This is a genomic window from Nonomuraea sp. NPDC050680, assembly GCF_040654555.1.
GTDB lineage: Bacteria > Actinomycetota > Actinomycetes > Streptosporangiales > Streptosporangiaceae > Nonomuraea.
In genome coordinates this window covers 56,488-104,996 of the sequence record NZ_JBFAIF010000028.1, presented here as the reverse complement: position 1 = coordinate 104,996, position 48,509 = coordinate 56,488, and the positions used below count along the sequence as shown (strand labels likewise).

Annotated in this window: 41 protein-coding genes; 17 read left to right on the top strand and 24 right to left on the bottom strand. The window is 70.2% G+C overall.

Annotation, left to right across the window (positions count from 1 at the left end; translation table 11 throughout):
• On the bottom strand, positions 1-159 hold a 159-nt coding region (locus AB0H88_RS47155), incomplete at its 3' end, for a universal stress protein (protein ID WP_357656053.1).
• A gap of 129 nt (positions 160-288) precedes the next feature.
• Between AB0H88_RS47155 and AB0H88_RS47150 the strand changes: the two genes are divergently transcribed.
• The 5 genes from AB0H88_RS47150 (at position 289) to AB0H88_RS47130 (ending at position 9,088) form a co-directional block, all read left to right on the top strand.
• On the top strand, positions 289-1,038 hold the full coding sequence (locus AB0H88_RS47150; RefSeq protein ID WP_357656052.1) for an HAD-IA family hydrolase: 750 nt from the start codon (positions 289-291) through the stop codon (positions 1,036-1,038).
• Positions 1,039-1,105: 67 nt separating this feature from the next.
• A complete protein-coding gene (locus AB0H88_RS47145) occupies positions 1,106-3,673 on the top strand; it encodes a cation-transporting P-type ATPase (RefSeq protein WP_357656050.1) in 2,568 nt (855 codons plus the stop codon).
• 51 nt (positions 3,674-3,724) lie between these two features.
• Entirely contained in the window at positions 3,725-5,401 is a 1,677-nt protein-coding gene (locus tag AB0H88_RS47140; protein ID WP_357656048.1) for an NAD(P)H-dependent oxidoreductase subunit E, read from the top strand.
• On the top strand, positions 5,398-8,082 hold the full coding sequence (fdhF, locus tag AB0H88_RS47135; RefSeq protein ID WP_357656046.1) for a formate dehydrogenase subunit alpha: 2,685 nt from the start codon (positions 5,398-5,400) through the stop codon (positions 8,080-8,082). The genes AB0H88_RS47140 and fdhF overlap by 4 nt, the downstream gene beginning before the upstream one ends.
• 103 nt (positions 8,083-8,185) lie before the next feature.
• Positions 8,186-9,088, top strand: a complete 903-nt coding sequence (locus AB0H88_RS47130) for a universal stress protein (RefSeq protein WP_357656044.1) — start codon at positions 8,186-8,188, stop codon at positions 9,086-9,088.
• 41 nt (positions 9,089-9,129) lie between these two features.
• On the opposite strand, the gene AB0H88_RS47125 is transcribed toward AB0H88_RS47130, so the two are convergent.
• On the bottom strand, positions 9,130-10,113 hold the full coding sequence (locus AB0H88_RS47125) for a nitroreductase family protein (protein WP_357656043.1): 984 nt from the start codon (positions 10,111-10,113) through the stop codon (positions 9,130-9,132).
• Positions 10,114-10,344: 231 nt separating this feature from the next.
• Between AB0H88_RS47125 and AB0H88_RS47120 the strand changes: the two genes are divergently transcribed.
• From AB0H88_RS47120 to mgtA, 3 genes are all read left to right on the top strand, one after another.
• Positions 10,345-10,494 carry a hypothetical protein gene (locus tag AB0H88_RS47120; protein ID WP_357656041.1) on the top strand — a complete coding sequence of 50 codons (150 nt, stop codon included), beginning with the start codon at positions 10,345-10,347 and terminating at the stop codon, positions 10,492-10,494.
• A complete protein-coding gene (locus AB0H88_RS47115) occupies positions 10,491-13,421 on the top strand; it encodes a pyridoxamine 5'-phosphate oxidase family protein (protein WP_357656039.1) in 2,931 nt (976 codons plus the stop codon). The genes AB0H88_RS47120 and AB0H88_RS47115 overlap by 4 nt, the downstream gene beginning before the upstream one ends.
• Before the next feature lie 105 nt (positions 13,422-13,526).
• Positions 13,527-16,274 carry a magnesium-translocating P-type ATPase gene (mgtA, locus tag AB0H88_RS47110; RefSeq protein WP_357656037.1) on the top strand — a complete coding sequence of 916 codons (2,748 nt, stop codon included), beginning with the start codon at positions 13,527-13,529 and terminating at the stop codon, positions 16,272-16,274.
• Here mgtA and AB0H88_RS47105 read toward each other — a convergent pair.
• The 9 genes from AB0H88_RS47105 to AB0H88_RS47065 all read right to left on the bottom strand — a co-directional run bounded on the left by AB0H88_RS47105 (position 16,266) and on the right by AB0H88_RS47065 (position 25,275).
• On the bottom strand, positions 16,266-16,991 hold the full coding sequence (locus AB0H88_RS47105; RefSeq protein WP_357656036.1) for an SDR family oxidoreductase: 726 nt from the start codon (positions 16,989-16,991) through the stop codon (positions 16,266-16,268). The genes mgtA and AB0H88_RS47105 overlap by 9 nt on opposite strands.
• Before the next feature lies 1 nt (position 16,992).
• Positions 16,993-18,246, bottom strand: coding sequence for an exo-alpha-sialidase (locus tag AB0H88_RS47100; RefSeq protein WP_357656034.1), 1,254 nt, complete (start codon positions 18,244-18,246; stop codon positions 16,993-16,995).
• Positions 18,243-19,025: an aldolase/citrate lyase family protein gene (locus AB0H88_RS47095; RefSeq protein WP_357656032.1), complete on the bottom strand. Its 783-nt coding sequence runs from the start codon at positions 19,023-19,025 to the stop codon at positions 18,243-18,245. Before AB0H88_RS47095 ends, AB0H88_RS47100 begins: the two co-directional genes overlap by 4 nt.
• Before the next feature lie 125 nt (positions 19,026-19,150).
• The gene (locus AB0H88_RS47090) at positions 19,151-20,128 is read right to left on the bottom strand and encodes an aldo/keto reductase (RefSeq protein WP_357656031.1); all 978 of its coding nucleotides are present in this window, start codon (positions 20,126-20,128) and stop codon (positions 19,151-19,153) included.
• Entirely contained in the window at positions 20,125-20,988 is an 864-nt protein-coding gene (locus AB0H88_RS47085; protein ID WP_357656030.1) for an ABC transporter ATP-binding protein, read from the bottom strand. Before AB0H88_RS47085 ends, AB0H88_RS47090 begins: the two co-directional genes overlap by 4 nt.
• The gene (locus tag AB0H88_RS47080) at positions 20,985-21,854 is read right to left on the bottom strand and encodes an ABC transporter ATP-binding protein (protein WP_357656028.1); all 870 of its coding nucleotides are present in this window, start codon (positions 21,852-21,854) and stop codon (positions 20,985-20,987) included. Before AB0H88_RS47080 ends, AB0H88_RS47085 begins: the two co-directional genes overlap by 4 nt.
• Positions 21,851-22,813 carry an ABC transporter permease gene (locus AB0H88_RS47075; RefSeq protein ID WP_357656026.1) on the bottom strand — a complete coding sequence of 321 codons (963 nt, stop codon included), beginning with the start codon at positions 22,811-22,813 and terminating at the stop codon, positions 21,851-21,853. Before AB0H88_RS47075 ends, AB0H88_RS47080 begins: the two co-directional genes overlap by 4 nt.
• Positions 22,810-23,745, bottom strand: a complete 936-nt coding sequence (locus AB0H88_RS47070) for an ABC transporter permease (RefSeq protein ID WP_357656024.1) — start codon at positions 23,743-23,745, stop codon at positions 22,810-22,812. The genes AB0H88_RS47075 and AB0H88_RS47070 overlap by 4 nt, the downstream gene beginning before the upstream one ends.
• A gap of 3 nt (positions 23,746-23,748) precedes the next feature.
• Positions 23,749-25,275: an ABC transporter substrate-binding protein gene (locus tag AB0H88_RS47065; RefSeq protein WP_357656022.1), complete on the bottom strand. Its 1,527-nt coding sequence runs from the start codon at positions 25,273-25,275 to the stop codon at positions 23,749-23,751.
• Between the two features lie 357 nt (positions 25,276-25,632).
• Here AB0H88_RS47065 and pdxA point away from each other — a divergent pair, with 357 nt between their 5' ends.
• Positions 25,633-28,101, top strand: a complete 2,469-nt coding sequence (gene pdxA / locus AB0H88_RS47060; RefSeq protein ID WP_357656020.1) for a 4-hydroxythreonine-4-phosphate dehydrogenase PdxA — start codon at positions 25,633-25,635, stop codon at positions 28,099-28,101.
• Between the two features lie 38 nt (positions 28,102-28,139).
• Complete coding sequence (locus tag AB0H88_RS47055; protein WP_357656019.1) at positions 28,140-28,955, top strand: DeoR/GlpR family DNA-binding transcription regulator; 816 nt, start codon at positions 28,140-28,142, stop codon at positions 28,953-28,955.
• 62 nt (positions 28,956-29,017) lie between these two features.
• Here AB0H88_RS47055 and AB0H88_RS47050 read toward each other — a convergent pair whose 3' ends face one another.
• The 4 genes from AB0H88_RS47050 to AB0H88_RS47035 all read right to left on the bottom strand — a co-directional run bounded on the left by AB0H88_RS47050 (position 29,018) and on the right by AB0H88_RS47035 (position 32,447).
• The gene (locus AB0H88_RS47050; protein ID WP_357656017.1) at positions 29,018-30,430 is read right to left on the bottom strand and encodes an MFS transporter; all 1,413 of its coding nucleotides are present in this window, start codon (positions 30,428-30,430) and stop codon (positions 29,018-29,020) included.
• Entirely contained in the window at positions 30,427-30,591 is a 165-nt protein-coding gene (locus AB0H88_RS47045; protein ID WP_357656015.1) for a hypothetical protein, read from the bottom strand. The genes AB0H88_RS47050 and AB0H88_RS47045 overlap by 4 nt, the downstream gene beginning before the upstream one ends.
• Before the next feature lie 84 nt (positions 30,592-30,675).
• Positions 30,676-31,788 carry a HAMP domain-containing sensor histidine kinase gene (locus tag AB0H88_RS47040; protein WP_357656014.1) on the bottom strand — a complete coding sequence of 371 codons (1,113 nt, stop codon included), beginning with the start codon at positions 31,786-31,788 and terminating at the stop codon, positions 30,676-30,678.
• Positions 31,785-32,447 carry a response regulator transcription factor gene (locus AB0H88_RS47035; protein WP_357656012.1) on the bottom strand — a complete coding sequence of 221 codons (663 nt, stop codon included), beginning with the start codon at positions 32,445-32,447 and terminating at the stop codon, positions 31,785-31,787. The genes AB0H88_RS47040 and AB0H88_RS47035 overlap by 4 nt, the downstream gene beginning before the upstream one ends.
• A 115-nt stretch (positions 32,448-32,562) precedes the next feature.
• Between AB0H88_RS47035 and AB0H88_RS47030 the strand changes: the two genes are divergently transcribed.
• Positions 32,563-34,080: a hypothetical protein gene (locus AB0H88_RS47030; protein WP_357656010.1), complete on the top strand. Its 1,518-nt coding sequence runs from the start codon at positions 32,563-32,565 to the stop codon at positions 34,078-34,080.
• Here AB0H88_RS47030 and AB0H88_RS47025 read toward each other — a convergent pair.
• Positions 34,043-34,897, bottom strand: a complete 855-nt coding sequence (locus AB0H88_RS47025; protein WP_357656008.1) for a helix-turn-helix transcriptional regulator — start codon at positions 34,895-34,897, stop codon at positions 34,043-34,045. The two genes, AB0H88_RS47030 and AB0H88_RS47025, sit on opposite strands and share 38 nt — an antisense overlap.
• A 146-nt stretch (positions 34,898-35,043) precedes the next feature.
• On the opposite strand from AB0H88_RS47025, the gene AB0H88_RS47020 reads away from it, so the two are divergent.
• Positions 35,044-35,820: an alpha/beta hydrolase gene (locus AB0H88_RS47020; protein WP_357656007.1), complete on the top strand. Its 777-nt coding sequence runs from the start codon at positions 35,044-35,046 to the stop codon at positions 35,818-35,820.
• A 91-nt stretch (positions 35,821-35,911) separates the two neighbouring features.
• On the opposite strand, the gene AB0H88_RS47015 is transcribed toward AB0H88_RS47020, so the two are convergent.
• From AB0H88_RS47015 to AB0H88_RS47005, 3 genes are read right to left on the bottom strand one after another with little or no spacing between them, the layout of a single operon-like run.
• Positions 35,912-36,736 carry a carbohydrate ABC transporter permease gene (locus tag AB0H88_RS47015; RefSeq protein WP_357656006.1) on the bottom strand — a complete coding sequence of 275 codons (825 nt, stop codon included), beginning with the start codon at positions 36,734-36,736 and terminating at the stop codon, positions 35,912-35,914.
• On the bottom strand, positions 36,733-37,641 hold the full coding sequence (locus tag AB0H88_RS47010) for a sugar ABC transporter permease (protein ID WP_357656004.1): 909 nt from the start codon (positions 37,639-37,641) through the stop codon (positions 36,733-36,735). Before AB0H88_RS47010 ends, AB0H88_RS47015 begins: the two co-directional genes overlap by 4 nt.
• Positions 37,642-37,646: 5 nt before the next feature.
• Positions 37,647-39,008, bottom strand: coding sequence for an extracellular solute-binding protein (locus AB0H88_RS47005; RefSeq protein ID WP_357656002.1), 1,362 nt, complete (start codon positions 39,006-39,008; stop codon positions 37,647-37,649).
• Positions 39,009-39,156: 148 nt separating this feature from the next.
• Between AB0H88_RS47005 and AB0H88_RS47000 the strand changes: the two genes are divergently transcribed.
• Positions 39,157-40,233, top strand: coding sequence for a LacI family DNA-binding transcriptional regulator (locus AB0H88_RS47000; RefSeq protein ID WP_357656001.1), 1,077 nt, complete (start codon positions 39,157-39,159; stop codon positions 40,231-40,233).
• A 144-nt stretch (positions 40,234-40,377) separates the two neighbouring features.
• On the opposite strand, the gene AB0H88_RS46995 is transcribed toward AB0H88_RS47000, so the two are convergent.
• Positions 40,378-41,409 (bottom strand): nitronate monooxygenase, encoded by a 1,032-nt coding sequence (locus AB0H88_RS46995; protein ID WP_357656000.1) that lies wholly within the window; start codon positions 41,407-41,409, stop codon positions 40,378-40,380.
• A gap of 159 nt (positions 41,410-41,568) precedes the next feature.
• Here AB0H88_RS46995 and AB0H88_RS46990 point away from each other — a divergent pair, with 159 nt between their 5' ends.
• A complete protein-coding gene (locus tag AB0H88_RS46990) occupies positions 41,569-41,883 on the top strand; it encodes a type II toxin-antitoxin system Phd/YefM family antitoxin (RefSeq protein ID WP_357655999.1) in 315 nt (104 codons plus the stop codon).
• A complete protein-coding gene (locus AB0H88_RS46985; protein ID WP_357655997.1) occupies positions 41,880-42,119 on the top strand; it encodes a type II toxin-antitoxin system RelE/ParE family toxin in 240 nt (79 codons plus the stop codon). The genes AB0H88_RS46990 and AB0H88_RS46985 overlap by 4 nt, the downstream gene beginning before the upstream one ends.
• Before the next feature lie 123 nt (positions 42,120-42,242).
• Here the strand turns inward: AB0H88_RS46985 and AB0H88_RS46980 are convergent, their stop codons facing one another.
• Together AB0H88_RS46980 and AB0H88_RS46975 are read right to left on the bottom strand one after the other, a co-directional pair.
• The gene (locus AB0H88_RS46980) at positions 42,243-43,370 is read right to left on the bottom strand and encodes a hypothetical protein (protein WP_357655996.1); all 1,128 of its coding nucleotides are present in this window, start codon (positions 43,368-43,370) and stop codon (positions 42,243-42,245) included.
• Positions 43,371-43,419: 49 nt separating this feature from the next.
• The gene (locus AB0H88_RS46975) at positions 43,420-44,649 is read right to left on the bottom strand and encodes a serine hydrolase domain-containing protein (RefSeq protein ID WP_357655994.1); all 1,230 of its coding nucleotides are present in this window, start codon (positions 44,647-44,649) and stop codon (positions 43,420-43,422) included.
• A gap of 256 nt (positions 44,650-44,905) precedes the next feature.
• Between AB0H88_RS46975 and AB0H88_RS46970 the strand changes: the two genes are divergently transcribed.
• Positions 44,906-45,688, top strand: coding sequence for a helix-turn-helix domain-containing protein (locus AB0H88_RS46970; protein WP_357655993.1), 783 nt, complete (start codon positions 44,906-44,908; stop codon positions 45,686-45,688).
• Between the two features lie 32 nt (positions 45,689-45,720).
• Here the strand turns inward: AB0H88_RS46970 and AB0H88_RS46965 are convergent, their stop codons facing one another.
• A complete protein-coding gene (locus tag AB0H88_RS46965) occupies positions 45,721-46,953 on the bottom strand; it encodes a glycosyltransferase (RefSeq protein WP_357655991.1) in 1,233 nt (410 codons plus the stop codon).
• A gap of 123 nt (positions 46,954-47,076) precedes the next feature.
• Positions 47,077-47,262, bottom strand: coding sequence for a hypothetical protein (locus AB0H88_RS46960; RefSeq protein WP_357655990.1), 186 nt, complete (start codon positions 47,260-47,262; stop codon positions 47,077-47,079).
• Between the two features lie 201 nt (positions 47,263-47,463).
• On the opposite strand from AB0H88_RS46960, the gene AB0H88_RS46955 reads away from it, so the two are divergent.
• Entirely contained in the window at positions 47,464-48,405 is a 942-nt protein-coding gene (locus tag AB0H88_RS46955) for an RNA polymerase sigma-70 factor (RefSeq protein ID WP_357655988.1), read from the top strand.
• Positions 48,406-48,509: the final 104 nt, after the last annotated feature.

Here is a 48,509-nt window from a genome sequence, read left to right as displayed (position 1 = left end):
GTCGGGCAGCGCGGCGTTGGGGAACTTGCCGATCTGGTACGGCGAGCGGTCCACGGCGTGCACGATCCGCAGCGGCTCTCTCATCCGGAAGGCGTCGTTGACCGCCCACTCCACCGCGGCCCGCGCGGTCGTCGAGCCATCCACCCCTACTATGATCATGATCTCTCCTCCTTCGTCACCTCTCCATCGGACCCGCTCGCGGGGGCGTCGCCATAGGGCCGGAAGTCCGTCGGACAGGACCCGAAGGACCCTGTTTGCCCACGTGAGAGGGTGCGTAGCCTCGGTGGCATGGCAGCCATCGACCTGACCGGGCTCCGTGCCGTCGTCTTCGACACCGACGGTGTGGTCACCGACACCGCTCGCGTGCACGCGTCCGCGTGGAAGCACGTGTTCGACGCCTTCCTGCACGGCCGTTCCACCCCGTTCGACATCCGTGCCGACTACCTGCGCTACGTCGACGGCCGATCGCGCCTGGACGGGGTCCGCACCTTCCTGGCCTCCCGTGGTATCTCCCTGCCCGAAGGCGGGCCGCAGGACGAGCCGGGCGCGCCGACCGTACACGGGCTCGGTCTGGCCAAGGACGCGCTGTTCGTCCAGGAGATCACCGAGCATGGGGTGGCCGCCTTCCCCTCGACCGTCGCCTTGCTGCAGGAGTTGCGGCGACGCGGGTGCCGTACCGCCGTGGTGTCGGCGAGCAGGAACTGCCGCGCGGTGATCGCCTCGGCGGGCCTGAGGCACCTGTTCGATGTGCTGGTCGACGGCGCCGAGGCCGCCCGGCTGGGCCTGCCGGGAAAGCCTGACCCGGCGTTGTTCCTGGAGGCCGCCCAGCGTTTGGAGCTTCCAGCGGGCGAGGTGGCGATCGTGGAAGACGCGCTGCCCGGTGTCGTAGCCGGACGCAGAGGTGCCTTCGCCCTGGTCGTCGGGGTGGACCGGACGGGCTCGCAGGCGGCCGCCATGCGCCGCGCCGGAGCGGACGTCGTGGTGACGGACCTGGCCGAGCTGGCCGTCACCGGCCGCGCCCGTGTCCTACCGCGTTGACATGCCTTCCGGCTCCTCCGGCTTCCGATGCGGTAGACCGGACGACAACAAGGTCAGAGAGGAAGACATGGTGATTCCCGCACCCTCTGGGTTGTCGTCCGCGGAGGCGGCCGTGCGTCTGGAGCGGGACGGGGCCAACCTGCTCCCGCAGAAGCCGCCCGTTCCGTTGTGGCGGCGGGTGCTCGCCCAGCTTCGCGATCCGCTGATCGTCGTCCTGCTCGTGGCGGCGGCGTTGACCATCGTCACGGGCGACTGGAGCGACACCGCCGTCATCCTGCTCGTGGTCGTGGTCAACACCTCCGTCGGGGTCGCGCAGGAGATCCGCGCCGACCGGGCCATCACGGCATTGTCACAGCTCACGGCCCCGGTGGCCCGGGTGATCCGCGACGGGTCCCAGGTGCGGGTTCCGGCAGCCGATGTCGTCGTGGAAGATCTGCTGGTGCTGGCCGAAGGCGACATCATCGTGGCCGACGCCAGGGTGGTGGAGTCGGCGGCCCTGCTCATCGACGAGTCGTCCCTGACCGGCGAGTCGGCGCCGGTGGACAAGGCCGACGGCGATCCGGTCTCCTCGGGCACCGTCGTGGTGCGAGGGCGTGGCCGGGCGGTGGTCACGGCCGTCGGAGCGGCCAGCGCGAGCGGCCGTATCGCGTCCATGATGGTCAAGGGAGCCGCTCTGACGCCGTTGCAACAGCGGCTGATGGGAGTGGGCCGCCTGCTGGCCGGCGTCACGGTGTTGCTGTCCGCGGTGGTGCTGGCCCTGGGGCTGGTCCGCGGGCAACCGATCGAGCTGATGGTGGTGACCGCGATCAGTCTGGTGGTCGCGGCCGTGCCCGAGTCGCTGCCCGCCGTCGTGACCTTGAGCCTGGCCTTGGGAGCTCGCCGGATGGCCGCGCGCCACGCGCTCGTACGCAGGCTGCCCGCCGTGGAGACGCTGGGCTCGGTGACGGTGCTCGCCACCGACAAGACCGGGACTCTCACCGAGGGCCGGATGGTCACCCGGCACCTCTGGACCCCCACGGGGGAGGCCACGATCACCGGCTCCGGATACGCGCCCGACGGCGAGGTCGTGGTCGACGACTCCCTCGACGGAGCGAGCCTCAGCGACCTGCTGACGGCGACCGTACTGTGCAATGACGCGCGGCTGTCGCCGCCGCAGGACATCGACGAGGAGTGGACGGCGCTGGGCGACCCGACCGAGGCGGCCTTGCTCGCCGCCGCCGCCAAGCTCGGCCTGGACCGCAAGGAACTGCAGGGGCGTTTCCCGCGCGTCGCCGAGCGTCCGTTCGACAGTGAACGCAAGCGGATGACCACCGGGCACCGCCTGCCCGGCGGAGGCAGCCGGGTGATCTGCAAGGGGGCACCCGAAGCGCTGCTTCGCTCCCCTGTCCTGATCGACGACCCGGCGCTGCTGGCCCGCGCGGCCGAACGGGCCGAGCAACTCGCCCAGGCGGGATATCGGGTGCTGGCGGTGGCGAGCGCCGACCTGGACACCGTTCCAGAGACGACGCTGGAGAGCGGCTTGTCGCTGCTCGGACTGGTCGCGATCCTGGATCCGCCGCGTCCGACGGCGTCCGCCGCGATCGCCGCCTGCAAGCAGGCCGGTATCAGACCGCTCCTGATCACCGGCGATCACCCCGGGACCGCCCGAGCCGTCGCCACCGAGCTGGGCATCATCGCGGCCGGCGACCCGGTCGTGGACTGCCGGGATCCCGGAGCACCCGATCAGGCCGGGGCCGGAGTGTACGCGCGTGCCACCCCGGAACAGAAGCTCGAGATCATCGAGGGGCTGCGGGATCGCGGCGAGACCCTCGCCATGACGGGTGACGGCGTCAACGACGGACCGGCGCTACGACGCGCCGACATCGGCGTGGCCATGGGCAAACGCGGCACCGAAGTCGCCCGCCAGGCCGCCGACCTCGTGCTCGCCGACGACAACCTGGACACCGTTGTCGCGGCTGTCGAGGAGGGCCGCCGGGTCTACGCCAACATTCGCCGGTTCCTGGTCTACGGCCTCTCGGGCGGAGCCGCCGAGATCGCGGTGATGCTGCTGGGACCTTTCGCCGGCCTCGCGCTTCCCCTGCTTCCCGCGCAGATCCTGTGGATCAACCTGCTCACGCATGGGCTGCCGGGCGTGGCCCTCGGCGGCGAGCCGACCATACCCGGAGCCATGACCACCCCACCACGGCCGCCCAGCCAGAGCATCCTGGGCGCCGGGCTGTGGCAGCGCGTGATCCGGATCGCCGTCGTACTGACCGCCGTCACCCTGGGCGTCGCCGTCTGGGCCCACCAGACGGGGCGTCCGTGGCAGAGCATGGCCTTTTTCGCGCTTGGCGCCACCCAACTCGGCGTCGCACTCGGTTCCCGCACCAGGCCCGGCTCGCTGGCCAACCCCATGCTGCTGCTCGCCGTCGCCGGTGCGTTCGCCCTGCAGCTCGCCGGCCTGTACGTGCCGCCGCTGCGCGAGCTGCTCGGCACCGAGCCGCTGCCCCCGGGCGACCTGTTGATCGTCACCGCGCTGTCCGCCCTCGGCTACGCCGCCGTCCGGCTTGATCGGATCCTGCACCCCTCCGTCGGCGCGCCACCTGATCATCACGGTGACGCGGCTGGTCATCGTGGGCGTGAGCTTGCCCAATGATGACCAGCGCCTGCGTGCGACGATCACGGGCGGGGGGACATGATGGGGAACATGGGGTCAGGCAGCCGATTCGACGCTTTCCGTGCCCTGGCTGAGCGTCGTGGGCGTCCGGGCGTTCGGCTGCTGGAGTCTTTGTCCGAGGCGGCGAAGGCCGGGCAGGGGCCTGCCGAGGTGTGGGCGCCTGAGGTCGCCGAACGGTTCGGCCTGCCGGCGGCGGCGGGGCTCGGGCCGGCCAGTTTCTACGCCGATCTGGCGGCTCCGCACGGTCGCCGTCATGTGCGGATCTGTACCGCCGCAGCATGTTTCGCCGCCCGGGCGGGCCGGCATCTGTCCGAGGTGGAGGGAGTGCTCGGCGTTCGGGCAGACCAGGTCGATGCGGACGGGGAGGTCTCGCTGCAGGGCGTCCGGTGTCTTGGCTACTGCTACGCGGGCCCTGCTTGTCTCGACGGCGACACCCCGTGTACCGGCCCGACGCTCGCCGACCAGCTCTCCGGCCGCGCGGAACCTCATGCTCCCCCGATACCGGCCGTCGATGCCACCGGCGCTCCCGTGCTACTGGCCGGTGTCGTCGAGGGAGCGGACGCCTGGCAGGTGTGGCCCGGCATCGTGCGGACGCGCACGCCTGAGCAGGTCCTTGCCGAGGTGTCGGCCTCCGGCCTGCGCGGGCGCGGAGGAGCCGGGTTTCCGGTGGCCGCCAAGTGGGCCGCCGCGGGCGGTTCGCCTGACACTGTGGTGGTGGCCAATGGCGATGAGGGTGATCCGGGCTCCTACGCCGACCGGCTGTTGATGGAGGCTGATCCGGGACGGGTCCTGGAGGGGCTGGCGCTGGCGTGTTTCGCGTGCGGGAGCCGCCGTGGCGTGATTCTGGTCCGGTCGGAGTATCCGCGCGCGCTGGCCCGGATGCGGGTCGCGGTCGAGCAGGCACGCGCCGGCGGGCATCTGGGGCGGCGCGTCCATGGCACTGATGTCGATCTCGATGTCGAGGTGGTCGAGGGCTCGGGTTCTTATGTCGCGGGTGAGGAGACCGCCCTTGTCGCCGGGCTGGAAGGGGGGCGCGGTTGTGCCCGGCCGCGTCCGCCGTACCCGACGCGGCGGGGGCTGTGGGATGTCCCGACAGTGGTGAACAACGTCGAGACGCTGGCCGCGGTCCCGTGGATCGTCGCTCGCGGCGGGGACGCCTACGCCGCACGCGGTACACCGTCGGAGACCGGCACGAAGCTGGTCTGCCTGTCGGAGCGCTTCGCCCGGCCTGGCTGCTACGAGGTCGAGCTGGGCATGCCGGTGCTCAGGATCGTCGCCGAGCTGGGCGGCGGCCTGCGCGCGGGCTCGGATTTGACCGTCGTTCAGATCGGCGGGCCTCTGGGCGGCTTTCTCGCCGCCGACCAGCTCGACGTGCCGCTGTCGGAGGCAGACCTGGCCGGCCGCGGCGCGGCGCTCGGTCATGCCGGGCTGGTCGCCTTCGACCAGCACGTCGAACCCGAGCAGGTGCTGCGGCACGTCTGGGAGTTCGCCGCCGCGGAGAGCTGCGGGGCCTGCTCGCCGTGCCGGGTCGGGTCCCGCCGAGGCTTGGAGATCGTCCGGACCGGCGCACCGCCAGGTGAGGAGTACGCGCGGCTGCTCCGGGTCATGGGTGCGGCCAGCCTGTGCGCCTTCGGGCGGCGAGTGCCGGCGGCGGTACGCAGCCTCGCCCGCGCCTACGGCAACCGGCTGGCGGGGTGGGACCGGTGAGGGTTCAGGTCGACGGTGTGACCACTCACGTGGCCGATGGCGCCTCGGTGCTCGATGCTGTGCGCGCGGTAGGCGGCGAGGTGCCCACGTTGTGCAGCGATGACCGGCTGACCCCGGTTGGCTCCTGCCGTACGTGCCTGGTGAGATCCGGCGGAAAGGTGGTGGCCGCGTGCGTGACCCCGGCCACCGACGGCGCCCTGATCGAGGTCGCGGCCGACGATCTGCGGACGCTGCGCCGCGAGGCGGTCGAGCTGATCGTCTCGGCTCTGCCGTCCTACGCTCTTGACGGTGAGGCCGGCGGCGGCGAACTGGCCCGGGTCTGTCACTCGCTCGGGATCGCGCCGCGGGCCGCCCAAGGACTCGGCGGCCGGGGACGCGATGACAGCCATCCCTACGTCCACCTGGACCGGGATCTGTGCATCGCCTGCGGCCGGTGTGTGCGGATGTGCGCAGAGGTCCAGGGCACTTTCGCCCTTACCCTGGTCGGGCGGGGTGCCGACACGGTGGTCGCGCCCGGCACCGGCGGATCGTGGGCGGACTCCGATTGCGTCGCCTGCGGCGGCTGCGTCGACACCTGCCCCACCGGAGCACTCACCGAGCCTGGCCTGCCCATCGGTGGCAGGACACCGGAGCCGAAACCTACCCGCACCACGTGTGGCTACTGCGGGGTGGGCTGCTCGCTGGACGTGCTCACCCGCGACGGCGAGGTGATCGCGGTGCTGCCCGATCACGACGGCCCGGTCAATCACGGGCACGCGTGCGTCAAGGGCCGCTTCGCGCACGGCTTCCTGCGCTCGCCCGAGCGCCTCACCCGGCCGCTGCTGCGCCGCGCCGGTCGGCTGGAGCCGGTGAGCTGGCACGACGCTCTCGAACACCTCGCCCGAGGGCTCCGCGCCGCGGTCGCCGCGGGTGGCCCCGACTCGGTGGCGGCGATCTCCTCGGCCCGAGCGACCAACGAAGAGAACTACCTGATCCAGAAGTTCATGCGCGTCGTGATCGGCACCAACAACGTCGACAACTGCTCCAGGCTGTGCCATGCCCCATCAGCCGCCGGATTGACCGCGACGTTCGGCCTGTCCGGCGGCACCGACTGCTTCGACGACGTGGAGAGCGCCGACTGCCTGCTGGTGGTGGGCGCCAACCCCGTCGAGGCGCATCCGGTGGTCGGCGCACGTCTGCTCCAGCGGGTCCTGCGCGGGGCACGGCTGGTCGTGGCGGACCCCCGGGTGGTCGGTCTGGCCCGCAACGCCGACGTTCACCTGCGGCCCCGGCCCGGTACCAACGTCGCCCTCTTCCACGGGCTGGCCCACGTGCTGCTCGTCGAGGGCCTGATCGATGAGGAGTTCCTGCGCCGCCGAGCCACCGGCCTGCCTGAGCTCACCGCGCTGCTGGCGGGCTACTCCCCCCGGCGGGCGGCCGAGATCACCGGCGTCCCGGCCGAGGACATCGTCGCCGCCGCCCGGCTCTTCGGACGGGCGGAACGACCGGCGATCATCTACGGACTGGGCGTCACCGAACACCTGCACGGCACCGACGGGGTGCGCACCCTGGCCAACCTGGCGATCCTGCGCGGAGCGGTCGGGACCGACCGCGGCTTCGGCGTGAACCCACTGCGCGGCCAGAACAACGTCCAGGGCGCCTCCGACATGGGCGCGCTCCCGGATCTCCTGCCCGGGTACGGGAAGGTCACCGACCCCGCCGCTCGTGCCCGAGCCGAGCGCGTGTGGGGTAGGCCGGTCCCGCGGCGACCCGGACTGCGCATCCCCGAGATGTTCGGCGCCGCCCGCGCCGGGGAGTTGCGGGCGCTGTGGGTCATCGGCGAAGACGTGTGCGCCACCGACCCGGACAGCACGCACGTCATCCAGGCGCTGGAGGGCTGCCCGCTCGTCGTCTGCAACGAGCTGTTCCTGTCCGAGACCGCCCGCAGGGCCGACGTCGTGCTCCCGGTCGCCTCCTGGCTGGAGAAGGAGGGCACCTTCGTCAACTTCGACCGTCGCTTCCAAAGGGTGCGAGCCGCCCTCGACCCGCCGGGAGCGGCGATCACCGATTTCGAGGTCGTCCACGCACTCGCCGCGGTGCTCGGCGCCGATCTGGGATGTCCTACACCGGCGCAGGCGCTGGCAGAGTGCGGCCGCATCGCTCCCGTCTTCGCGGGGCTGTCTCATGAGCGCCTCGACCGTGAAGGCGCTGTCGCGTGGCCGTGCCCGGACCCCGACCGGCCGGGGGAGGCCACCCTCTACCGGGAACGCTTCGCCACGCCCGACGGTCGTGCTCAGCTCAACGCCGCGCCCTATCTGCCGCCGGGCGAGCGGCCTGACGACCGTTATCCTCTGGTGCTGGTCACGGGACGGCGCTGGGCGCACTACAACTCCGGCGGCATGACCCGGCGCACGGACAATCTCCGGCTCGACCCCGTGGACAGGCTCGACGTCCACCCCGCCGACGCGGCCCGCCACGGCCTGCGCGACGGCGACCCCGTCGTGGTGGAGAGCCGCCACGGCCAGGCCAGGCTGGTCACCCGCACCACCGACGATATGGCGCCGGGCCAGGTCTTCTGCGCCTTCCACTTCCCCGCAGGCGGCGTCAACACCCTCACCTCCGGTTGGGGTGACGCCGTGACGTCGTGCCCCGAATACAAGGTCACCGCCGTGCGACTGACGGCGCCGTCCACGCCGGACTAAGGCAAGCGAGACAGGGCCAAGAGTTTCATCTCCGGTGGGTCTCATCTCATCGGCTGGGGGGAATGGCGCATGGAGCGGGAAATTCCTGTTCCAGGAGGCGGTGGTGAGCGATCGATACGCTGGTCGGCCCATTCTGGTCGGCTACGACGATTCGCCTGAGAGCCATGAGGCGCTGCGCTGGGCGGTCGAAGAGGCGCGGCTACGTGGGCTCCCTGTACTGGTCTGCCATGCTTTGCACTGGCCCTATGCGCTCAGGCCCGTCGCACAGGAGATCCTCACGCAGATCGAGCAAGTCGCCCTCGGCGTCGTGGACGATGGCGTCCGCCGTGCCCGAGCCCTGGCTCCGGACGTGGATGCCCAGCCGCTGCTGGGAAGAGGTACGCCCTCGGCCGTGCTCCTGGAGGCCACCCGCGAGGCGGAGATGACCGTGCTCGGCTCTCGCGGGCGGGGCGGGTTCGATGGCCTGCAGGTGGGGTCGGCCGCCGTGCAGGTGCCCGCGCACAGTGTCAGGCCGGTCGTCGTCGTACGGCCCCTCCCGCAGCCGAGCGGCCAGGACGTCCGGGTCGTGGTCGGCATCGACGGCTCCCCCGCGAGCCTGGCGGCCTTCGATTTCGCTCTGGACGAGGCCGCGCTGCGTGGCGGCACCGTGACGGCCCTGTGCTGCTGGGGAGATTGCCGATCATCGTCGTGGCAGGAGCCGCTTCCCTTCGTGGATTCGCACGCGCTGCGCAAGGGAGCGGAGGCCCGCTTCCATGAGGTCGCATCCCAGCTGGCTCGCCGGCACCCCGACGTACCGGTCAGGACGGACTTCGTGAGCGAGCGGCCCCAGCGAGCGCTGATCGACTCGGCCAAGGACGCCACGCTTCTCGTGCTCGGCACCCGGGGAAACGAGTCACCCGCCTGCCTTCTGCTGGGACCGGTCACCCAGACCGCGCTGCTCGAAGCCTGGTGCCCGGTCGCGGTGATCCCCACCGCCAATCTGAGACCGCTGTTCCCACCGGGATGAACCGCCGCGGCGTGGTGCCCGGCCTACCGCGACCCCGGCTCTCATGCCAGCACGTCGGGCAGCGGGCGCCGGACGGATTCCTTGTCGTCGAAGGTGATCCCCAACCGCATGATCATCTGCGGGTACTCCTGCGAGCACAGCTCCTGCCTGAGGAACTCGCGCAGGTGGTACATCTCCAGCGCCTGGGTGTGGAAGGCGGCGCTGACACCGTACGCGGAGGCGTGCAGAAGGACGCTCTGCAGTGCTTGTCCCGTCGCGATCCATTCCTCCCGGGTGTCGCCCGGAGTGGTGAGCAGAGCCACGACTCCGGTGGCCGTGGAAGCACTCTGGTCGGCATCGCTGCCCCAGTCGTGGCGCCAGGCGTAGTCGCGCTGCGGGAAGTGCGGGTCGGTCCGGGCCGCCTGGCGCGGGTAGCCCTCGGCCGGCACGCCGTCCTTGCGGGCGCTGCCCGGCGGCCGGGCCCAGCGGATCACCTCCAGGCTGAGCACCCGGTCCTGGGACTGCGCCGCCTGCGCCGCCTGAGTGAGCGCCGCGATGACACCCACCGCGGCGGGCGAGCCGACCGGCGTCAGCCTGGCCCCCTCGCACCTCGCGTCCTTGACCAGCCCTTCGACCAGCCGTTCGGGCACGGGCAGGTCGGTGAACCCGGCCCGATGGGTGCGGCGCCGCTCGATCTCCACGCCGAGCGCCCGCGTGTTCTCGTCGGCCGCCACCTCCGTTCCCAGCCTGATCGTGGCCAGCAGCGAGGGACGGTCCGGGTCCGGCAGCACACGGACGGACGGCTCAAAACCCGCACATCGCAGTGCCGTACGGATGGTGAAAAGGGCGGCCCCGCAACTGATCAGCAACTCCCTGCCGGCGCTGTCGCCGACGAGCAGCTTCCTGGCGGTGTCGGCCCGCAAACTGATCTCATCACCGTGCACGCCGAAGGACCAGGGCTGCGTGTTGTGCACCGAAGGGGCCCAGCGAGCGGCCTGCAACGCCGCCTGGATGGCCTGCTCCCCATGCTGTGCCGTAGCGACCATGACAGCCTCCGATCAGTGATGACCCCAGCGCATCACATCGGGAAGGCGGCCGGGCAGGGCCGAAGGTCCTGCCCTGTTAGAGGCATCGGGCCCAAGGCGCGCCCCGCGCCCGGCTGCCGCGCCGCCCGCGCTGACCAACGACCATCGCCGCCGGGACTTACGGCCCTACCAGGCACGCCACCGCGCGGCTGTGCTGAAGGTAGGACAACAGCCGACGAGAAGGGCCGACCCGTGAAGCGCAGGACCGTCGCCGACGTGGTGACCGCCAAGGTCGTCACGGTCACCGGGGGAACCCACGTGGGAGGCCAGGTAGTCATGCTCGTACGCGAGGTCATGAGCAGCCCGGCCGTCACCGGCCGCGTCCTCGCGAGTCGGCCATGAACCCATGGGTCCTGTCCTACGAGGGTTTCGATCCGGCTTCCGAGGGGTTGCGTGAGGCCCTGTGCACGCTGGGCAACGGCCGTTTCGCCACGCGCGGCGCGACCCCTGACGGTGAGCTGCGGACACCGGGCACCTATGTAGCGGGTTGCTACGACCGCCTGGACTCCACCGTCGCTGGGCGGACGGTGACCAACGAGGATCTGGTCAACCTGCCCGACTGGCTGCCGGTCACCTTCGCCGCCCCCGGTTCGGCGTGGTTCCGCCCCGAGCGGGCCGACCTGCTGGACTACCGCCAGGAGCTCGACATGCGCCAGGGGATCCTGCACCGGGCGCTGCGCTGGCGCGATGAGTCGGGCCGCGTCACCGCGGTACGGCAACGCCGCCTGGTCTCCATGGCCGACCCGCGTCTGGCCGCCTTGGAGACCACCTTCACCGCCGAGAGCTGGTCCGGCCCGCTGCGCGTGCGCGCGGAGCTGGACGGCCGGGTGACCAACAGCGGCGTGGCCCGCTACCGCGAGCTGCGCGGCGACCACCTCACCGGCCATGACACCGGCGACCAGAACGGCCTGGCCTGGCTGACCGCCACCACCCGCTCCTCCCAGATCACCGTGGCGCTCGCCTGCCGTACCGACACCGACTCCCTCTCCCACGAGGTGATCCGCGAAGGGGACCGGATCGGCACCCACCACGTGCTCGACCTCGCGCGGGGCGAATCCGCCACGCTGACCAAGACCGTGGCCTTGGTGACCTCGCGCGACTCCGCCGTCCACGACGCCCGATCCGCGGCGATCCGTGCCGTACGGCGGGCTCCGCGGTTCGACGAGCTGCTCGCCCGGCATGTAGCGGCCTGGGAGCGCTTGTGGCGGGATGCCCGGCTGGAGGTGGCCGGCCCGGAGCTCGCGCAGATCGTTCACCTGCACATCTTCCACTTGCTCCAGACTCTCTCCCCGCACACCGTGGACCTGGACGTGGGCGTACCCGCCCGCGGGTTGCACGGCGAGGCTTATCGCGGGCACGTGTTCTGGGACGAGCTGTTCGTGCTGCCCTGGCTGAACCTGCGCTTCCCCGAGATCTCGCTCAGCCTGCTGCGCTACCGGTGGCGGCGCCTGCCCGAAGCCAGGGCCGCGGCCCGGGAGGCCGGATATGACGGGGCGATGTTCCCCTGGCAGAGCGGTAGCGACGGGCGCGAGGAGACCCAGACGCTGCACCTCAATCCCGTCTCGGGACGCTGGCTGCCGGACGTGTCCCATCTGCAGCGGCACATCGGGCTGGCCATCGCCTACAACGTGTGGCAGTACTACCTGGCGACCGGCTTCATGCCGCCGTGGTGCGCCGAACTGCTGATCGAGATCGCCAGGTTCTTCGCCTCACTGGCCGTGCTCGACCCCGCATCGGGACGGTATGAGATCCGCGGCGTCATGGGACCCGACGAGTACCACGAGCGCTACCCGGGCGCCTCCTCGCCCGGCCTGGCCAACAACTCCTACACCAACATCATGACCGTGTGGCTCCTGTCGCGCGCCCGAGACACCCTGGACCTGTTGCCCGAACTCGCGGCCTCCGCACAGGAACGAGCCCGCTGGGACGACATCACCCGCCGCATGCGGGTCGACTTCCACGACGGCGTGATCAGCCAGTTCACCGGCTACCCTGACCTGCTGGAACTGGACTGGGCACGCTACCGCGGCGTGCGCCGCCTCGACCGCGCGCTCGAAGCCGACGGCGACGACATCAACCGCTACAAGGCGGCCAAACAGGCCGACACGCTGATGCTGTGCTACCTGCTCACCTCCGACGAACTGATGGAGATCCTGGACCGGCTCGGCTACCCGGCCACGCCGGACCTGATCCCCCGCATGATCGGCTACTACCTCGGCCGCACCAGCCACGGCTCCACCCTCAGCGCCGTCGTACACGCCTGGGTACTCTCCCGCTCCGACCGGGCCCGCTCCTGGCAGTTCTTCGCCGAGGCGCTGTTCGGCGACATCAACGACATCCAAGGCGGCACCACCGCGGAGGGCATCCACCTCGGCGCCATGGCCGGCACCCTCGACCTGCTGCAGCGCTGCTATCTGGGCCTGGAAGCGCGGCGCGACGGCCTGCACCTCAACCCGCTCCTGCCCGACCGGCTCGGCGTCCTGTCACTGCCGATCCGCTTCCGCGGACATCAGCTCTTCATCGACGCCGATCATCGGCAGGCCCGCGTCAACGGCGTGGCGAGACTGACCTTTTCCAGCGAACCTTTCACCAGGGGGCAAGGAGAAACCATCATGACGAACACCGGCGACCTCGGACGTCGCATCACCTATCACCGCGTGCGACTCGGTCTGACCCTCGACCAGGTCGCCGAACGCGCGGAGATGTCACCCGGCTACCTCCAGTACCTGGAGGAACGCCCCGGCACACCCACCACAGAAACCATGTACCGCCTGGCCGGAGCGTTGGAGACCACCATCGACGACCTCCTCGGCGGAGGCGTCGATCGGCCGCCCGGCCGCGGCCGCGCCAAGGCGGCTCCGACGCTGGAGAGCCTGGACCCCGAAGAATGCCTCAAGCTGATCGAGCCCGGCGGCATCGGCCGGGTGGCGTTCAACGGCTCCCACGGCCCGACCGTGCTGCCCGTCAACTACAGACTCCACCACGGCTCCATCGTCTTCCGCACCGCGCCAGGCGGCCCCATGGACCAGGACCTGCGCACCGGCGCGGAAGGCGTGGAGATCAAGGTCGGGTTCGAAGTGGACCGGATCGACGACGCCCAGCGCGAGGGATGGAGCGTCCTCATCCAGGGTCCCGCCCACCACCTATCCCCCGACGAACTGCCGGAGGTCACCGATTCCGGCGTCACCCCTTGGGCGGGCGGCGAACGGCACCTGTACATCCGCATCGTCCCGCACCAGATCACGGGCCGCCGCATCCATCACCTTTGACGGTCATGCTCCAGGGAGGTCACCGTACCGGCGCTCGGGACTTTTGCCCCTAACGCCCCCGTGGCTGACCGCTCAGAATTCGAGGCAAGGACAGCCGCAGGAGGTATGAGACGGATGATGGTCGCGACGGCCCGCGCCGGCGACATGGTCTGGCTGGACGTCGCTGACGCGGCGGCGTTGCCGGCCGAGGAGGTGCTGGCCCGGCTGGGCAGCAGGCGCACCGGGCTGACGACGGCACAGGTGCGGGATCGGCTGGCCGTGCTGGGGCCCAACGCCGTGCGCTCGCACCAAGCACGATGGCCGGCGGTGCTGGCCCGCCAGTTGCGCTCACCGCTGCTGATTCTGCTGGCCGTGACCGCTGTGGCCGCTTCTTTTCTCGGTGAGCCGAAAGACGCGCTGATCATCGGGGCGATCCTGGCGGCCTCGGTCGGGCTGGGCTTCGTCAACGAATACCGCGCGGAGAAGACCGTCGAGGCCCTGCACTCCCAGATCGAGCATCGCTGCGTGGTCTGGCGCGATGGCCGTCCCAGCGCGGTGGAGGTCACTGAACTGGTCCCCGGCGACGTCGTCGAACTGCGGCTGGGCGAGATCGTACCGGCCGATCTGCGGCTGATCTCGGTGGCCGACCTGGAATGCGAGGAGTCGGCGCTGACGGGTGAGTCACTGCCGGTGGCCAAGGCCACGGAACCGGTCGGCGGGGGCACGGCCCTTGCCGAGCTGACCTGCGGCGCGCTGATGGGCACCGTCGTACGCGAGGGCTCGGGCACCGGCATCGTGGTGGCCACCGGCGGCCGCGCCGAGTTCGGAAAGATCGCGCTCGCGCTTGGCGAGCGGCACCCTGAGACCGAGTTCCAGACGGGGCTGCGCCGCTTCTCCATGCTGCTGGTGCGCGTCGCCGCCGCGCTCACCGGCACGATCTTCATCATCAACGTGATCTTGCACCGACCGGTCATCGACGCGCTGCTGTTCTCCCTGGCGATCGCGGTGGGCATCTCCCCGCAACTGCTGCCCGCGGTCGTCTCCACCAGCCTGGCCGCCGGCAGCCGGCGGCTGGCCCGGCACAAGGTGCTCGTCAAGCGCCTGGTGTGCATCGAGGATCTGGGTGACGTCGAGGTGCTGTTCACCGACAAGACCGGCACCCTCACCGAGGGCCGCATCAGCTTCATGCGCGCCCTGGACGCGGCCGGGCACGTCGGCGAGGAGCCGCTGGAGCTCGGCCTGTTGTGCGACGAGGCCATCGTCGACCCCGGCTCCACTCCGGGTGACCAACAAGTGGTCGGCGGCAACGCGCTGGACCAGGCCCTGTGGACATCGCCCGCCGCTGCCACCTTGCACCAGCAGCTGGGCCGCTACCGGCGCCTGGCCCTGGTGCCCTTCGACCACGAGCGGCGGACCGCCTCGGTCCTGGTCGAACGTGACGACGGCCACCGCCTGATCATCAGCAAGGGAGCGCCGGAAGCCGTCCTGGCCCGATGCGCCGAGGTCCCCGCGCGGGCGGCCGCCGCTCTGGAAGCGGAATTCGCCGCCGGCAACCGGGTGGTCGCGGTGGCCACCCGAGAGGCCCCCGGTGCGACCACGCTCACGCCCGCCGACGAACGCGATCTGACCTTCCGCGGCCTGCTGGTCTTCCTCGACCCGCCCAAGGCCGGCGCCCGCGACGCACTGCGACGCCTGGCCGAGCTCGGCATCACCGTCAAGGTCCTCACCGGCGACAACCCGGCCGTGGCCGCGAAAGTCTGCGCCGACCTCGGCCTGCCCACCGCGCGAGTCCTCACCGGAGCCGACGTCGAGGCCGCCGACGACACCCGGCTGGCCGAGCTGATCGACAAGACCACCGCGTTCGCCCGGATCAGCCCGGAACACAAGGCCCGCATCGTGCGTCTGCAGCGCCGAAGCGGCCTGGATGTGGCCTTCCTCGGCGACGGCGTCAACGACGCCGTCGCCCTGCACGCCGCCGACGTGGGCATCTCGGTCGAGTCGGCCACCGACGTCGCCAAAGACGCCGCCGATGTGCTCCTGCTGGAAAAAGACCTCGCCATCCTCGCCGACGGCGTCGTACAAGGGCGGCGGATCTTCGCCAACACCATGAAGTACGTCCTCATGGGCACCTCCAGCAACTTCGGCAACATGTTCAGCGCGGCGGGCGCCTCACTCCTGCTGGGTTTCCTGCCGATGCTGCCCTCGCAGATCCTGCTCAACAACCTGCTGTACGACACCAGCCAGCTGGCCATCCCCACCGACAACGCCGACCCCGAGCAGCTGGCCCGCCCCTCCCACTGGGACGTCCGGCTGATCCGCCGCTTCATGCTGTTCTTCGGCCCGATCAGCTCCCTGTTCGACTTCGCCACCTTCGCCATCATGCTGCAGATCTTCCACGCGGGACCGCCGCTGTTTCGCACCGGCTGGTTCGTCGAATCCCTGGCCACCCAGACCCTGGTGATCTTCGCCATCCGTACCCGCCGCATCCCGTTCTTCCGCAGCCACCCCAGCCTTCCCCTGCTGCTGGCCGCCCTCGGCGTCGTCACCGCCGGCACCCTGCTGCCCTCCACCCCGCTCGCCGGTGCCCTCGGCTTCCAGCCCTTGCCCGGCCTGTTCTTTCTCACGCTGGTCGCCATGGTGATCATCTACCTGGTCCTCATCGAGCTCGGCAAACGCTGGTTCTACCGCAACGCCCCCGCGGCCGCGCGCCACCGCGAGCCGCCCCACGCACACCGCATCCACCGCATCCACCGCAGAGCCAGCCGCTTCACCGTCGCGAGCGCCGCCCTGCCGCGCAAAGCCAAGACGGCGCCCGCCGGACCCTGGCCACCGACAGCCGCTCCTCGATCAGCCCAAGCCGGCGGTTCACAGTGACGCGCCGCCGCACATCACGAGGTGCTGGCCGGTGACCGCGCCTCCTTCCGGGCCGAGGAGGAAAGCCGTCAGGCCCGCCACCTCCTCAGGCCGGATGAAGCGGCCCAGGGGCGGAACGCGTGGCGGGGTGGCGGCGCGTCCGGGGTCTCGCAGCATGGGGGTGTCGGTCGGCCCGGGGGCGACCACGTTGACGGTGATGCCACGCGGAGCCAGTTCCATGGCCCAGGAACGGGACAAGCCCGCGAGCGCGGCCTTGGTCGCCGCGTACTGGCTCTTGCCCGCCGCGCCCGCCATGGTGCGGCTTCCGATCAGCACGACGCGGCCACCGGGGCGGATCGCGCCGGTGAGGGCGTTCACCAGAACGGTCGCCGCCTCGACGTGGACCCGCCACATGAGGGCGCCGTCCTGTGCCGAGAGACCGCCGAGCGGCGCGGAGCGCTGCACGCCGGCCGCGTGGACGACGGCGTCGACGGCGCCCACCGAGGCCGATATGCCGGCCAGCTGGTCGAGGTCGGTCAGATCGGCCTCGACCCACGAGTAGGCCGGCGTGTCCTGCCCGCACTCCGGAGGGCGGGTGCGGCTCATCCCGGTGACTGTCCAGCCCTCGCGGAGCAGGCGCGCGGCGATGGCCCGGCCGATGCCGGAGCTGGCCCCGGTCACCACCGCGTGGGGTGGCTCGTCCGCGCTCTGTCCGACCTCGGGCTCGTGCGTCGGCACCTCAGCGCCTTTCGGTGCGGGCGGCCCATTCGGGTCGTACCCGGACGTACTTGATGACGCGGCGGTGGTAGGTGAAGGCGATGTGCAGGTCACCGTCGGCGGTTTCCTGGATGGAGGGGTAGGAGAACTCCCGGTTGAGTCCGTCACGAGAGTTGTTGGTCAGGCAGTAGCCGTCGCCTACCTCCAGATCGCGGCGGATCGGCCACGTGTGTCCTCCGTCCGCGGACAGCGCGAGGGTCATGGGGGCGCGCGGGGCGCCCCAGAACGCGGTCCGCTCATCACCCGTCGGCTCTTCGCCGGTCGGACTCGCCGGGGTGGCGGGTGCCGGCTCGCTCGGACTCGCCGGAGTGGCGGCGAGCCCGTCATCGTCGATCTCGTCGTACAGGGACACCCGGCGCTCGACGGCGTCGGCCGCGCTGCTGGCGTTGTACACCAGTGCCAGCCGGTCGTCACTCAATGTGAGGTACTGGATGGAGGAATTGTTGTTGGGCAGTTCGGTGGCGGCGGGAACGCTCCAGGTCGCGCCCTCGTCCGCCGACCGGCTCGCGTAGATCGAATCCGCCCAGCGGCTACGGAACAGCGCGAGCAGCGTGCCGTCGGCCAGCAGGTGGACGTTCATGTGGACGCAGCCGGTGCTCTCAGGGACGCCCTGTTCGCGCCAGGTCCGCCCCTCATCGTCGGAGATCATGAGAGAGCTGGTGTCCCGGTCGCCGACCCAGCGCTTGCCCGGTGTGGTGACGCAGTTGAAGACGGGCAGCAGCCATCGGCCGGACGGCAGCACGAGCACGGGCTGCCGGACGAAGACGCCACCGCGGCTCGTGGCGGGGAAAAGGGTACGCACGGGTCCCCAGGTGTGACCGTCGTCCCGCGAGAGGCGGTAACGGACTTCGGCGGTGTCCTGGTTGCCGGCGTGCTGGGCGGTGTACAGCAGCCACAGCTCTCCGGCGGGAGCAGGGAACAGGACAGGGTTCTGCTCGGAACGCGCCGGGTCGTCGGACAGCCGCGTCGGCGTGGACCAGACCTCCGCCCCCTTCTCCAGCCGGGAGAACCAGATGGAGATGTCGGCGACGCCTTCCTGCGTGCCGCCGAACCACACACAGCCGAGATCGCCATTGCCCAGCGCCATGATGTTGGCCGCGTGGTTCTGCACGGCGGGCGCGATCAGGTACGCCTCGTGGCGGTCTGGATCGGCGTCGTGAACGCGGATCACGCCATCCATGGGCAGGTCGGCGACGGCGGGCTGGGGCTCGCTCACGATTCTCCTCGGGAGGACTGGGCTCGGGCGTCGATCAGGTGGGATTTGGCCACCTGTTCGAGGTGGACGAGGTCTGAAGCGATGGTCGCGAAGGTGTACCCCTCGGCCAGGCGCCTGGCGGCGCTACCGCCGTCAGGCGTGTGTATCCCGGCGGCGATACCGGCCGACCTGGCGGCTTCGCGCACCGTGACCAGCGCCTCCTCGAACCGGGAGGCGATCGCGGGATCACCGGGGAAGGCGCCGCCCAGGGCCAGGCCCAGATCGGACGGGCCGACGTAGACGCCGTCCAGGCCGGGGGTGGCGCAGATCGCCTCGATGTTCGCCAGGCCCTGTGCCGTCTCGATCATGGCGAGGGCCAGCACGGTGGCATCGCTGTCGGCGGGGCGCGGTCCGATGCGGAGCGCCGAGCGCATGGGCCCGTACGAGCGGCGCCCCTTCGGCGGATAGCGGGTCGCGGAGACGGCCGCCGCGGCGTCGTCGGCGGTGTCGATGAGCGGCACGATGACACCTGCGGCGCCCGCGTCGAGGGCTCGGCCGATGCGGGCGGGATCGTTCGCCTCGACCCTGACCAGGCCCGCGGACACACCGCCCGCGTCGATCGCCGTCAGGCTGTTCAGCAGGCCCGAGTAGCCCAGCAGTCCGTGCTGGACGTCCAGACACACGTAGTCGTAGCCGAGGCGCGCGATGCGCTCAGTGGACACCGGCGAATCGAGGACGGACCAGTAACCCAGTGCGGGTTGCCTGGCCCGGATCCTGGCGGTGAAGTCGGTGATGCTCACTGCTGGTCTTCTCCTCGCTGGTCATCTCTCAACGCTGGTCATCCCTCAACGCTGGTCATCTCTCAAAGGGATCGGCTCTCAAAAGGATCAGCTCTCAAAGGGATCGGCTCTCATCGCTGGTCGGTTCATCGGTTGTAGGCGGGCATGGGGCCGCGCAACGCCGCGCCCACGCGATCACAGGCTGCCACGACGTCCTCGGGAAGCGGTCCGGCCGCGGCGGTCGCGATGTTCGCGCGCAGGTGGTCGACCTTGGAACCGCCGAGCAGGACGGCCCCCACGCCGTCGCGATGGAGCAGCCACCGCAGGGACAACTCGATGAGGGACAGGCCCGACTGCGCGGCGATCTCGCCGAGCGCGGTGACGGCCTCGAACAGCGCCTGGCTCCAGTAACGCTGCCGGTACATGGCTGCGAGCTTGGAGTCGCCGAAGCGGCCGGCGGCGGGGTCCTGCTCGAAGACGTGACGCCCGGTGAGCAGGCCCCCGCCGAGCGGGTTGTAGACCATGGTCGTCAGACCGGTGCTCCGCGCGAACTCCAGGTATTCCTCCTCCACCCTGCGGGCCAGGAGGTTGTACAGCTGCTGGGCGACGACAGGCCGCGGCGCGCCGACGGCTTCGGCGGTGTGGTTGATCTCCGCGATCTGCCAGGCCGCGTAGTTGGAGACGCCGAGCGCGCTGATCTTGCCCTCGGCGACGAACTCGGCGACGACGCCGAGTGTCTCGGCCAGCGGCGTACGACGGTCGGGCTGATGCAGGTAGAACAGGTCGACATGATCGACGTTCAGGCGGCGCAGGCTGCCTTCGAGACTGGCGCGCAACCCTCGGGCGGACAACGGCGCGTGGTCGCCCGCGTCCGGATGGGGCATGCCGGCCTTGGTGGCGAGGACGACCCGCTCGCGCCGGGTGGCGAGCAGCGGTCCGAGAATGGATTCGGTCGCGCCGCCCGCGTAGGCGTTCGCGGTGTCCACCCCGGTGATGCCGGAGTCGAGCGCCAGGTCCAGCATGCGCTCGGCCTCTTTCGCGTCGGCCGTGTCACCGAACGTCATGGTCCCCAAGACCAGCTGGGACAGCCGGACGGGTGCCCCCGACGGTACGGAAGTCGTCATAGGTCGGTTCCTCGCTGAACGGGTGTCGCCGGGAGCCGCGTAGTGGCCGGGCCCCGCACCAGGTCGCGCGGCTTGCGCCCGTGTATCGCGGTCGGGTCCAGCGCGGCCCTGCGCAGGGCGCGGGTGTAGGGGTCGGCCGGTGCGGCCAGCACCTTCCGGGTCGGGCCGGACTCGACCAGGCGCCCTTTGCTCATGACGACGATCTCCTCGCTGATCTCCCTGACCACACCGAGGTTGTGGGAGATCACGACATAGGTGAGGCCGGTCTCGGCCTGGATCTTCATGAGCAGGGCGAGGACCTGCGCCTGCACGGACACGTCCAGCGCGCTCGTGGCCTCGTCGCAGACCAGCAGGTCGGGCTTGGAGGCGAGGGCTCTGGCGATGCCGATGCGCTGACGCTGGCCACCGGAGAACTCTGGCGGGCGGCGCTCCAGGGCCGTGGCCGGCAGGCCGACCTGGTCGATGAGCGTGGCCGCCTCCTTGGCCCGTGCGCGTTTGTCGCGCATGCCGCGCACGCGCAGCGGTTCGGCGACGATCTCCTGCGCCGACAGGTGCGGGTCGAGCGATCCGTACGGGTCCTGGAAGATCATCTGTACCCGGGTACGCAGGGGACGCAGCTGTTTCTCGCTCAGCCGGGCGATATCGGTGCCACCCACCACGATGCGCCCCGCGGTGGGCTTGACCAGCCGGACGATCGACCGGGCGATCGTGGACTTGCCGCAGCCCGACTCCCCCACGATGGCCAAGGTGCCGCCCCGCCGGACAGTGAAGCTGACGTCGTCGACCGCGCGGAACACGCCGTGGGCGACGGGATAATCCACGACCAGGCCGTCGACCTCGAGCAACGCCTCATCGGTCATCGGGGCTCTCCCAGCGCTATGGGCGCGTCCGGAGACTCGCCGTCCTCGTCCCACGGGCCGAGCCGTGGGACCGCCGCCAGCAACTTCCTGGTGTACGGGTCGCGGGGCGCGTTGACGATCTGTTCGGCCTCACCGGACTCGACGAATCGACCGTCCTTCATGACATGAATGCGGTCCGAGACGAGCCGGGCCACGCCGATGTCGTGAGTGATCATGAGGATGCCGATACCGATGTTCTCCTGTACTTCGAGCAGCAGGCCGAGGATGCCGGCCTGGACGGTGACGTCCAGGGCGGAGGTGGGTTCATCGGCGACGAGCAGCACGGGCGATCCGGCGAGCGCGATCGCGATGAGCACGCGCTGCAGCATGCCGCCCGACAACTGATGCGGATACCTGCCCAGCTGGGACTCCGGATCCGGGATGTGCATCCGGGCCAGCAGGTCGACGGACCGCGAGACGGTTTCCGCCCTGGACAGGCCGCGGTGCCGCAGCCGTACGGCCTCGCGGAGCTGCTGCCCGATGGTGTGGACGGGGCTGAGCGCCGTCATCGGATCCTGCGGGATCAAAGAGACGGTACGCCCGCGCACGTCGCGCACCGCGCGCGGGTCGGCGATGACGTCGACTCCCTGAAAGCGGGCCGTACCGGACAGAACCGCCAGCTCCGGGGGGAGCAGCCGCAGGATGCCCATGGCCGTGGTGGACTTGCCGGATCCCGACTCACCGATGATCGTCACGGTTTCGCCATCGCGGATGGCGAAGCTGACGCCGTCGACGGCGCGCACGATGCCGGCCTCGGTCATCAGCTCGATCTGCAGGTCCTCGACCTCCAGCAGGGGACGATCGGCCGCGTCGAACTCGGCTGTCATGCTCGGCTCACCTTCCCTTCCGTCTGCGGGCCCTTGCGCCTGCGAGCACGGTCCCGCAGGCCGTCTCCGAGCAGGTTGACACCGACGACGAGCAGCACGATGACCAGTCCGGGCAGCGTGACCAGCCACCACGACGTCGTGATGTAGTCCTGGCCGTCGGCGATGATGCGGCCCCACGTGGCGAACGGGCGCTGCGGACCGGCGCCCAGATAGCTCAGTGCGCTCTCCAGCAGCACGGCCTGGGCCAGCAGCAGCAGGATCACGAGCGAGGCCTGCTTGACCACGTTGGGCAGCACGTGCCGGAGCAGGATGGTGATGCGGTGCAGGCCGAGCACCCGGGCCGCGGCCACGTACGGTTTCTCTCGCTCGACGAGCACCAGGGAACGCGTCAGGCGGGCCACCTCCGGCCACTGCGCGAACGCGATCACGAAGGTGATGACCGGGATGGACGGGCCGAAGAGCGCGACGACGAGCAGCAGCATCAACAGCAAAGGCAGCGACAGCTGCGCTTCCAGCAGGCGGGAGACCACGGTGTCGACCCAGCCGCCGAAGAATCCGGCCGCCGCGCCGGCGATGAGGCCGATGACGCCGGACACGACGATGGCCAGCACGCCGACGGTGAGCGAGACCTGGCCGCCGTGCAGGACCCGGGAGAGCAGGTCCCTGCCGAGCTGGTCGGTTCCGAACAGGTGCCCGCCGCTCAGGGGTGGCAGGCGACGCAGGCTGAGGCTCTGCTCGTCCGGCCCGGGAATCGGCAGAACGCCGGCCAGGGCGACGGGCAGGACGACAAGGGCCACGCCCACCGAGCCGACCCATATCTTCAGCCGCGCGCTCTTGCGGCGGCGGACCGCTGCCGATCGAGCGAGATCCTTGGCGGTCACCGCGCTGGGCCGCGTGGTGGGCGCCGCGGTGTCCCGGCTGCCGGAGCCGTCGGCGGGGCCGACTGTCGTGGCGGTCATGAGGCCACCGCCTTCCCGAGTCGCACCCGCGGGTCGAGCAGCGGGTAGGTGAGATCGATGAGGAGCTGGACGAGCACGGTCAGGATGGCCGTGACCAGGACGGTCGCCTGGATCAGTGGGTAGTCTCTGGTTTCCAGCGCGCGCACGACGAGCGATCCGACACCTGGCCAGGCGAAGACGACCTCGACCACCACCACACCGTTGAGCATGGCGGCGAAGCGGGTGCCGAGCGCGGTCACCAGCGGGACGGCCGAGTTGCCCAAGGCGTAGCGCCAGGTCAGGCCGCGTTCGGAGATGCCGCGGGCGCGGGCGATCGTCAGATAGGGGGCCGCGAAGCCGGCTCCCATCTCCCGGCGCACCAAGCGCGAGATCAGCGCGATCTGCAGGATGCCGACGGTCACGGTGGGCAGCACCAGACCGGCCCAGCTGGTGAAACCGGATGCCGGGAGCACGGGGACGAGCACGGCGAAGACGGTCAGCAGCATGATGCCGCTCCAGAACTCCGGCATGGACTGCCCGGCGATCATGGCCACGTTGGCCCCCAGCTCGCGGGCGGTGTCGGCGTGCCTGGCCATCCAGACGCCGACCGGGATGGCGACGAGCGCGGCGAACAGGATGGCGGACACGGCGAGCATGACGGTGTACGGCATCCGGCTGAGGACGACCTCCAGGGCTGGGGCCTGGAAGGAGAAGGACGTGCCCAGGTTGCCGTGGAACAGGTCCTGGACGAAGATTCCGTACTGCTGTATGAGCGGTTTGTCCAGGCCGAACTGGGCACGGATGCGGTCGAGCTCAGCCGTGGTGGCCAGCGGGCTGGCGTATGCGGCCGCCGGATCCCCTGGTGCCAGTCGTACGAGAACGAACACCGTGGAGACGGTCAGGAAGATCGCCAGGATGCTCTGCCCGACACGCTGCGCAACATAGCGGACCACGATTCATCCATTCAGTCGCACGGATGCGAGTTCGTAGGAGTTGGTGGGACTGAGCAGCACGTTCTCCACGCGCTTGCGCCGGGCGATGACGGTCTTGGGGACGAAGGCCCACATGCAGGGCCAGGTGTTCCAGATCTCCTTCTGGGCGGTGGCGAGGATGCTCTCCCGGGCCGCCTTGTCGGTTTCCTGCGAGGCCTTCTCCAGCAAGGCGGCGATCTTGGGGAAGACGTAGCCCTGGTAGGTGTCCCGGGTGGCCTCCTTTTCCTTCGTACCGGCGAACATGCCCTGCAGCGGCGTCAGCGCCAGCCCGGTCGGGCCGGGATAGCCGTTGCCGAGGACGTCCCAGTCGCCGCCCCGCCCCTGCCGCCACTTGGTGATGTCGCCGCCCGGCTGGAACTGCTGGAGTTCGGCCTGTACGCCGACCGCCTTGAGCATCTCCACCACCGCCTCCATGACGCTCGTGTCGTTGGCGAACTCTCCGGTCTCCCAGATGATCTTGATCTTGAGATCCTTCACCCCGGCGGCGTCGAGCATCTGCTTGGCCTTCTGCGGGTCGTAGACGTACTCGCCTGTCTGGACCGCGCCGGTCAGGGTGTCGGCCACCACGCCTCGGGCGGGGGACACCGAATCGGCGAAGACGTCCTTGATCAGGGAAGGGCCGTTGATGGCGTAGCTCAGCGCCTCACGTACGCGCGGGTCGGCGAGCGGGTGCCCCGCGGGCTTGCGGAAGTTGTAGAAGAGCTGGGTGATCCGCGTGCTGGGCACCTGCTGCACCTCCACGTCGCCCAGACCGGACAGCTGGCTGATCGCATCGGGAGAGATCGCGTCGATCACATCGACCTCACCGCTGCGCAGCGCGACGACGCGGTTGGCCTCCTCCGGGAGGAACCTGACCTGTACGGTCTTGATCGCCGGTGCGGGGCCCCAGTACTTGTCGTTGACCTGCAGCGTGTACTCGCCGGTGCCCCGGTTCGCGGCGGCGACGACGTAAGGGCCCGATCCCACGCCGCCCTGGAGCTCCTCCGGTTTGTTGGCGGCGGCGGGGGTGATCAGGATGTTCGCCATCAGGTAGTCGAGCGTCGGCACCGGATGCTTGGTGACGAGCTTGAAGGTGGCGGCGTCCACGGGGGTGACCGTCGGCCATTCGGGGAAGAGGCCGGCCAGGAAAGATCCGGGGACCTTCTGGTACATCTGCAGCGCGGTTGCGACGTCTTCGACCGTGACGGGGCTGCCGTCGGAGTAGCGGACGCCGTCGCGCAGCTTGACCGTCCACTCGGTGGGCGCCGTCAGCTCGAACCGCTCGGCCAGGACGTGCTGCACGGTGAGCTTCGGGTCGATGAAGGTCAGCGCCTGACGGACGCCGCGCTGGACGGTGACGGCGGCGTCGAACTGGTTGAGCTTGTTGTCCAGCGACACGAGCGAGCGGTTGAGCGCCAGTGTGATGCCGGAACCGGCGCCGACCCCGCTGGTGGAGCCCACGCCGGGCGCACTTCCCGGTCCCGCGCAGGCAGCGAGGGGACTCAGGGTCATGGCCGCACCCGTGAGAGCGCCGAGACGGAGAAGACTGCGACGGGAGAACTGGGGGCCGCTTCCGAGATGAGTCACTGGGCTTCTCGCTTTCTGAACCGTCCGCAGTGGAACGCCGCTCAACAGCGGCCGTCTGCCAGGACCGGATGTTTCCCACGTCACAACGACGTTGCTGCACCATTACACGACTGCGCATCTCGCGCAAGAGGTCTAGCGCATTTTGTGCAAGCTGTGACATCATCCAGTCAAGACGAAGGCTACGCCGACGTGCCCGCCTCGCTCCGGAACGGGTGGCGCGAGGGTTCGCGAAAGCCGCGAGAGTCTTCCTGAACTGCAAAGATCAATCACACCGGGGGTTCCTTGACGCCCAAGCCCAGTACGGCCGCGCACGGTGTCCTCATCGTGGCCGACGACCTGTCGGGGGCGGCCGAGTCCGCAGCACGAGTCATGATGCGCGAAACACGCACGACGGTCCTTCTCACTCAGGACGCCGTGCGCGGCGAGCGCGATCTCGCCGACATCCTGGTCGTCGATACCGACTCCCGGCACCGGCAGCCCGCCGAAGCCGCCGCGGCGGTGCGTTCCACGCTCGCCGCGGCCGCCGCCGGGCGGCCGCGGCTGATCTTCAAGAAGATCGACTCTCTGCTGCGCGGCAACGTCGCGGCGGAGGTGAGCGCGCTCGCGGCGCCCGGGACCGCAGTCGTCCTCACCCCCGCCCTGCCCGGCCTGGATCGGGTGGTACGCGACGGCGTGCTGTACGTGGCCGGTGTCGCCCTCCACCAGGTGAACGTCTGGGCGGTGGATGGCGTCCCGGCCCCGGCGTCGGTCGAGGCGGCTCTGGCGCCGCTCCCGGCCCGCATGCTGGACCTCGCGACCGTACGGTCGGATCGCCTTTCCGATGCGATCGCCTCCTGCGCGCGGGATGCGCACATCGCGCTGTGCGACGCGGAGACGGATCAGGATCTGGACGCCGTGCTGCGTGCCGCGCTGGCCGTGCCGTCGGTGCGGCTGGTCGGATCCGGCGGGCTCGCCGACGCGCTCGGGCGCCATTTGCGGAGTCTCGACCCGGCCGCCGGGGAGCATTCGCCTCTTCCAGAGTCTGTTTCGCGGTCTGTTCCAGAGTCTGTTTCGCGGCCTGTTCCACAGTCTGTTTCGCGGCCTGTTTCGCGGCGCGGCGGCGTAGCCTCCTCAGCGGCGCCCGACGTGATGGGCAGCGGCGTGGGCTCCCCGGCGCTACTCGTCGTGGTGGGCAGTGCCGAGCCGGTCGCGGCCGAACAGGTGCGTCGGCTGGCCAAGGCCGGAGCCGTGCCCGTCGCCCTGCCTCTGGCGGCCCTTCTCGGCACACCCGCCGACCGCGAACCCCTCCCCCGCATTCCCCTCGGCGACCGGGCGGTCGTCGCCTACCTCGACTCCGCCGGCGTCGTCCTCCCGGCGGCCTCCCGTGACATCGCGCGCCGACTGGCCGAGGCCGTCGCGGACGCGGTGCGCGCGTACGAGAGGCCGGTGGACCTCGTGCTGACCGGCGGCGAGACCGCCCGGCGCGTCCTCGACGCCCTCCACGTGCGGGAGCTGACCCCGGTCGGGCAGGTGCACCCGGGAGCCGTCCACTCCCGGACGGCCGACGGCCGCTCAGTGGTCACCCGCCCAGGCAGTTTCGGGGCAGCCGACTCGCTCGTCGAGATCGTCAGTGCCCTGGCCCCGCACTCCCTCGGATCCCTTGACCCAACTGTCTCCCCACGCCGAATCTCCGCACGCCAAATCTCCCAGAACCCAGCGAAAGGTCCCGTCGTGAGCATCAGCACTGCCGGCGTCAGCCGACAGCCGCGCACCGCGGCCACTCCGATCATCGCCGTCACCATGGGTGACGGTGCCGGTGTGGGCCCGGAAGTCATCGTCGGCGCCCTCCAAGACGCCAACCCCGCCAGATTCTGCCGTCCCGTCGTCATCGGCGATGCCGTACGGCTGCGCCAGGCGGCCGGCATCCTCGGGATCGACACCGAGATCGTCGCGATCGACACGGTGGCCGATGCCGTGTTCCAGCCTGGACGCCTCAATGTCATCGACCTGGGACTCCTGCCGGAAGACCTGCCCTGGGGGAAGATCTCCCCCGTGGCGGGGGCGGCCGCGTACCACTATGTCCGCGTCGCCAGCGAGTTGGCGATGGCCGGGGAGGTACAGGCGATCTGCACGGCGCCGCTGAACAAGGAGGCCCTGCACGCGGGCGGCTACATCTTCCCCGGCCACACCGAGCTCCTCGCGCACCTGACCGCGACCGGCGAGGTGTCCATGATGTTGTCCTCGCCGAAGATCCGGGTCATCCACGTCACCACGCACATCGGACTGATCGACGCCATCGCGAAGATCGAACCCGGCCTGGTGGAGCGGACCGTCCGCCGAGGTCACGAGGCGCTACAGCGGGCCGGGATCGAGAACCCGCGCATCGGAGTGTGCGGCATCAACCCGCACGCCGGGGAGAACGGCCTGTTCGGCTACGGCGAAGAGGCCGAGAAGATCGTTCCCGCCATCGAAGTCCTGAAGGCCGACGGCATCGACGTGCAGGGGCCGCTGCCCGCCGACACGGCCTTCTTCGTCGCGGGACGCGGTGACTACGACCTCATCGTGGCGATGTACCACGACCAAGGACACGGCCCGGTGAAGATCCTCGGTATCGAGTCCGGGGTGAACATCACCGTGGGCCTGCCCGTGATCCGCACGTCCGTGGATCACGGAACCGCCTTCGACATCGCGGGGAAGGGCATCGCTGAGGTCGGTAGCATGATCGAGGCGCTGCGGCAAGCCGCCCAGATGTCTCCCAGTCCGGCGAGCTGACCCGGGACCGTTGAACGACCAGCCGAGAAGGAGGAGCGTTGTCCAGGAACTCTGACCGTCGGCGCGCCGAGATCGTGCGCCTGGCCACGACCAGTGGTCTGGCCAGTGTCGAAGAACTGTCCTCGACCTTCGCCGTGACGCCCTCCACCATCCGCCGTGACCTCGCCCGGCTGACCACGCAAGGGCTGCTGACCCGGACCTTCGGCGGCGCGATGGCCGTCGTCGCCCACCCCGAGGACTCGGTACGCCAGCGCGTCGGGGACGCCTTCGAGGCCAAACACGCAATCGCCCGATGGGCGGCCAAGCAGATCGGAGCCGGCGAATCCGTACTGCTCGACGCCGGCTCGACCGTCGCGGCGCTCGCTCACGAGCTGCGCTCCAGCACCCAGCTCTTCATCGCCACCACGAGCTTGACCGTGCTCAAGGAGCTCGGCGACGTCGAGAGCCTCCATGTGGAGTGCCTCGGCGGCCGGCTGCGCCACCTCAGCCAGGGGTTCGTGGGCCCCACCACCGAGGCCTCGCTGGAGCGCATGTCGTTCGACCGCGTCTTTCTCGGGGCTGACGGAGTCACCGCCGACCGGGGGATCTGCGAGGCCGACCTCCAGCAGACCCGGCTCAAGGAGCTCATGGCCCGCAGCTCCCGTAAGACCTACGTACTGGCGCATGCGGCCAAGCTGGGACGAGGCCCCTTCCATGCCTGGGTGCGGCTCCCCCGGCCCTGGACGCTGGTGACCGACGACACGGCCTCGGAAGACGCGCTGACCCCGTTCGCGAGAGAGGGAGTCGAGGTGGTCGTGGTCGACGTCGAAGGGCAGATCAGCAAACCGAAGCCGGCCGCGGGTCAGTCGGCATAAGCCCGAAACCCCCTCCGTCGCACGGGCCATCGGACACATCCGCGGCTCTGGCAGGGCGTCGGTCATGGGATCTCCTTGGGTTGCGTGCGGCTGGTGCGATTGGCGGCGTGGGCGGTGAGGGCGCCGATCGCGCAGATGATCGCGAGCCCGAACAGCACGTACCGTGCCGCGTCGAGCATCGAGTCGCCGGCCAGGTTGACCAGGACCCCGCCCACTGCCGTACCGAACGCGATCGACAGGCTCGTGACGGTGGCGATCGCCGCCGCCGCCCGCCCGCCTTCCTCCGGATCGGAGGTGCTGGACATGGCCGCCACCGACAGATGCGGGTAGGCCAGGCCGATGCCCGCACCGGCGACGAACAGCACCGGCACCCAGACGAGTACCAGCCAGATCGGCGTGTCCGCACGCTGCAGCACTCCCTGAAGGAGGAGGCCGACGGCGAGCAGCACCGGGCCGAGCACACGCAGCCGGCGTACCGCACGGTCTCCTGTCATCGACGAACTGCCGATCTGGGTGACGGACCAGCCGAGCGAGATCGCCGCGGCGAAGAACCCGGCGATGAGGGGTGGCAGCCCGGCCAGCCGCTGGCCGAACAGCGGAAGGAACGACTCGACGGCGACGCCGAAGGCCAGCAGCCCCAGTGTCAGGTAGACCCACTGCAACGACGAACCCCTTTGGTACGTCGTGCGTGGGAAGACCCGCAGCTCGCTGCGCCGCTCATGGACGACGAACCCGGCCATCAGCAGCAGCGCCACCGCGATGCCGGCGGCCTTCGCGAGCGTGCCGGCCACGACCCCCGCCATGCTCACTGCCCCAGCCGCGGCCGTCACCAGCAGCAGCGACCCGGCCGGGACCGGCGCCCGCCCGTTGCCGCGTTCGCTGGGCGGCAGCACGCGGGGCACGATCGCGCCGCATCCGGCCCCGATCACGGCCATCAATACGAACGCCAGCCGCCACGAGCCGAACTGGGCGAACAGCCCGCCGAGCGCCGGACCGGCGAAGTTGCCGACGCCGTACATCGCCGACATCAGCGCCGTGCCGCGCGTCCAGAGCCGGGCGGGCAGCGCCGCTCGGATGACGGCGAATCCCAGCCCGGACAGCAGGCCCGCGCCGAGCCCCTGGGCACCCCGGGAGACCAGCAGCACCGCCATCGCCGGGCTCACCGCGCAGGCCAGCGAGCCCGCGGTGAACGTGGCGAAACCGAGGAGGTAGGCGCCGACGTTCCCCCACCGGGACAGCAACCGGCCGGTGAGCATCGTCGCGATCACCATGGCGACGAGATAGACCGTCATGTTCCAGGCGTAGAAGTTCGCGCCGCCGAGGTCGGCCACCGCGGTCGGCAGCAGGCTGGACGCCAGATAGATGTTGATCGCGCCGACGAGCACTCCGCCGGCCAGCACGATCGCCGCGCCGAGATGCTCCCGGCCCAGCAACTCCCGCCACGCGGGCGGGGCGGGGGGCGAGGTGAGGCTCACGCGCTCACCTCCACGACGCGTTGCAGGCCGCGTCGCGCGCCCCCAGGTTCGGAGGTCGAGGGCTCTCGCCGCGCCTTGGCCGGTCCGCGGCTCAGCAGCGGGACGAATGGGTAGATGGCGGGCTCGGCGCCGCCGGGCTGTTCGTGATCGCCAGGACTCATGCCTTCAAGGCTGTCGTTGAACCGTTCCCGGAGGCTTTGCCCGCCTGTCGTCGACGGTGCTGGGCGGATGGGGGTGGGAAAGCCTCAAGCGGCGGTAGAACCTCCGCGGGCGAACCGTACGGTGATGGACAGGCCGCCTTCGGGGCGTGCGCTGGTGGTGAGGGTGGCGTGGTGAGCCTGGGTGACGGCGTTGACGATGGCGAGGCCGAGGCCATAGCCGTCGCGGCGGCCGTGACGGTCGGGCACCAGTTTCTGGAAGGGCTGGAAGAGCCGCTGGATCTGGTCGTCGGGGATGACCGGCCCGGTGTTGGTGACCGTGAGGGCCACCTGGCTGCCGGCGGTCTGAGTGGTGATCTTCACCTGCCCGTCCGGATGGTTGTGGCGGATGGCGTTGTCCATGAGGTTGGCGACGAGGCTTTCGATCAGTCCCGGGTCCCCGGCCGTCAGCGCGGGCGTGAGGTGTTCGGCGAGGTCGATGCCTGTCCGCGTGGCCTGGTCGCGGCGGGAGGCGAGCACTCCCGTGACGATCTGAGAGAGGTCCAGGGTGTCCCAGCGGGTGACGCCGCGCTCGCTGGTGGCCAGAGCGAGCAGCGCTTGGACGAGCCGCTCCTGGTGCTCGCCCAGAGCGAGGGCCTCCTTGCAGACCGAGCGCAGGGACTCGGCGTCGGCGTCGGGGTCGGCGAGGGCCACTTCGAGGAGGGTACGCAGGCCGGCGAGCGGGGTGCGCAGCTCGTGGGAGGCGTTGGCGACGAAGTGGCGCTGGGCGTCGAAGGAGGCTTGCAGGCGGGCGAACAGGTCGTCGAGGGTGTGGCCGAGTTCGGTCAGCTCGTCCGCGGGCTGACCGAGGTCGAGGCGCCGGTGGAGGTCTCCGGCGGAGATGATTTTGGCGGTGGTGGTGATGGCGCGCAGCGGGCGCAGGAACCGGCCGGCGACGTACCAGCCGAGAGCCAGGGCGACGGGAATCAGGATGACCAGGGCGACTGCGGATCCGGTGAGGAGTTGGGGCAGGCTGATCCCGGCCCCGGTTTCGGGGATGGTGCCGGATGAGGACGGGCCTTTGGGCGTGGTCTGCTGGATGCTGGCCAGCGGGACGTCGACGAAGATGAGCACGAAGGTCCCGGCGGCGTAGATGCCCGCCGCGTAGGCGAGCGCGAGCCGCGTCTGCAGGGACCTTCTGGTGAGCGTCTGGGAGGTCATGACGATCCGATGCGGTAGCCGCCTTCGCGGATGGTCTCGATCACGGGCGGGTCGCCGAGCTTGACCCGCAACCGGTGCATGGTGTGCTTGACGGCGCTGCTGAAGGGGTCGGCGGCCTCGTCCCAGACGCGCTCCAGCAGTTCCTCGGCGGAGATGACCAGCCCGGGTACGGCCAGCAGGCATTCCAGCAGTCCGAACTCCCTGGGGCTCAGCTCAAGGCGCCGGCCGGCCCGGAAGGCGATACGGCGGGCCGGATCGAGGGTGATATCCCCGCATGCCAGGGTGGGCGGCAGCGGCGGGGTGGCACGGCGGGCCAGGGCACGGACGCGGGCGACCAGTTCGGCGAACGCGAACGGCTTGGGCAGGTAGTCGTCGGCGCCGAGGCTGAGCCCATCGACGCGGTCCTCGATCGTGCCGGAGGCGGTGAGCATCAGCACGCGGGTCTCACAGCGGGAGTGGGCGAGTCGCCGGCAGATCTCGTCCCCGTGGACGCCGGGCAGGTCGCGGTCGAGGATCACCACGTCGTAGCGGGTGGCGGCCAGGCGGTCGAGGGCGGCGGTGCCGTCCAGGACGACGTCGACGGCCATGCCCTCGCGGCGCAGCCCGGTTCCGATGGAGCGGGCGAGGATCTCGAAGTCCTCGACGACCAGGACCCTCACCGCCCCTCACCGCCTGGTTGAGGTGCCATGCCTCAACGATCCCAGATCCCCGGTCGCAGCCACGTCGCAGCCGCTGCGACCCGGCTGGAACCGGGTACCGCGTACAACCGTCGGCATGAATCCATCGACGCCGTACCGATCCGGCTTGCACGCGGAGTGGACCAGGTTCCGCACCGGGCGAGGCTGGGTGCTCGCCATGGCGGCCTCCGTACTGGTCACCGTGTCGCTCGGACTGCTGATCTCCGGAGGCGTCCGCAGCAGCTGCGTGACCGGGAAGGGCGAAGGCCCCTGCCCCGCGCCCTTGCTGGGCCCCGATGGCACGGCTGTGCAGGACAAGTACTACTTCGTGCACCAGCCGCTCAAGGGGAACGGCGGCATCACCGCCCGCGTGGCGGACATGACCGGGCAGATGCGGCTGCCGGACGCCGTACCCGGGGTGCGCAACATCAAGCAGGGGGTGGTGCCGTGGGCGAAGGCCGGGCTGCTCGTACGGCAGAGCCTCAAGCAGGGCACACCGTACGCCGCCGTCATGCTCACCGGAGATCACGGCGTGCGGATGCAGTACAACTACACCCACGACGTGGGCGGCGGACCGCACAACGGCCCGCAGTGGCTACGGCTGACCAGGTCGGGCGACACCGTCACCGGCTACGAGTCGGACGACGGCAAGACGTGGACCGAGGTCAGCACGGTCAAGCTGAGCGGGCTGCCGGAGACGGTCGAAATCGGGTTGTTCGCCACCTCGCCAGGCGCCTTGTGGGACATGGCGAAAGCCTTCGCCCAGGCCACCGCCACCTTCGATCAGATCGTGCTGCGGGGCGCGAACGGTTCGTGGCGCCGCGACGACGTCGGCGTCGTCCTGGAGTCCGACGGCAAAACCCCGCATCACCCGGGCGGGGTCGTCGAGTCCGGCGACAAGCTCATCGTGACCGGGGGCGGTGACATCGGGCCCGCCACGGTGGAGGGCGGTCTGCGCGCCGACTTCACGCTGATCGGCGGGGTCGTGGGGCTGATCCTGGTGCTCGCGGTGGCGGTCACGTTCGTCACGGCGGACCACCGGCGCGGGCTGGTCAAGACCGGCCCGCCGGTCGAGCCGCGTCCGGCGTGGCAGCTGGCGGCCAAGGCCTCGGTGGTCGGCGCGGTCGCGTTCGCGGCGGGGCTGGTGACCTCGGGGATCGTGGTCCCCGTCGGCCTGGCGATGTTGCGTGCCCATCAGAACCCGATTCAGCCGCTGAGCCTGGGTACCGAGTTGCGGGTGATCGTCGGCTTCGCGGCGCTGACCGCGGCCGTCGCCGTGCTGTCTCTGGGCCTGGCCGCGCTGGTCAAGCGGGGCATCCTCGCCATCGGGCTGGCCCTCGCGCTGGTCGTCGTGCCGTACCTGCTGGCGAGCGCGGGTCTGGCGCCATGGCTGCTGATGATCACTCCTGCCGCCGGGTTCGCGATCACGCAGAGCGTGCCCACGTTCGCGCATGTGGACGTCGGCCCGTCACTGTTCGGGGGCTACTACCCGCTCCCGCCCTGGGCAGGGTTGGCCGTGACCTGCGGATACGCCGCCCTCGCCCTCGGGGCGGCGATAGCCGTACAGCGCAGGAAAATCACCGATGACCGCGGTGGGCGGTCTCCGGGCCGATGACACGCAGGAGCTCGAGAGCCTCGACGCTCTTGGATCCGGGCGGCGGCGTGAACAGGCGCAGGCGCTGGTCCGCGGCCTGCGTCTGCAGCATCTCGAAGTCGAATTCGATGGGCCCGACAGCGGGATGAATGACGCGCAACCGGCTCTCGCGCCGCACGGCGACCTCGTGCCGCTGCCAGAGTGCGGCGAACTCCTCGCTCGCCGCCCCAAGCCTGTCGATCAGGGCGCTCGCGGGCCGATCGTAGTCACGACGCGTCGCGGCGGCACGCAGGTCGGCGACGCGCAAGCGGCTGTGGTGATCGTGTTCCTCGGCGGGATAGGCCTCGCGCACGAACGGGTCGGTGAACCAGCGCCACACGATGTTCCGGTCCCGTTCCTCGATCCTGCACACGCACCCGAACAGCGCCTCGGCCAGGGCGTTCTGCGCCAGCAGGTCGCCGAGGTCGGTAAGGAGCTGGGCGGGCGTGTCACCCAGCCGGTCGAGAAGGTAGAGCAGGCCGGGACGGACGTGACGGCCGGCGCGCGCGCCTTCGGGCGGCCGGTGGCCCGCCAGCAGGTAAAGATGGTCTCTTTCGTCCTCGGTCAACCGCAATGCCCGGGCGAGTGCGGCCAGTAGCTGGACCGACGGCTGGGAGCTGCGCGCCTGCTCCAGCCGCATCACGTAGTCGGCCGATACCCCGGCCAGCTGGGCCAGCTCTTCGCGGCGCAGGCCGGGCGTGCGGCGCCGCGGTCCGGCGGCCAGGCCGACCTCCTGCGGCCGGAGCCGCTCACGGGAACGGCGAAGGAAGTCCGCCAGCTTGACGCGGTCCATCTTCATGTCATCCATCCTCGCCGCCCGGCCCACTGCGCGTGCCGCGCACGCTAGGAGGGCCGATCCTAGGGAATCGGCTCCGCTCCTCATCGCCGCACGCTCCTGGCATTGTCCCTGGTGTCCAGCGATGAGAGGTGAGAGGGGAGACAGACATGAGGGAGCTGACAGTGGGCGCCGCGCGCGTGCCGTACCGGGTGATGGGCGAAGGCCGCCCGCTCGTACTGGTGCACGGGGGCAGTCCGGGCTCGAAGGCCTGGGACGGCGTGGCCGGGGCGTTCACGGGCACCAGCACGGTGGTGCTGCCGGATCTTTCGGGAAGCGACGCGGCGCGGGACGACGGGGGCGAGCTCACGGTCGAGCTGCTCGTCGAGCAGCTCGAAGCCGTGATCTCCGATCTCGGGGCGGGGCCCGCCGACGTGGTCGGGCACTCCATGGGCGCTTCGGTGGTCGCCACGTTGGCCGCCGTCCGACCGGATTTGGTGCGCAATGTCGTGTTGGTCGCGGGCTGGACCGGACGGGGCGATGCATACCTCCGCAACGCGTTGACCGTCTGGCGCGATCTCGCCGGTGATGGCGACACGTTCGCGCGGTACACGATGCTGATCGCCTACAGCCGTGAGCATCTGGCTTCCATCGGCCCGGCGGCCGTGGAGGAGCTCGCCGGCGCCTATCGGCCCCATGCGGGCAGGCTCCGGCAGATCGATCTGGCCTTGCGGCTGGACGTCCGCGATCTGCTGCCGCAGGTCCAGGCGCCGACACTGGTGATCGGGTGCGCCCACGACGCGCTGATCTCCGTGGCGTACTCCCGCGAGCTGGCCGCCGCCATCCCGGGTGCCTCGTACGCGGAAGTGGACAGCGGGCACAACGTGACGGCCGAGCGGCCGACGGAGTTCGTGAAGCTCGTCCGCGACTTCATCCACACGGGATGACCGAGATGGTCATCGCGTCGACGCTGAGCTTGAGCATCGGGGCGGTGGTGCCGGCGGGTCCAGCGTGCCGGGCCGAGCAAGGGCATCGCGGTCAGCCCTTCAAGGAGCCCTGGAGCAGGGCCTTGACGAAGTGACGCTGGAAGATGAGGAAGATCACCAGCGTGGGCGTCAGGATCAGCAGCGATCCGGCGCACAACAGCGGGATGTCGGTGCCCCACTGTCCCTGGAAGGCGCCCAGGGCCCCGGACATCGTGCGTTTGGTGGGATCGTCGACCAGGACGATGGCCAGCAGGAACTGGTTCCAGGTCCACAGGAACAGCAGAATGCCCAGGGAGGAGATCGCCGGCATGGCCAGGGGGACGTGGATGCGCCGGAACAGCTGCCACACGTTGGCGCCGTCCATCCGCGCGCTCTCGGACAGCTCCCCGGGCATGTTGACGAAGTGGGCGCGCATCCAGAAGACGCTGAACGGCATGAACAGGCCGATGAGCGGCAGGATGATGGCCCAGCGGGTGTTGAGCAGCCCCATGTCGCGGATCTGGTAGTACAGCGGCGTGATGATGCCCTCGAAGGGGAGAGTCAGGCCGAGCACGAACAGCAGGAAGATCACCCGGCCGCCGATCACGCGCAGGTGGCCGATGGCGAAGCCGGCCATCGTACCCAGCAGGATGGAGATCGGGACCACGCCGAGCACGATGAGGGCGCTCGACTTCAGCAGCTCGCCCATCCTCGCGGCCTCGAAAGCGCGCGGGAAGTTGCCCCACTGCGGGTGGTCCGGCCAGGCCAGCCCAGCCGGGTAGCTGCCCGAGGGGTGCAGGGCGGTGACGAACAGGCTGAGGAACGGCAGCAGCGTGACCGCCATCATGAGGACGAGCAGCAGCCTGCCGGTCCAGGCTTCCCGCGACGCGGTGATCATCGGTTGCCGTCCTTCGCGAACCACTGGATGGGCAGGGCGCAGGCGATCACGAGGACCATGAGCACCACGGCCAGGGCCGAGGCCATGCCCACCTCGCGTTCGGAGAAGGCCAGGTAGAAGATCTGCAGGCCGGGCACCATGGTCGTGTTGCCGGGACCGCCCTGGGTGGAGATGTAGATGATGTCGAAGCTCGCCAGGGCCGCGATCACCGTCACGGTGACGCAGACCGCGATCTCCTGCCGCAGGCTCGGCACCGTGATGGAGACGAACTCCCGCCACGCCCCGGCGCCGTCCAGCCGGGCGGCCTCGTACAGGGCCGGGTCGATCTTGCTCATGCCGGCCAGGAGCAGGAGCGTGCACAGGCCGAGGAGCACCCACGCGCCGATCATGCCGACCGCGGGCAGGGCGGTGGCGAAGTCGCCCAGCCAGGCCCGGGTCACTCCCCCCAGACCGATGAGCGAGAGCAACTGGTTGATCACACCGGTGGAGGCCAGCAGCCAGCTCCACGCGATGCCGGCCGCCACCAGCGGGATGACCTGCGGCAGGAACAGCACGGTCCGCGCTATCAGGGCGAGCCGGCTGGCGGCGATCCGCCGGATCGTCGCGGCGATCGCCAGGCCCAGCACGACCGGGATCGCGCTGAAGAACACGATCAGCTTGACGGCGTTGACCAGCGAGTCGAACAGGTCTGGATCGGTGAAGACCTTGCCGTAGTTGGCCGGGCCGACCCAGGTGGACGGGCCGATGCCGTCCCAGTCGTACAGCGAGTACTGGACGGTCAGGGCGATCGGGCGAAGGACGAACACCGCGTAGAAGGCGAGCGCCGGGGCGAGGAACAGCCAGCCGGCCAAGCCGCGCGCGCCGCGCAGCTTGACCACGGTCGGCCGCCGGTGCGAGGGTCCCACCTGCCTCAGTTCCCTTCGAGCTGACCGGCGTAGTCGGCCTGGACGCTCTTCAGCAGTTCCTGCGGTGTCTGCTGTCCTGCGACGAGTTTCTGCAGCTGGGGCGTCCAGCTCTTGGCGTAGATGGCGCCGGTGGCGTTGGCGATGAAGTCCATCGCGCCGTTGTCCTTGGCGATGTCCGCCCCCGCGGCCAGCGTGCCGGCGGTGACCGTGCCGGATTTGACGGCGGGCATGTACGCGTCGGCCGGTCCCATCGGACGGGATCCGCCGACCTCCACGCCGATCTCACGGGCCCGCTTGTCGGTGGCCACCCAGTTGAGGAAGAAGGCGGCGCAGTCGGCGTTCTTCGCGTTCGCGGCGATCCCGAAGGTCAAAGGCGCCGACATGGCGGCACGCTTGCCGCCCGCCTGAACCGGCGGCATCAGGGAGAAGCCGACGTTGCCCGCCATCTGCTTGTCGAGGTTGCCCGACTCCCAGTCGCCGTCGAACATGAACAGACCCTTGCCGCCGATGAAGCGGCTCATCATCGTCGCGTAGTCGACCGCGTTGACGTCCTTCTGGAAGTAGCCGGCCTTGATCCACCGCTCCAGGTGCTGGGCGGCCCGCAAGTTCGACGGGGTGTCGATGGTGGCGCCGGGCTTCTGGAAGATCCAGTCGTTGATCGGCTGGGGCGGTCCGTAGGAGGCCATGAGGTTCTGCAGCGGGAAGGCCAGGCCGCCGGTGGCGCCGCCGTTGAACTGCACGATGGGCGTGATGCCCGCGCTCTTGGCCTTGGCCAGCACCGCGTCGAGCTCCGCCAGCGTGGCGGGCGGCGCGGACATCCCGACCTGGGCGGCGAGCTTCTTGTTGTAGAAGACGCCGGTCATACTGAAGTTGAGGCCCAGGGCGTACAGCGAGCCCTCGCCGCGCGGCCGTCCGCCCGGACCCAGGCGCAGTTGCTGGAGCTGCGAGGCCGGCCACTTGCCCCAGCCGAACGCCGTCGCGTAGCCGTCCAGGTTCTTCAGCAGGTTGTCCTTGACCAGCTCGGAGACCTGGGGCAGGCGCATCAGGTCGGGCGGGTTGTCGGCCAGCACGCGCGGGGCGTTCTGGGTGATGACGGCGAACTGGTCCTCGCGGATGTTCCACGTGACGTTCGGGTGCTGCTTGGTGAACTCGGTGGTCAGCGCCTTGGGGAGCGGGAAGCCGGTCTCGAAGTAGCCGTTCATGGTGATGGGCGCGGTGCCGCAGGCAGGCGCCGCGGACATCGTCGACGCGCTGGTGGCCTGGGGTCGCGGGCTGTCGCTGCCGGGAGCCGCGCAGGCGGCGGCCAGCGTCCCCATGGCGATCACAAGCGCGGCCCCGGACCTGCCGGGGCGAACTCGGCGAGCCATGTGCATCTCCTCTGCTGCTTGGGACGATCGGCACCGGGCAGATGTCCCGCTTTCCGTTGCTAAATCGGGTTAGCGCCCGATAGTCTCACGGCGCGCGTCGTACGATGTCAACCCCCCGTAACACTCCCTTGACGATCGGAGGTCCTGGGTGAGCCCACGACGGGTCACGCTGGCCGATGTGGCCAAGGCTGCCGGTGTCTCCCGCCCGACCGCCTCGCTGGTGCTGTCCGGCCGCGGCCGTGAGCTGCGCATCTCTCAGGATGTCGAGCAGCGGGTCCTGCGGGCCGCCGAGGAGTTGCAGTACCGGCCCAACATCGTCTCCGTTGGCCTGCGTACGGGCACCAGCCGGACGATCGGCTTCGTCTCCGACACCGTCGCCACCTCCCGGCTGGCCGGCGACATGATCAAGGGCGCGCTGGAGGCGGCCCGTGAGCGCGGCTTCATGCTGTTCATCGGTGAGACCGAAGGCGACGCCGAGCTCGAACGCCTCCTGCTCCAGGCCATGCACGACCGCCAGGTCGACGGGCTCATCCTGGCCTCGATGTTCACCAGGTCCATCAAGGTGCCCAAGGGCATCACGGGCGCGCCCGCCGTTCTGCTCAACGCGCTGCCCAAGCAGCCCACTCCCCTGCCCGCCGTCATCCCCGACGAGGTCGAGGCCGGCCGCCGCGCGGCCCGCGTCCTGCTGGACGCCGGCCACCGCGACGACATCTACCTGATCGGCGCGGGCCCGCGCCTGCGTGACGTACCCACGCAGAGCGTCGCGGCGGTGGAGCGGCTCGTCGGCATCCGCGAAGCGCTCGGCGAGGCGGGAGTCAAGGTGGCGGGCGCTCGCACCTGTCCCGACTGGCAGCCGGAATACGGTCTCACCGCGACGCGCGACCTCCTGCGCACCGCCCAGCCGCGTGCGCTGATCTGCTTCAACGACCGCATCGCCATGGGCGCCTACCAGGCACTCGACGACATCGGGCTCAAGGTGCCCGCGGACGTCTCCATCGTCTCCTTCGACGACCACCCCATCGCCTCGTGGATGCGCCCCAAACTGACCACCGTGGCGCTGCCCCACTACGAACTGGGCCGCAAGGCCGTCGACGTGCTGTTCACCGAGATGGAGCTGTTCACCGAGACCGACCGCGACCGTGCGGACACCGAGCGGGCCGGCGAGGTGTACCGGGTCCCGATGCCGGTCCGCAGTCGCGAATCCGTCTCGCCATCACTGGCTTGACGCTCCTGCTCGAAAGCGTCCTGGCCCGCGGTCGTTGATCAGGTGCCGGCCGGCGTCTCCAGCGATGGAGCCGGGTCGGTAGGGTCGAAGCGGTCCCAGACGCCGCTGACCGCGAGTCATCTCCCAGAGAGAACTGACAGAGTGCTACAGGTTCGCCGTAAGACGGGCCAGGATGCGCACCGCAGGCTCGGCCGATGCGTGCCGGTAACCGGTGCCGGCCCACAGGTGGAGGCGTTCGGCGTCACCCGCGGCGGCCGCGGCTCTGCGCAGTGGGCTGGTCAGGTGGTGCAGCGCGGGGTAGCCGGCCGGGGCGAGGTGGTCGTAGCGGTCGGTGAACGCGTTGCGCAGCGCGCGTGCGGGGCGGCCGGTGAACGCGCGGGTGACGAGCGTCCGGTCGCGGGCCGGGTCGGCGAGAGCGTCCTGGTGCGTTCTCGAGGCGCCGCTTTCGTCGGCCCGGATCAGCACGGTGCCGACCATGGCGGCCACGGCGCCGGACAGCAGGACCTCTTCGACGGCATCGGCGGTGGCCAGACCTCCTGCGGCGATGAGCGGGAGATCGGTCACGTGGGCCACTTCGCGCAACAGCTGGGTGATCGGCGTCGCCGCGGGGACGCGGTCGGGGGTGAGGGTGCCCGAGTGGCCGCCGGCCGCGCCGGCCTGTACGGCGAGGAGGTCGGCACCGGCGTCGGCGGCGCGGAGCGCTTCTTCGGCCGAGGTGACCGTCTGCGTGATCAGCGTGCCGGCGGCGCGCAGCGCCTTGATGACCGCCGGATCCGGGATGCCGAAGGTGAAGCTCGCCAGCGGGACGGGGTCGGCCAGGAGGAGGTCTATCTTGTCGCGCCAATGGTCGTCGTCTTCGGTGAGGGCGACTTCGGCGAGGTCGAGTCCGTAGCGGCCGGCTTCGGGCTGGATGGCGAGGGCGTAGCGGCGGTAGGCGGCGGGGTCGGCCGGGATCGGATTGGGGGCGAACAGGTTGACGCCGAACGGAACGGAGGCCGCTCGTACCTCGGCGATCTGCTCCGCGAGCGCCTCCGGGCGCTTGTAGCCGCCGGCCAGCAACCCGAGGCCGCCGGCTTCGGCGGCGGCCGTGACCAGCCGGGGCGTGGTGGCGCCGCCTGCCATGGGTGCGGCCAGCACGGGAACGGACAGGCCGATGGCGGTCAGTGCGCTGTTCATCGTGCCCTGCTCTCCTGCCGGTGCCGGATCCGGCCCTTCGCCGCCCTCGGCTCCGAGGTTAATCGGTGTAGCCGCCGCCCGCGCCCAGCAGGGCCGCGACGATGTGTACACCCTGCGCACCCCGTGCAGGACGCGCATCATGCGCGTAAGGTGGGTCGCATGGCACCTGACACCACCGCGGAGCCCAACGCCCTTGGAATCGTCGAGGCCCGCAACCAACTCGGCACCCTCGTGGCCCGAGCTGTCCACGGCCACGCCGTCACCCGCATCAGCCGATCCAGCCACGAACGCGCTGTGCTCATCTCCGAAGCCGACTATGAGGAACTACTACGAGCCCGCCGGGAGCTGGAGGCCGGCCACGTCACCGAAGCGATCGCCGCTCACGCCCGCGGCGAGCGCGAGATGATGACGTACGACAGCAAGGAAGCCCTGTATGCCGACCTTGACCTACCGACCCCCAGTGAGCGCTCTTGAAACGGCTCCTCCACATCGATCTCGCGGTACGCGACATCCTGCGCCAGGCGGCGTCCGGTCTGCGCGCCGCCATCGCAGACGCACTGCTTGACCTCATCGAGGATCCCGAACCGCTCGGGGCCGTGCCGTACGGCGGCATCCCCGACGCGTTCGAGCTTCGTACCGACACCTTCCGCCTGGTCTACACGCGCGACCTCGACCACGTCTCGATCTGGGTGCTGGAGATCAACACCTAGCCCTGGGCTGACAGGCAGGCAACGCACGCATGTGAGTGGCCGTCGGCGATCAGGTGTCACGGGCCGAAGGGCCCCTCCGGCAGCCGTTCGCGGACGGTCTTTTCCGCCTCGTCCGGGTACCGATCAGGCACGGCACCGCGTCGAAGCCCGCCGCCCGCAGAGCCGCGCCGCCCTGCTCGATCCGTGCGGTGAGCGTCGCCTCGTCGAGGTCGGGAAATGCGGTGTAGTCGATCGTGGCGACACCATGCTGCTCCCGGACGGCCACCAGACCATGCTCGTGTACTCGGCCGAGCCGGGATCTTCCGAAGCCACGGCGCTCGACATGCTGCGAATGATCGGACTGCAGCAGGTGTGAGGCTCCGCGAACGCGTCCACGACGCCTGTTCCGGGCGGAGAATGGGTGGTGGTTGCCGCGCCGCCCGCTGACGAGGTTCCCAGTGGCACGGCGTCAGCCGCTCTGCCCCGCGTCTCGGACCAGGGCCTGCCCCTCCCGGCAGAACGCTCCACGCGCAGCTCCGGCACGACATCGCGCAGCACCTGGACGCCGAGCGGAACCAGTACCAGGGGCAGGACAGCGGAGGAGACGACTCCCTTCAGGAGGCTGCTCTCCTTGAGCACGCCGGTCCACAACGTGCCCGCCCACAGGAACAGCACGAAGCGCCCCACGCCGAACGTCCCCGACCGCAGGGCTCCGATCGCCAGCAGGAACGTCCCGATGTACAGACCGAACGCCGCGGTGACGGGCACCCGCCACGGCCCATACGACGTCTCGACATAGGTGTCCAACACCACCTGGGTCGCCTGCTCGAGGCCGAGCCGCCCGATCAGCTGGAACGCGGTCTGGTCGACACCCGCCCAGTAAAGGCGGGAGAACAGGCCCAGGACCAGGAGGGTGCCACCCAGGTAGGCGAGTTTGGGCGATCTCGCGGCGACGATCCGGGCGAGCGTGATGACGGCCGGGCACAGCAAGATGGCGCCCACGGCGAAACACGCATATCCGGCCGTCACCAGGGCGGGGTTGCCGGCGTACGCGGCCATCTGCCCCATGGCGGCGAACGGCTGCTGGTCGAAGCGCGTCAGTTGCTCGGCGGTGAAGTCAGCCGTGGCGAAGCCCAGATGCCGCAGGAGCAGCCCCGCGAACCACACCACGGGCGCGACGACCAGGGCCGCTCCCCCGGCGATCCGGCCAGGGAACCAGGCATGGTGATGCACGGTGAGAGGCATCTTCCACCCGCCTGTGGGCAGGTTCATGTCCGTTGTCTTCTCGGAGAGCACGTGCCCGATCAGACCGGGCTCGGTGTCAGGCGTCGATGGCCTGGTAGAGGGTGGTCCAGAAGTCGTGGATGAGCTGTGCCGAGTTCGGGACTGACATCCCGACCTGGGTCAGCAGGATTCCGGTGAGCTGGTTGGCGGGGTCGGCGTAGGTCGAGGTGCCGCTTCCGCCGTCCCAGCCGAACTGGCCGATGGGGGCGTAGTCGCCGCGGTAGGTGCGTACCGCCATCCCGAAGCCCCAGCCGCCGTGCTGGCCCTGGCCGAAGGACAGGTGGACGTTGTTGGTGGCCATGGCGTGCCGGGCGGCTTGCTGCTCGGGGGTGAGGCGGTTGGTGGTCATCAGCTCGACGGCGGGCCGCGACAGGATCCGTTCACCCCCGTACGTCCCGCCGTTGAGGAGCATCTGGAAGTAGGCGTGGTAGTCGTCGGCGGTGGAGACCAGGCCACCGCCGCTGCCCTGGAACGCCGGAGGCTTGCTCCAGCGTCCCCCCTCGGCCTCGTCCCACACGTGGAACTCTCCGCTCTGCGGGTCGGGGGCGTAGAGGGCCGGCAGCCGGTCGATCTTGTCGGCGGGCACGTGGAAGGCGGTGTCCTTCATGCCCAGCGGGTCGAAGATGCGGTCGCGCAGGAACGCCTCGAACGACTGGCCGGTGACTCTGGCGACCAGCACGCTGAGCACATCGTGGCTGATCTGGTACTGCCAGCGCTCTCCGGGCTGGTGCATCAGCGGCAGCTCGCCCAGGCGGCGCATCCACTCATCCGGCTCGGGCATCGGCTCCGGCAGGTCGGGCGTCAGCCCCCGCTCGAAGATCGCGCCCATGATCGGCGCGCCCAGCGCCGTCATGTCCATGCCGAGCCCGAAGGTGGAGGTCAGCAGGTCCCGTACGGTGATCGGCCGCCGCGCGGGCACGGTGTCGTCCAGCGGGCTGTCGATGCGCTTCAGTACCTGCCGGTCGGCGAGCTCGGGCAGCCACCGATCCACCGGGTCGTCCAGCCGCAGCCGGCACTCATCCAGCAGGATCATCGCCGCCGCCATCGCCACCGGCTTGGACGTCGAGGCCATCCGGAAGATGGTGTCGCGGCGCATCGGCGCGCCACCGTCATGGCGCATCGTCCCGAGCGCCTCGACGTGCGTCTCACCGCCTCGGCCGACCAGAGCGACCAGGCCGGGAATCTTCCCGGACTCGACATGCCGCGCCAGCACCTCACGCAATCTGCGCAGCCCCGCCTCGGACAAGCCGCTCTTGCCAGTTTCCATGATCAATCTCCTTCATATCGTTCAGGAATCTCCGAATGTCTGTGACAGTACATTGCGTTCACTAATCAGTCAACAGAGATTGTGAGCTAGCGCTGCCCATCTATCCCGCATAACAGGCTTTCTTTGCAATGAGAATGGGACTGAATGCAATGAATGATCGTTTTGCATTGCAATGGACTGCGAGTGAATGCATACTGTGCAGCGGGCGTGCGGCCGCAGAGCTCCGCACATGCCGGTAGATAGGAGACGAGCACCGATGCCCGGAGGCAGGCTCACCAATGAGGACCGTCAGCACATCGCTGCGGCGCTGGCCGAGGGACTCGGATACGCGGAGATCGGCCGGCGTCTAGGGCGGCCCGCCTCGACCATCATGCGGGAGGTCACCCGCAACGGCGGACCCGACGATTACGGGGCGGACCGGGCGCATGAGGCCACACGACATCGTGCGCGCCGGCGCAAACAGGCTCAGCCTCCTGCCCCGCCCATCCCCGAGACCGGCCATGGGCGTGATCCCCGAGCGGTGCGGGACTTCACGGAGTCCTTCACCGCTCTCCTGGTTGAGCAGGGCCTGCCTCGGATGGAGGCCAGAGTGCTGGCCTGCCTGTACATCACCGACTCCGGCGCTCTCACCGCCGCCGACCTGGTCGCGCGGCTCCGCGTCAGCCCGGCGTCGATCTCGCACGCCATCGCCTTCCTCGAACAGCAGGGAATGCTCAGCCGGGAACGGGCTCCCGGCGCGCGCCGCGAACGCTATGTCATCGACGATCAGATCTGGCTCGGGACGCTCCGCGCAGCTCTGCAGATGAACGACACCCTGGCCCTCGCATCGCAGCGCGGAGCCGAGATTCTCGGGGTCGCGACCCCGGCCGGCGCCCGCTTCGAGTCATCCGCCGACCTTCTTCTCCTCCTGAGCGGAGCCTTCCGGCAGGTCATGGAGCAGTGGCTGCAGACCCATCCCGCCCGGAGCGCCCCGTACCCGGACACGCTGACCACACGGGACGAACGCGCGTACCTGGACCGAGAAGACAAGCGGGCTTGACCGCTCTGCTTGATGGCGGTGTCGAGCGGGGATCAGCGTGCGGACCCGACCCGGCTGATCATGTCGAGCAGATGCCGAGCGGCCAGCTCCGCCCCGTCGGTGCGGACCGTCTCGGCCACGACGGCCGCGCGGGCACCGGTCTCGGGGGCCAAGGCGATCTTGAGTGCGGCCGACAGGGACTCGGCGGTCGGCGTCGGACCGTCGTGTCCCGTGCCGATGCCCAGCTCGGTCACCCGGCCGGCCCAGTACGGCTGGTCGGCGACCTGGGGCACGATCACCTGCGGCGCCCCGGCACGAGCCGCCGTCGCCGTGGTGCCCGCCCCGCCGTGGTGCACGACCGCCGCCACCCGGCCGAACAGCGCCTGATGGTTGACGTCGCCGACCACGAAGCAGTCGTCCCGCTCGTCGATCAGCGCCAGGTCGGCCCAGCCGCTCCCGATCAGGACGCGGCGACCCTGCGTCCGGACCGCTTGGATGACGGCCTGGGAGACCTCCTGCGCGCTCGCGCCCCGCATGAGCATGCTGCCGAAGCCCACGTACACCGGCTCCGCACCAGCGGCCAGGAACGCCGCCAGATCGGCCGGAAGCGGACGCTCGTCCGGGCGCATCCACGCGCCGGTCTGTACCACGTCGAGATCCGGCGTCTCCTGCCACGGGCCCAGGACCGGGTCGGCCGCCAGGAACGGGTGGTCGGTGAAGACAAGGTCGCGGATGCCGTCCACCGGCGGCAGGCCGATCGAGGACCGATGGGTGTTGATCACCTCGCCGAACAGCGCCTTCATGTGCTCGGCGTGCAGGTCCCACAGCGCCCGGTTGTCGCTCACCTCCGCGGGAACCTCCTGACCCGGCCAAGGGCGGGGCCGCTGATGTGGCGACGGCAGGTAGCTCGGGGAGAATGACGTGAACACATAGGGCACGCCCAGCTTCTCGGCCGCCGCCCGCGCACCGGCCACGGCCGGGAACGAGCCGGTGGCCACCACCGCGGCGCCGCCCTCGGCCACTCCGGCGACCGCCTCGTAGGCCATGGCGATCAGATCGGCGGCGATGTCGGACAGGCTCGTCTTGCCGGGGACCGCCCCCGTCGCCAGCGCGCGGATCGGCCAGCCGAGGGGAGTCAGCGGCACGCCGATGCCGTCCAGCAGCTCGGCGAAGTCCGGCGGCGCGCACACCCGCACCTCGGCGCCGAGAGCCTGTAGCCGCAGCGCCAGCCCCGTCATCGGCTCGACGTCCCCGCGCGACCCATAGGTCACCAACACAACGCGCATTCCACGACCCCCGCTTTCCGTACGTTCCGGCGTCGACGGGTGATTGTGCGGCATGACCGGGGTCTTGTGGCAAGGCCCCCCATGCGCTATAGGTTGGAAGTGAGGGAGCGGATATCCCTCCTTTCACTCCCAGTCGATCTCACGCAGCGCGGCCACGCCCTCGTCGGGGTCGGTGATCACCCCCGTCCTCGTCGTCCTCGCCGGCCGGCGAGAGGATCCGGGAGACGTGGAACGACTGGGCGGCCACCGCCGATCCCCGGGCTCGGTGTCGAGCTCATGCATCATGTTCACGCCGATCGAGCTCGCCATGAGCCTCCGCCGAAAGGTCCTGCCAGTCTGCCCAGGTCCTGAGCCGGTCGGTGTAGGCCTGCTGGATCATCGAGTAGAAGCCTTGACCGGAGCACCCACAGGGGCGGGTCATGTGACGTACGCCACCGATAACGGGTGTCACACAGCGGTGCGAGCCGGCGTCTTGTGCGTGTTGAAGAAGCGAACAGGCAGGAGCCGGCTATGAACGAGCGCAGCGAGCCAACGGCGGGCACAGCCGAGCCGCTCCCTGGCGACGGCCAGATGGACTCCGCCACCGAGGCGTTCGTCACCCACCGCAACCTGCTGTTCACCGTCGCCTACGAGATGCTCGGATCGGCGGCCGACGCCGAAGACGTGCTCCAGGAAACCTGGCTGCGGTGGATGAAGGTCGACCTGGCGCAGGTGCAGGACCAGCGCGCCTACCTGGTCCGGATCACCACCCGGCGCTCGCTCGACCGGCTGCGCACCCTGAGGCGCCGCAAGGAGGCGTATGTCGGGCCCTGGCTCCCCGAGCCGCTGCTCACCACGCCGGACGTGGCCGAGAACGTCGAGCTCGCCGAGAGCGTGTCCATGGCGCTCATGCTCATCCTTGAGACGCTCTCGCCGACCGAGCGCGCCGTGTTCGTCCTGCGCGAGGCCTTCGAGGTCAGTTACGACGAGATCGCGACCGCCGTCAGCAAGAGTCCCGCGACCGTCCGCCAGATCGCGCACCGCGCTCGCCTGCACGTCCAAGCCCGCCGCCCTCGCGAGGTGGTCTCCCCCGGCCAGGCCCGGGCGGCTCTGGAGTCGTTGCGGCGCGCGCTCGAAACCAGGGACCTGCAGGGCCTGCTCGACGTCCTCGCCCCCGAGGTCGTCCTCATCAGCGACGGCGGCGGCGTCAAGCAGGCCGCGCCCCGGCCGATCACCGGCGCAGAGAAGGCGGCCCGCTTCATCGTCGGCGGCCTGGGCAAGGCCCAAGTCGCGCTCACCAGCGACCCCACCGTGGTCAACGGCAACCCGGCACTCGTCCTTCGGGTGGACGGCGAGATCGACGGCGTCATAGCGATCCAGGTCCAGGACGCCCGCATCACCGGCCTCTACTACGTCCGCAACCCGCAGAAGCTGACCCGCATCGCATCCGAGACCCCGCTCACCCACCGGTGACGAGCCGGCCCGCGGCCTCGGAGTGACCTGAACCGACCGTGGCACCGCAAGAGGCTCTCGTCCCGCACAAGACGGTACGACCGTTCGAGAACCCGGTGCGGGCG

What these genes read in the sequence shown, in the direction of transcription:
- AB0H88_RS47150 (WP_357656052.1), top strand. Translation starts at nt 289, where the DNA reads ATGGCAGCCATCGACCTGACCGGGCTCCGTGCCGTCGTCTTCGACACC.
- AB0H88_RS47145 (WP_357656050.1), top strand. Translation starts at nt 1,106, where the DNA reads ATGGTGATTCCCGCACCCTCTGGGTTGTCGTCCGCGGAGGCGGCCGTG.
- AB0H88_RS47140 (WP_357656048.1), top strand. Translation starts at nt 3,725, where the DNA reads ATGGGGTCAGGCAGCCGATTCGACGCTTTCCGTGCCCTGGCTGAGCGT.
- AB0H88_RS47125 (WP_357656043.1), bottom strand. Translation starts at nt 10,113, where the DNA reads ATGGTCGCTACGGCACAGCATGGGGAGCAGGCCATCCAGGCGGCGTTG.
- AB0H88_RS47115 (WP_357656039.1), top strand. Translation starts at nt 10,491, where the DNA reads ATGAACCCATGGGTCCTGTCCTACGAGGGTTTCGATCCGGCTTCCGAG.
- mgtA (WP_357656037.1), top strand. Translation starts at nt 13,527, where the DNA reads ATGAGACGGATGATGGTCGCGACGGCCCGCGCCGGCGACATGGTCTGG.
- AB0H88_RS47090 (WP_357656031.1), bottom strand. Translation starts at nt 20,128, where the DNA reads ATGACGACTTCCGTACCGTCGGGGGCACCCGTCCGGCTGTCCCAGCTG.
- AB0H88_RS47085 (WP_357656030.1), bottom strand. Translation starts at nt 20,988, where the DNA reads ATGACCGATGAGGCGTTGCTCGAGGTCGACGGCCTGGTCGTGGATTAT.
- AB0H88_RS47080 (WP_357656028.1), bottom strand. Translation starts at nt 21,854, where the DNA reads ATGACAGCCGAGTTCGACGCGGCCGATCGTCCCCTGCTGGAGGTCGAG.
- AB0H88_RS47075 (WP_357656026.1), bottom strand. Translation starts at nt 22,813, where the DNA reads ATGACCGCCACGACAGTCGGCCCCGCCGACGGCTCCGGCAGCCGGGAC.
- AB0H88_RS47065 (WP_357656022.1), bottom strand. Translation starts at nt 25,275, where the DNA reads ATGACCCTGAGTCCCCTCGCTGCCTGCGCGGGACCGGGAAGTGCGCCC.
- AB0H88_RS47045 (WP_357656015.1), bottom strand. Translation starts at nt 30,591, where the DNA reads ATGAGTCCTGGCGATCACGAACAGCCCGGCGGCGCCGAGCCCGCCATC.
- AB0H88_RS47040 (WP_357656014.1), bottom strand. Translation starts at nt 31,788, where the DNA reads ATGACCTCCCAGACGCTCACCAGAAGGTCCCTGCAGACGCGGCTCGCG.
- AB0H88_RS47030 (WP_357656010.1), top strand. Translation starts at nt 32,563, where the DNA reads ATGAATCCATCGACGCCGTACCGATCCGGCTTGCACGCGGAGTGGACC.
- AB0H88_RS47025 (WP_357656008.1), bottom strand. Translation starts at nt 34,897, where the DNA reads ATGAAGATGGACCGCGTCAAGCTGGCGGACTTCCTTCGCCGTTCCCGT.
- AB0H88_RS47020 (WP_357656007.1), top strand. Translation starts at nt 35,044, where the DNA reads ATGAGGGAGCTGACAGTGGGCGCCGCGCGCGTGCCGTACCGGGTGATG.
- AB0H88_RS47015 (WP_357656006.1), bottom strand. Translation starts at nt 36,736, where the DNA reads ATGATCACCGCGTCGCGGGAAGCCTGGACCGGCAGGCTGCTGCTCGTC.
- AB0H88_RS47005 (WP_357656002.1), bottom strand. Translation starts at nt 39,008, where the DNA reads ATGGCTCGCCGAGTTCGCCCCGGCAGGTCCGGGGCCGCGCTTGTGATC.
- AB0H88_RS46995 (WP_357656000.1), bottom strand. Translation starts at nt 41,409, where the DNA reads ATGAACAGCGCACTGACCGCCATCGGCCTGTCCGTTCCCGTGCTGGCC.
- AB0H88_RS46990 (WP_357655999.1), top strand. Translation starts at nt 41,569, where the DNA reads ATGGCACCTGACACCACCGCGGAGCCCAACGCCCTTGGAATCGTCGAG.
- AB0H88_RS46980 (WP_357655996.1), bottom strand. Translation starts at nt 43,370, where the DNA reads ATGAACCTGCCCACAGGCGGGTGGAAGATGCCTCTCACCGTGCATCAC.
- AB0H88_RS46975 (WP_357655994.1), bottom strand. Translation starts at nt 44,649, where the DNA reads ATGGAAACTGGCAAGAGCGGCTTGTCCGAGGCGGGGCTGCGCAGATTG.
- AB0H88_RS46970 (WP_357655993.1), top strand. Translation starts at nt 44,906, where the DNA reads ATGCCCGGAGGCAGGCTCACCAATGAGGACCGTCAGCACATCGCTGCG.
- AB0H88_RS46965 (WP_357655991.1), bottom strand. Translation starts at nt 46,953, where the DNA reads ATGCGCGTTGTGTTGGTGACCTATGGGTCGCGCGGGGACGTCGAGCCG.
- AB0H88_RS46960 (WP_357655990.1), bottom strand. Translation starts at nt 47,262, where the DNA reads ATGGCGAGCTCGATCGGCGTGAACATGATGCATGAGCTCGACACCGAG.
- AB0H88_RS46955 (WP_357655988.1), top strand. Translation starts at nt 47,464, where the DNA reads ATGAACGAGCGCAGCGAGCCAACGGCGGGCACAGCCGAGCCGCTCCCT.